This is a genomic window from Luteimonas gilva, from assembly GCF_005239095.1.
GTDB lineage: Bacteria > Pseudomonadota > Gammaproteobacteria > Xanthomonadales > Xanthomonadaceae > Luteimonas_C > Luteimonas_C gilva.
Map to the genome: position 1 here is coordinate 680719 of NZ_SZUA01000002.1, position 54300 is coordinate 735018.

A 54300-nucleotide genomic window follows, 5' to 3' on the forward strand; every position below is an offset into this window, starting at 1 on the left:
CGCTTCGGTGGGCGAGTGCATCGGCATCGGCGCGGCGGCCGCCGCTTGCGCGGGCGCAGCGATCATCGTCGGCGCCGGGGCGTAGGCCACGCTGCCCTTGGGCGTGCGCGCCAAGCGCACCGATTCTTCGCCTTCCTTGATCTCGATTTCGGCGAGATTGGACTCTTCCAGCAGGTCGATCAGTTTCTTGATTTTTCTAAGGTCCATGTCGGCCTCGATAGGGTTTTGTCTTTTTTCGCCCTCTCCACTGCGGAGAGGGCGGGATGAGGTGCGTCAGTCGCCCGATTCCAGCTTTCTCATGGCCGCCGCCAAGGCCAGTCCGTAGCTCAACGGCCCGAAGCCGCAGACCACGCCGACGGCCAGGTCGCTGAAATAGCTGGTGCGGCGGAACGGCTCGCGGGCATGCGGGTTGGACAGGTGCACTTCGATGAAAGGGATGGCCACGGCTGCCAGCGCGTCGCGCAGGGCCACCGAGGTGTGGGTGAAGCCGGCCGGGTTGATCAGGATGAAGTCGGTGTCGTCCTCGCGGGCGGCTTGGACTCGGGCGATCAGCTCGTGCTCGGCGTTGGACTGGAAGCTTTCCAGCTCATGGCCCTTGGCCAGGGCCCGGGTGGCGAGATCGGCGTCGATCTCTTCCAAGGTCGCATGGCCATAGATCTCCGGCTCGCGGGTGCCGAGCAGGTTGAGGTTGGGGCCATGCAGGACCAGCAGCTTCGCCATCGCCAGGCTCGGTAAGCGAGGCGCGCAGTCTGCGCGATCGCGCCGATGCTGTCCAGTTCGCCGAAGTTCGGCCGGATTCGCGAAAATTGAACGCCTGTTTGAATTGCGTACCGAATCACGCTTGCGTCGATGGCCCGGCGGTGCGGCGGGCGTAGGGCGGGCTTTAGCCCGCCATTGCCATTTTCCAGTCGCTGCAGACCCTGCGGCGAAATTGATGACGGTCTTTCATTCCGCCGGGGCGCCTGTCGAAGCGGGGGAGATGGCAATGGTGGGCTAAAGCCCACCCTACTGCTTCGCCCACTCGGCGATTTCGCCGTGCTCAAAGGGCCCGATCCGCTGTTTTAGCAAGCGGCCGTCGGCCGAGACCAGCACCGAATAAGGCAGCACGCCCTTCGGATTGCCCAGCCGGACGCCGGCGTCGGCCGGGCCGGCGGCGTCGAGGAAGAGGGGGTAGCCGACCGGGATCTTTTTCAGGAACTCGCGCACCGCGGCGTCGTCGTCCAGAGCGATGCCGATCACCTGCACCCCATTGGCGCCCTGTTCGGCGTGGAATCGCTGCAGTTCCGGCATTTCCTCGATGCAGGGTCCGCACCAGCTGGCCCAGACGTTGATCAGCAACGGCCGGCCGGCATAGGCCTTCGGCAGCTCGACGGCCTGGCCGTCGAGACCGGACAAGGCGAAAGCGGGCACCGGTTCGCTGCGCTTGGCTACTTTCAGGCCCGTGGGCGTCGGCGGCGCGGTCGCCGACAGCACGCTTTGCGCGGCGCGCTGGCCGATCTCGGTCTTCAGCAGCGGTCCCGGCCCGTTCGTCAGCAGCGACGCGGCCACGCCCAGCGCGCCCGCGACCACGGCGACCAACACGATCTTGGCGGTATTGCCCATCAGCGCGCCTGCGCGCTGCGCTGGACGAAAGCGTCGGCTTTTTCGAAACCGACCAAACGCAATTCGCGCCGTTCCGCGCCGTCGGCGAAGAACAAAGTGGCCGGCGGGCCGATGATGCCGAAGCGCTTCATCAGCGCCTGATCGAGGTCGTCGTTGGCGGTGACGTCGGCTTTCAACAGCACGAAATCGGCGAGCGCGGCGTGCACGGCGGGTTCGGCGAAGGTGTACTTCTCCATTTCCTTGCAGGACACGCACCAGTCGGCGTAGAAATCGAACAGCAGCGGCTTGCCGGCGGCGCGCGCGGCGGCGAGTTCGCGGTCCAGGTCGGCCGACGATTTGATCATGCGGAACGGCAGCTCGCGCGTTTCGCGCTTGCCGCCGATCGCGCCCGCGAGGGGTTGCAGCGGATCCTTGCCGCCGGCCATCGCGCCCAGCAGTTCCGCCGCGCCGACCACCGCCAGCAGCAAGCCGAAGAAGCGCGCGATCCAGCGCGTGCGCTCGCCGCTATCGGGCCGCGCCAGCGAGAACGCCCAGGCCGCGACGGCCAGCGCCAGCACGCCGTACAAGGCCAACGTCGCCGCGCCGGGCAGGATCCGCGACAGCATCCAGATCGCCAAGCCGACGAAGACGAAGCCGAACACGCGCTGCACCGCCGTCATCCACGGCCCCGAAGTCGGCATGCCGCGTCCGGCGGCCACGCCGAAGGCCAGCAGTGGCGCGCCCATCCCCATCGCCAGCAGGAACAAGGCCGCGCCGCCGAACACCGCGTCGCGGGTCTGGCTGATGAACAGCACCGCGCCGGCCAACGGAGGCGCCACGCAAGGGCCGACGATCAGCGCCGACAGCATGCCCATCGCCGCCACGCCCCACAGCGAGCCGCCGCGCTGCTTGTCGCTGATCGCGCCGAGCTTGGCGCGCAGGAAGGCGGGCAATTGCAATTCGTACAAGCCGAACATAGACAGCGATAGCGCGACGAACAGCGCTGCGAAGGCAACGATCACCCACGGTTTCTGGAACGCGGTTTGCAGATTGGCGCCCGCGCCCAGCAACCCGGCGAGTACGCCGGCGACGGTGAACACCACCGCGCTGGCCAGCACGTAGACCAACGACAGCGAAAACGCGCGCATCGCGCCGACCCGCTCGCCGCGGCCGGCGATCAGGCCGGAGAGGATCGGGATCATCGGCAGCACGCAAGGCGTGAACGCCAACAGCAAGCCTGCGACGAAGAAGCCGAGCAGGGCGAGCCAACGGTGCGAGCCGGCGAGCGCGGCGGCGAGGCGGCTGTCTTCGGCTTGCGAGGCGGCGTCGCCGCTCTGTTCTTTTGTAGAAGCGGCTTCAGCCGCGAGCTCTTTCTCAGGAACGATAGGCGTGGGGGTCGCTTCTTCCTGTTGGGAAGAGCTCGCGGCTGAAGCCGCTCCTATAGAAGCCGCTCCTGCAAGTGCGGCTTGGTCGTTTTTCGAAGTTGCGGCGCCCGCCGGAATCGATAACGCCACCGTGCGCGTCATCGGCGGATAGCAGATGCCGTCGTTCTGGCAGCCCTGGAAAGTCGCGGTCAACGTCGCCTTGCGCGCGTCGGCCACGCTGCGCGCGAGCGGCACCGGCAAATCGATTTGGTCGAAATAGACGACCACATCGCCGAAATGCTCGTCGCGATGCGCCACGCCTTTCGGCCACGCGGGCTTGCCCAGCATCACACCATCGGCGCCCTCGAGTTTCAGCGCCGTCTTGTCGCGGTACAGGTAATAGCCCTTCGCAGGCGTGAAGCGCAGCAGCAGCGCGTTGCCGCCGTCGGCGATGGCTTCGAATTTGAATGCTTGCTCGGGCGGCAGCGGCAACGCATCGGCGGCGCCGTTCGCCGCGATGCCTTGCGCGGATGCGCCGCCCGCGCCGAGCGATTTGCCGAAAGCGGAGAAGCCCGCGTCGCCGCTGTTGCTTTTTGTAGGAGCGGCTTCAGCCGCGAGCGGTTGATTTTGAGATTGCGCGGAGCTCTGATCGGAAGAGCTCGCGGCTGAAGCCGCTCCCACAGAACCCGATCCCATAGGCAAGCTCACCGATAGCGTGCGCGTCTGCGGCGGATAGCACACGCCCAGATCCGCGCAGCCTTGGTATTTCACCTTCAGCGAAACCTGGCGCGCCTGCCCGATCGTCGCTCCCGGCAGCGTCGCGACCAATTCGCCGCGATAGGTTTCCACCGGGCCGAAGAATTCGTCGGTGTGCTTCTTGCCGTTCGGCAGTTGCAACGGCTTCGCCTGGAATCCCGTGGCTTGCACGGAGATGCGGTGGCGGTACAAGTAATAGCCGTCGGCGATCTTCCAGCGCAATTGGATGCGATCGGGCGCGGGCGCGTTCGCGCTGAGCGCGAAGGCTTGATCCACCGGCAACAGATCGTCCTCGTCGACCGCGCCGGCCGGCAGAGCCGCGGCCGCAGCCAACGACAACAGGAAGGCGGCCAAGCCGCGCACGCGCAACGCCATCATCGATCCTCTTCGCGCGTCTGCGCCGCGATCCAGTCCAGGTAGGCGGGCCATCCGCCCGCCGTTTCGACCGCGATCACTTCGGGGAGTTCATAAGGATGCAGCTCGACGATCCGCTCCGACACCCGCTTCAGCCGGTCCGTTGTCGTTTTGATCAGCAGCAGGGTCTCTTCGGCGCTTTCGATTTTGCCCTGCCAGCGGTACACCGAACGCATGCCGGACAGCAGGTTCACGCAGGCCGCCAGCCGCTCTTCCACCAAGGCCGCGGCGATGCGGCCGGCGGTTTCAGGATCGGGGCAAGCGCAGAGGCAGACCAGGGCGGACAAGTTATTTCGCCGGCGGAAAGGGCGTATAGGGTAGCCGACGGCGTATTCGCAGGCTTCCGAGCTTATTCCGACCGGGCCAGGTGCGCCCTGAGCCAGTCGGCGAGCTCCGTCTCGCCGACATCGCCGGCGGCGAGCGCGAGCAGTTCGCGCACGCATTCGACGTTGGAAGCCGTCAGCTGCCATCCGTTGATGTTGAGGAAGGTTTCCATCGCCACCAAGGCGCTGCGCTTGTTGCCGTCGACGAAAGGATGGTTGCGGGCGATGCCGAAACCGTACGCGGCCGCGAGAGTCGCCATGTCTGGCGGGGGCTCGCCGTAGCTCCACAATTGCTGCGGGCGGGCCAAAGCGCTGGCCAGTAGCCCCTCGTCCCGCACGCCTACCGCTCCGCCATGTTCGGCGAGCTGGTATTCGTGCACGGCGACGATCAGTGCGGTTTCGAGCCAAACGGGCTCGTTCATTTGGCGAGTTCGCGCAGTGCGTCGCGGCGGCGGCGCATGACTTCCTCGGCGGCCTCCATCTGCCGCGCGAACTCCGGGTCGTACTGGCTGATCCGGTAGCCGTCCGGCGCTTCGGTCAGATACAGCAGGTCGCCTTCGCGCACGCGCAGCTTGGCCAGCACGTCCTTGGGCAGGATCACGCCGACGGAGTTGCCGATGCGGCTGAGTTTGAGAGTCGAGGTCATGATTCCACTGTGCCGGATCCGATGTTATTACGCAAGTTATAACATCAAAAATCGCTAAAGACCTCTTGAAAGCCCGCCGCCGCCGCCCCACATCCCAGCAATCCCGGCGCGCCGGGTTTTTTCGGTCCCCGGCGTTGGCAGTCGTCATATTCGACTGCTAAAATCGCTGGTCCATCCCGTTACGAATCAGCCACTTAAGAGGGTCGCAATGAATCTCAAGCCGCTCTACGACCGCGTGGTCGTCAAGCCGATCGAAGCCGACGAAGTCTCCGCCGGCGGCATCCTGATCCCCGACAACGCCAAAGAGAAGCCGACCAAGGGCGAAGTGATCGCCGTGGGCGAAGGCAAGGCGCTGGACAACGGCAACCTGCGTGCGCCGAAGGTCAAGGTCGGCGACAAGGTCATCTACGGCCAGTACTCGGGTTCCTCGTACAAGCACGAAGGCACCGAATACAAGATCGTGCGCGAAGACGACATCCTCGCCGTCCTCGGCTGATCCCGCTTTTTGTAGAGCGGAGCTTGCTCCGCTGCTTTTAGTCAAGCTCGAAACAAGAGCAGCGGAGCGAGCTCCGCTCTACACAAGAAAAGAGCAACCGCAATAAATTTCTAATTCTGGAGTTAGTCCCATGGCTGCCAAAGAAATCCGTTTCGGCGAGGACTCGCGCGCACGCATGCTGCGCGGCGTCAACATCCTCGCCAATGCCGTCAAGGCCACCCTCGGCCCGAAGGGCCGCAACGTCGTGCTCGAGAAGAGCTTCGGCGCGCCGACCATCACCAAGGACGGCGTCTCCGTCGCCAAGGAAATCGAACTGGCCGACAAGTTCGAGAACATGGGCGCGCAGATGGTGAAGGAAGTCGCTTCCAAGACCTCCGACAACGCCGGCGACGGCACCACCACCGCGACCGTGCTGGCCGCGGCGCTGATCCGCGAAGGCATGAAGGCGGTCGCCGCCGGCATGAACCCGATGGACCTCAAGCGCGGCATCGACAAGGCCGTACAGGCCGCCACCGCCGAGCTGAAGAACCTGTCCAAGCCCACCGCCGACGACAAGGCGATCGCCCAGGTCGGCACCATCTCGGCCAATAGCGACGAGTCGATCGGCAACATCATCGCCGACGCGATGAAGAAGGTCGGCAAGGAAGGCGTGATCACGGTCGAGGAAGGCTCGGGCCTGGAGAACGAGCTGGACGTCGTGGAAGGCATGCAGTTCGACCGCGGCTACCTGTCGGCGTACTTCGTCAACAACCAGCAGTCGATGTCGGCCGAGCTGGACGACCCGTACATCCTGCTGCACGACAAGAAGATCTCGAACGTGCGAGACCTGCTGCCCGTGCTGGAAGGCGTGGCCAAGGCCGGCAAGCCGCTGCTGATCGTCGCCGAAGAAGTGGAAGGCGAAGCGCTGGCGACCCTGGTGGTCAACACCATCCGCGGCATCGTCAAGGTCTGCGCGGTGAAGGCGCCGGGCTTCGGCGACCGCCGCAAGGCGATGCTGGAAGACATGGCGACGCTGACCGGCGGCACCGTGATCTCCGAGGAAGTGGGCCTGTCGCTGGAGAAGGCCACGATCAAGGATCTGGGCCGCGCCAAGAAGATCCAGGTCACCAAGGAAAACACCACCATCATCGACGGCGCCGGCGACACCGCGTCGATCGAAGCCCGCATCAAGCAGATCAAGGCGCAGATCGAAGAGACCTCTTCGGACTACGACCGCGAGAAGCTGCAGGAGCGCGTGGCCAAGCTGGCCGGCGGCGTGGCGGTGATCAAGGTCGGCGCCTCGACCGAGATCGAAATGAAGGAAAAGAAGGCCCGCGTCGAAGACGCCCTGCACGCGACGCGTGCGGCGGTGGAAGAAGGCGTGGTCCCGGGCGGCGGCGTCGCGCTGATCCGTTCGCTGGCCGCGCTGAAGGACCTGAAGGGCGCCAACGAAGACCAGAACCACGGCATCCTGATCGCCAAGCGCGCGATGGAAGCTCCGCTGCGCGAGATCGTCACCAACGCCGGCGAAGAGCCGAGCGTGATCTTGAACAAGGTCGTCGCGGGTAGCGGCAGCTTCGGCTACAACGCCGCCACCGGCGAGTTCGGCGACATGGTCGAGATGGGCATCCTGGACCCGACCAAGGTCACCCGCACCGCGCTGCAGAACGCCGCTTCGATCGCGGGCCTGATGATCACCACCGAAGCGATGGTGGCCGAGGCTCCGAAGAAGGACGAGCCGGCGATGCCGCCGGGCGGCGGCATGGGCGGCATGGGCGGGATGGACTTCTAAGCCGATCCGTCATCCGTTGCATCGAAAGGCCCGCGCGAGCGGGCCTTTCTTTTACCGGAACGCGGCCCGCGCGATGCCGTCGTTCCGAGCGCGAAGCCTGCGATCCGGCGGGGAGCGGTCAGCCCTCGGCTTCGACCAGCAAGGCGATGTAGTCCCGCAGCGTCACCGCACCTCTCGCCGGCTCGCCGGGCACTTCGAAATCCGAATCGGCGGTCGCGGCGGTCATCCGCGCATAAGAATCCGCCGCTGCAGGCGAAAATCCCAGTTCGCGGAAAGCTTCTTCCCACTGCGTCCGGGGCAAGACCTCCAGAGCGACCGGCCGTCCCAGCGCCTGCTGGAACGCCAGTGCCGCGTCCGCGAAGGAATATCTTTCCGGCCCTTCCGCATAAGTGACGCCGGTGTCGGCGGGAGATTCCTGCAACAACCGCGCGGCGATCTTGCCCAGGTCCTCGGGAGCCGCCATGGGAATCTTCAGGTCGGCGGGATACATCGACGGCAGCCGCCCTCGCTTCGCCTGGCCGAGCATGCCGTCGAAATTGCTGTAGTAGTAAGCCGCGCGGATGCAGTGGGCGGGGATCGGTTGTCGTTCCAGGCCCTGTTCGAATTCGTAAAGAACGTTCAAGTCGCCGCACCGTTCTCCGGGCTGTGCGCCGCCGGTGGATTCGGCGACCACCTTTTCCAAGCCGGAATCCTGCAATGCTTCGAGGATGCAGCGCACCGTTTCGCGTTCCTCGCGATCCGTATCCGTATCGATGGGCGCGGGCGGGTTCAGCAGGAACGCGCGCCGTCCGCGCTTGAAGGCCTGCCGGAGCTGGTCTACGGAGCGGACATCGTCGATCACGCAAGCGTCCGCGCCGCGGCCGCGCCATTCCTCCGCTTTGGCGGCATCGCGGGTAACGACGACGACGGCCTGTTTCTGCGCCAACAGGTTCGACGCGACGGACGAACCGACGTGACCCGTGGCGCCCATGACCACATACATCGCGTACCTCCTCTGTATTCTGCCGCGCCGAAGTAATACAACGCGCCGCCGTTCGCATGCCGTGATTTTTCCGCCAAGAAACCGGAACGCGCCGGGCCGGGCTACACTGCCGCGATGAACGACACCAACGACGTCCTGATCATCGGCGGCGGCCACAACGGCCTGGTCTGCGCGGCTTATCTCGCCGCGGCGGGGCTGAAAGTGAAGGTGCTGGAACGCCGCAACATCGTCGGCGGCGCCGCAGTCACCGAGGAATTCCACCCCGGCTTCCGCAATTCCACCGCCAGCTACACGGTCAGCCTGCTCAATCCGAAGGTGATCCACGATTTGCGCCTGGCCGAGCACGGCCTACGCGTGGTCGAGCGGCCGTACGCGAATTTCCTGCCGTTGCCGGACGGACGTGCGTTCCGCTTGGGCGGCGAACACACCCAGGCCGAAGTGGCGAAGTGGAGCGCTCGCGACGCGCAGCGCTTGCCCGACTACTACGCCATGCTCGACCGCGTCGTCGCGGTGCTGCGCGAACTGATGCAGCGCGCGCCGCCGAACGTCTCGGACCGTTTCGTGCTCGCCGATTGGCTGGCCTCGCTGTCCGCGGCCAAGCAGCTCAAGCATCTGGACATGCGCGGCCGGCGCGACTTGCTGGATTTGTTCACCAAGTCCGCCGGCGAACTGCTCGACCGGTGGTTCGAATCCGAACCGTTGAAGGCGACGCTAGGCTGGGACTCGGTGGTCGGCAATTTCGCCAGTCCGTACACGCCGGGCTCGGCCTACGTGCTGCTGCATCACGTGTTCGGCGAAGTGAACGGCAAATCCGGCGTCTGGGGCCATGCGATCGGCGGCATGGGCGCGATCACCCAAGCCATCGCCAAGGAATGCGCGGCGCGCGGCGTCGAAGTCGAGATCGGTTCGGGCGTGGAGCGCGTGATCGTGGAAGGCGGGCGCGCCGCGGGCGTCGTCCTCGCCGACGGGCGCGAATTGCGCGCGAAGACGGTCGTGTCGAACCTCAATCCGAAGCTGCTCTACCAAAAATTGATTCCGCGCGAGCAGCTCGACGCGAATACGGCCGAGCGCGCCGACCGCTACCGCTGCGGTTCCGGCACGTTCCGCATGAACGTGGCTTTGTCGGAGCTGCCGGATTTCGCCGCCGCGCCCGGCACGCAGCTGCAGCCGCACCATCAAAGCGGCATCCTGATCGGGCCGTCGTTGCGCTATTTCGAGCAAGCCTATTTCGATGCCAAATCGAAAGAACACAATGCCGGCTGGTCGCGCGCGCCGATCGTGGAGGTAGTGATTTCGTCCACGTTGGACGACACGCTCGCGCCGCCGGGCCAGCACGTCGCCAGCCTGTTCTGCCAGCATGTGCATCCGGACGTGGACGGCGGTTGGGACGCGCATCGCGACACCGTCGCGAATTTGATGATCGACACCGTCGACGCCTACGCGCCGAATTTCCGCCGCAGCGTGCTCGGCTACCGCGCGCTGTCGCCGCTGGATCTGGAGCGCGAGTTCGGCCTGGTCGGCGGCGACATCTTCCACGGCTCGCTGGGCCTGGACCAAGTGTTCAGCGCGCGGCCCTGGCTGGGGCAGGGCAATTACCGCGGCGCCTTGCGCGATCTGTATTTGTGCGGATCGGGGACGCATCCCGGCGGCGGCGTGACCGGCTTGCCGGGGCGCAACGCCGCACGCGAAATCCTGCGCGACCTGAAGCGCGGCCCGCGGCCGGATTGAGGCCGGAACGGCGTTCGCTTTCCTGTGGGAGCGGCTTCAGCCGCGAGCTCTTCGATCAGTCTGCTGTGATCTGAAGAAAGAGCTCGCGGCTGAAGCCGCTACCACAAAAAGCGAAATACGCCTCGCAGGGAGGGAAAATGGGCCGCACGCCGCTGTTCGACCTGCTGCAACGCGCCGCTCGCATCGCGCGCGCTTCGCTGCACGACTCCGCACCGCTGGACGAATTTTACGAACAGGGCCGCGAATTGCGTTTCGACCGCTCGCGGCGCCGCTTCATGCAAGGCGCGGGCGCGGGCCTGCTGTTGAGCGGATGCGCATCGATGCCGAAACCGGCGACGCCTTCCGGCGACGAAATCGTCATCGTCGGCGCCGGCATCGCCGGCCTGACCGCGGCGTACCGCTTGCGCCAGGCCGGGGCGAGGGTGCGCGTGTACGAGGCGCAGAACCGCGTCGGCGGACGCATGCTCAGCTTGCGCAATCATTTTCCCGATGGCCAAGTGATCGAGCTCGGCGGCGAGCTGATCGACACCGATCATGTCCGCATCCGCGCCTTGGCGGCCGAACTCGGCTTGCCGTTGGACGATCTGCTCGACGGCGATAGCGGCCACGACACCTGGTTCTTCGACGGCCGTGCGATCTCCGAACAAGAGGTCGTGCGCGAATTCGTGCCGCTGGCCGCCGCGATCGAACGCGATTTGGCGACGCTGGGCGACGGCGATATCACCTACGCCGATCCGCAGAACGCGCAGGCGCTGGATGCGCTGTCGATCGCGCAATGGCTCGACAAACATGGCGCGCGCGGCTGGCTGCGCAAATTGATTGACGTCGCCTACACCACCGAGATGGGGCTGGAGATCGACCAGCAATCCGCGCTGAATTTCCTCACCTTCATCGGCACCGAAGACAAGCAAAGATTCGCCGTATTCGGCGCCAGCGACGAGCGCTTCCACGTCCGTGGCGGCAACGATTCGATCCCGCGCGCGCTGGCCGGCAAGGTGTCGGACGCGATCGAGACCGGCAGCGTGCTCGAAGCGGTGCGCGGCGACGCGTCCGGCTACACGCTCACCTTCCGCCGCGACGGCGCCACCCGCGACGTGCGCGCCAAGCAGGCGATCCTGGCCTTGCCGTTCACGTTGTTGCGCACAGTGCGCATCGATGCCGAACTGCCCGCGGCCAAGCGCCGCGCCATCGACCGCTTGGCCTACGGCACCAACGCCAAGCTGATGATCGGCTACGGCAAACGGGTTTGGCGCGAACGCGGCGCGAACGGGGCGTCGATGAGCGACCTGCCGTTCCAGACCACCTGGGAAACTTCGCGCAAGCAGGCCGGCGAAGGCGGCGTGCTGACGAACTTCACCGGCGGCCGGCACGGCGTCGAACTCGGCCAGGGCACGCCCCAGCACCAAGCGGACTTGGCGACGGCGGCCATCGAAAAAATGTTCCCCGGCGCGAGCGCGGCGCGCGCGGGCGCACGCGAGGCGCGCTTCCACTGGCCCTCGCATCCCTGGACCCTGGGCAGCTACGCCTGTTTCCGCCCCGGCGACTGGACCGGATTGCGCGGGGCGATGGGCGAATCCGTCGGCGGCCTGCACTTCGCGGGCGAACATTGCGCCCTGGACACGCAGGGATTCATGGAGGGCGGCTGCGAATCCGGAGAGACCGCGGCGCAGGCGGCGCTGGCTTATTCCGGCAAGAAAGCGGTTACACGCCGCGCGGCCTGAGGCCATTTTTCCTGAACCGATCAGTTCTTTTTTGCACTGCAGCGTGCAAGGGCAATAACGATTCCTTCACGATGCGTCCGCACCCGACGTGGGGGAGGGAGCAAAAGCCCGTAGCGGTTCGCCGCTCCGGGCTTTTTTTTATGCTCCTTCGAATCCGCGGCAGGAACGGGCTTTTGTAGGAGCGGCTTTAGCCGCGAGCTCTTTCCTTCAAATCGCGACATCGCGGAGATTTTGAGAAAAAAGCTCGCGGCTAAAGCTCCTACGAAAAGCAACAGCAGCGACTGATCGCGGCCGCATGACACAATCGCGCGGTGCCGTCCGCCGAACCCGCCCTCGACGCCCTCGCCGATCGCGCGCTCGCGCAGCTGCGCGCGGTTGCGCCCGCGCTGTCCTGGTCCGACGGGCTGATCGGCCGATGCCGCCAAGTGGCGATCGTCAGCGACTTCGCGATCGCTACCTTGATCAAACAACCCGACTTGTTGGCGCGATGGGCCGATGACGACGGCGCGACACCGGCGCCCGCGCCGCAGCTGCGCGCGGACAACCGCAGCGACTGGCCCGCGCTGCTGCGGCGCTACCGCACCGCCGAATCGGCGCGCCTGGTCTGGCGCGATGCGCTGGGCCTGGACGACGTCGCCGGCACGCTCGCCGGCACCACGCATTTGGCCGAATCCTGCCTGCGGACGGCGCTGACCGCGCTGGAAGAGGAGTTCGCGCAACGCTACGGCCGAGTCCGCTCGGCCGACGGCGCGATCCAAGGCTTGGTGGTGTTCGGGTTGGGCAAGCTCGGCGGCGGCGAGCTGAATTTCAGTTCCGACGTCGATCTGGTCTACGCCTATCCCGAAAACGGCGAGAGTCGATCCGATCAGGATCGGGGCGCGCGTTCGCTGCACGCCGAAGACTATTTCGCGCGGCTCGGCCAGCAGTTGGCCAAGCTGCTCGACGAGACCACGGTCGACGGCTTCAGCCATCGCGTCGATCTGCGCCTGCGCCCGTTCGGCAACGCGGGCCGGGTGGCGTTGTCGTTCGCGGCAATGGAGCAATACTTCCAGCGCGAAGGCCGCGATTGGGAGCGCTACGCTTGGCTCAAGGCGCGGCCTGTGGCCGGCGATATCGACGCGGGCGAACGTTTTCTGTCGGGCCTGCGGCCTTTCGTCTACCGCCGCTATCTGGATTACGGAGCGCTGGCGGGTTTGCGCGAAATGAAGGCGGCCATCGCCGCGGAAGTCGCGCGCAAGGAACTGGCCGACGACATCAAGCGCGGTCCTGGCGGCATCCGCGAAATCGAATTCCTGGCGCAGGCGCTGCAGTTGATCCGCGGCGGCCGCGAACCCGAGCTGCAGCAGCGGCGCCTGCTGCCCGCGCTGCAGGCGCTGGTGGCGGCGCGGCAGATCGCGCCGGCGGTCGGCGATGCGCTCGCCGACGCCTATCTTTTCTTGCGCCGGCTCGAGAACCGGTTGCAGATGCTGCGCGATGCGCAGACCCACGCATTGCCGGAAGACGGGACGGATCGCCTGCGCATCGCCGCGGGTCTCGGCTATTCCGATTGGTCCGAATTGCGCGCCCAACTCGATCCGCACCGCGAACGCGTCGCCGCCGAATTCGAAGCCCTGCTGGCGACTCGGCGCGTCGCCGCCGAACCGAGCGCTTTGGCCGCCTATTGGCGCGCCCTGCCCGACGAGGGCGACGGCGCGGCGCTGGCCGAGGCCGGCTTCGGCGATGCGGTTTCGCTGGACGGGCAATTGCGCGATTTCGCGCGCGCGCCGGGCGTGCGCGATCTGCCGGACGCGGCGCGAGCGCGCCTGGACCGCGTGGTGCCGGCGCTGCTGCAGGCCGCGGCGCGCTCGCGCCAGCCCGATGCCGCGTTGCGGCGGGTGCTGGCGCTGCTGCAGAACGTCTTGCGCCGCAGCAGTTATCTCGCTTTGCTCGACGAACAGCCGGATGCCTTGCGTCGCCTGGTCGATGCGGTATCGCGCAGCGCCTTGCTCGCTGAACGCGTGGCCGCCTATCCGCTGTTGCTGGACGAACTGCTCGACGCGCGCGCCGCCGGTCCGCTGCCGCAGCGCGAAGGCTTGCGCGCCGAATGCGAAGCGGCGGTCGTCGCGGCCGGCGACGACACCGAAGCGGCGCTGCAGACGCTCAACGAAAAACGCCACGCACTCAGCTTCCGGATCGCGCTGGCCGCGCTCGATGCGCGCCAGCCGGCCAGCGACAGCGCGCGGCAACTGGCGTGGCTGGCCGATGCGGCAATCGCGATCGCGCTGCGCCTGGCCGTCGCCGAAACCGCCGTCGCGCATGGCGCGGTGGCCGGCGCGCGCTTCGCCGTGCTCGGCTACGGCAGCCTGGGCGGCGAAGAGCTCGGTTTCGGTTCCGACTTGGACCTGGTGTTCTTGTACGACGCGCCGTCGGACGCGGCATCGGACGGCGCGCGGCCGTTGGATGCGCCGCGCTATTACGCGCGCTTGGCGCAAAAGCTGGTCGCCTTGCTCGGCGCGCCGACCGCGGCCGGCAAGCTCTACGAAGTCGACGTGCGGTTGCGTCCGGACGGCGCCAAGGGTTTGCTGGTGTCGAGCTTGGCCAGCTTCGCCGACTACCAGCGCGAACGCGCCTGGACCTGGGAACACCAGGCCCTGGTCCGCGCCCGCGGCGTCGCCGGCGACGCGTCGTTGATCGCCGATTTCGAAAGCGTGCGCGCCGAAACCTTGTCGCGCGCGCGCGATCCGCAAAAACTGCGCGACGATGTCGCCGCGATGCGCGCCAAGATGCGGGCCGAACTCGACCGCTCCGACGCCGCGCATTTCGACTTGAAGCAGGGCGAGGGCGGCCTGGTCGACCTGGAATTCCTGCTGCAATACTTGGTGCTGCGCGATTCCGCGAAGCATCCGGCGCTGTCGGCGCCGCGCGATACGACGGGGTTGATCCGCGCCGCGCGCGATACGGCGATTGTCGATGCGACGGTTGCCGATGCCTTGGTCGAAGCGCATGCCGGATTGCTGGCCTTGGGGCTGGCTTGCACGTTGGACCGTCGTTCGCGGCGCGTATCCGAGGACACGGAAGTATCGGCCATGCGCGGCGCGGTTCGTGAAGCGTGGAGGATTTTCGGTTTGCAGGCTTGAGTTGAGTGGTTATTCGCAGGGGACGCACTCACCCAACCCTCTCCCGCAAGCGGGAGAGGGCTAAAGCAGATCGCTGCGGTTTGAACCCTCTCCCGTTTTGCGGGAGAGGGTCGGGTGAGGGCGCGGGGACGTTAACGTCCCGACATGCAGCCGTAATCCGGCGCTCTCGACTCGGGCTCAAGAGTCGTTCGTTGCTTGCGGGTCACTTCCACCCTAGTCTTGCGCGCAATTCGTCGGCGACCCGCGCAGTCTCTCGCAAAGGTTCTGCGGCGAACGGCGCCAACTCGGCGTCCATCGCGCGGATGCGCCCGCGCTGCAGCAGGGCATCCAGAAAACGCCGCGGACGCCCCGTGACCCGCGCCGGATCGAACACGAACACCGGCGCCGACGTCGCGCAGGCTTCGGAAATCATGTTCACCGAATCGGGCGAACACACGATGCGGTCGGCCCAGGCCAGCAGCCCGGGATAAGGGTTCTCGCCGTCGTCCGGTCCGCGCCAGACCACGCCCGGCGTTTCGTCGTAGCGATGGCGCAAGGCCGCGCGCAGTTCGGCCGGCGTGCGCCGCGAGGTCGTGATCAGCACGCTGCCGCCGTCGCGGGCTAACGCCGCTTCCAGCTTGGATGCGAGCACTTCGAACGCCATCGCGCCGAAACGCGCGTGCGCGCTGTCGCCGCCGAGCAGCAGGGCGGTGCGCGGGCGCGGTAGTTCGGCGAAAGCGGCGAAACGGTCGCGGGCTTGCGCCAGCCAAGCGTCGTCGACCGGATTCAAGCTGCCGAGCAGCGTGATGACGTTCGCGCCGCGCAGGCCGTCGTGTTCCGGGGCGATCACCAGATCCCAATGCGCCGGATCCAAGCGCGGATCGAGGATCTGCACCGCCTTCGCGCCGCGCTCGCGCAGCAGGCGCGTGGCCAGTGCCGCCTGGCGTCCGCAGCCGATCGCCAGCGCGGGCGCGGAAGCGTTCGCGAATGCGTCTCCGAAGGCCTGCGCCGAGCCCGGCCAGCGCCGCGGTGCGACCCAACGCCAGGGCGCTCGCGTCCGCAGCGCATGCTCTTGGACCGGGCCGCGATCGATCGCCGCCGCCAAGGCCAGGGCCTGTCGGCGGTTGCCGGCATGGCCATCGCTAATGGCCCAGATTTGGCCGGAATGCTGGGCAATCGCCGGGTTTGGTTCCACGTATGCGACTAATCCGTTCCGGTGGCGTGGCTATCGCTTAACCGAACGAACTCTACACTGCAGGCCCTCGCCGCACGCTTGCGGCGGCGAGAACCCTATCCACCCAGCGCTGCCTCACTGTGGCGCATCCCATTGTCTGGAGAAAAAGATGAGACGCCTGGTTCTTGCCGCTGCTCTGGTATTCGCCGCCGGTTCCGCCTTCGCCGCGCCGGTGACCTACAAGCTCGATCCCAACCACACCGTGGTGCTGGCCAGTTGGAGCCACTTCGGCTTCTCCCACCCGGCCGCCAATTTCGGCCAGGTCGACGGCACCTTGGTCTACGACGACAAGAACGTCGGCGCTTCCAGCGTGCAAGTCACCCTGCCGCTGGCCGGCCTCAACAGCTTCGTGCCCGATTTCGACGAGCATCTGCGCAGCGCCGATTTCTTCGACGCCGAAAAATATCCCAACGCCACCTTCAAGAGCACCAAGGTCGAAGCCGCGGGCGCGGGCAAGCTGAAAGTCACCGGCAACCTGACCATCAAGGACCAGACCAAGCCGGTGGTGCTGGACGTGACCTTGAACAAGGCCGCCGAGCATCCGATGGGCAAGCGCGCCGCGATCGGTTTCGACGCCACCGCCAAGCTCAAGCGCAGCGAATTCGGCGTGGGCAAGTTCGCGCCGAACGTGAGCGACGAAGTCGAGCTCCGGATCACCACCGAAGCGATGGTGCCCAAGGCCGACGCCGCCGCGAAGCCGGCCAAGAAGTAATCCATCGGCCGCCGCGCCTCCGCGGCGCGGCGGCATTTTCGCGGTAAAAACATATGCGCATTCTGCGTTCCGCCGACGAGCGTGGGCGCGTCGACGCCGGTTGGCTCGACAGCCGCCACACCTTCTCGTTCGGCCACTTCCACGATCCGGCCTGGATGGGCTTCGGTCCGCTGCGCGTGATCAACGAAGACCGGGTCGCGCCGCGCGGCGGTTTTCCGCCGCACCGGCACGCCAACATGGAAATCCTCAGCTATGTGCTGTCCGGCGCGTTGGCGCACCGCGACAGTTTGTCCGACGCCGGCGGCGTGCTGCGGCCGGGCGAGCTGCAGTGGATGAGCGCTGGCCGCGGCATCGAACACAGCGAGTTCAACGCCTCGGACAGCGAGCCGGTGCATTTCCTGCAGATCTGGATCCAGCCCGATCGCTCCAACACGCCGCCGGACTACGCGCAGCGCGCTTTCGATCCGCAGGCGCGGCGCGGACGCTGGGGTTTGCTGGCTTCGCCGGACGGCGCCGAAGGCAGTTTGGCGATCCGCCAGCAGGCCTGGCTGCGCGGCGCTTTGCTCGAAGCCGGAGAAACCGTGGAATGGTCGCCGAAACAGGATCGGCGCTACTGGGTGCACGTGGCCCGCGGCGAGATCGAAATCGACGGCCAGCGCTTGTCCGCGGGCGACGCGCTGGGCCTGGCCCAGGAAGAGGACGAATTGCGCATCGTCGGCGCGGGCGAGGGCGTCGCGGACGTGCTGCTGTTCGATCTGCCCGGTTGACTGTTCTTTGTAGGAGCGGCTTTAGCCGCGAGCTCTTTCTCTCAAAATCGCTGCGATGTCGCGATTTGTAGGTAAAAGCTCGCGGCTGAAGCCGCTCCTACAAAAGCCCCGGCTCGGATCGTTTCCGGCGGGCGTGGCCGGCGCGCTAAACTAGCGGCTTCGCTCAACCCGGCCCGCCGCGCCATGTCCCAGACCCCCACCGCCAGCTCGCCCGCCAACGCTCAGAAGCGTTACGAGGTGCATCGCGCCGATCTGCCGTTGAGCTGCCCGCTGCCGTCGATGGCTTTGTGGAATTCGCATCCGCGCGTCTATCTGGCGATCGAGGACGAGGGCGGCGAATCGCAGTGCCCGTACTGCGGCGCGCATTTCGTGCTGGTGGACTGAGCGAGGCCGCCGCGACGGCATGGGCCGCGCGCTGACCGTCGTGCAATTGCTGCCCGCGCTGGAGTCGGGCGGCGTGGAGCGTTCCACCCTCGAGATCGCCGACGCGCTGGTGCGCGCCGGCCATCGCGCCATCGTCGTCTCCGCCGGAGGACGCTTGTTGCCCGCATTGCGCGCGACCGGCGCCGAACATATCGAACTGGACATCGGCCGCAAATCGGTCTGGACGCTGCGCCATGCGCGAGCGCTGCGCGGCGTGTTCGCCGATGCGGGCGCGGACATCGTCCACGCGCGTTCCCGGGTGCCTGCGTGGATCGGCTGGCGCGCGCTGCGCGGCATATCGGCCGAGCGTTGGCCGCATTTCGTCACGACCGTGCACGGCTTGAATTCGCCCTCGCGCTACAGCGCGATCATGACCCGCGGCGAACGCATAATTTGCGTTTCCGGCACGGTGCGCGAATACGTGCTGGAGCATTATCCGGACACCGATCCGGCCAAGCTGCGAATAATTCCGCGCGGCATCGACGCCGCGCAGTTCCCGCGCGCGCCTTGGCCCGATCGCGCCGCGCGCGCCGAGGCCGCGGCGCAGTATCCGCCATTGGACGGCGATGGACCGCTATTGCTGTTGCCCGGCCGCGGCACGCGCCTGAAAGGCCATGCGGATGCGCTGGCGCTGCTGCAAACGCTGCGCGCGAACGGCCTGGACGCGCGTTTGTGGATGCCGGGCGCGCGCGAACCGGGGCGCGCGCGTTACGTCGCCGAACTGGAAGCCGAAGCCGCGCGACGCGGCGTCGCGCACGCGCTCGCGATCACGCCGCCGACCGGCGCCATCGCGCAAGCCTATGCGGCCGCCGATCTGGTCCTGCAGTTGTCGCGCAAACCCGAAGCCTTCGGCCGCACCGTGCTGGAAGCGCTCTCGGTAGGCCGCCCGGTGCTGGGCTGGGCGCACGGCGGCGTCGGCGAGCTGCTGCGGGAATTGCAGCCGCAAGGCGCGGCGCCGCCGTTCGACGCCGCCGCGTTGGCCGCCGCCGCATCGGCCTTGCTCGCGCAATCCGTGCCGCCAGCCGTTACGATGTCGGCCTACACCTTGCAGGCCATGCAGGCCGCCACGCTGGCCTGTTATGAAGAACTCGCCGATTAGGGCCCGATGAGCGAATCGCTGGATAAAGCACCCGGCTGGCGCTGGGCACCGGCTTGGGTGCTGGCGTTCGTCGCCTTGTGGCCCGCGCCGGGCTATGCCGAAGGCGTCATGGTGCTCGGCGCGCTGGCCGCGATCGTGCGCTTGCTGCTGGCCCGTTTCCGCGGCACCGCCGCTTTGCTCAGCGGTCCGACCTGGGCGCTGACCAGCGTGCTGTTCTTCGCCTATTGGATGCCGGAAGTGGTGTCCGCCGTCGACGCGATCGACCAAGGCCGCGCGCTGCGCGAATCGCTGGTCGATCTGCGCTATCTGCCGTTCTTGTGGCTGGCCGCGGCGGCGGTGGGCGACCCGCGCGGCCGCAGGATCACCTTCGGCGGCTTGGCGATCATTCTGGCCGTGTGGACCGCCGATGCGCTGCTGCAGGCCGTGTTCGGCACCAGCCCGTTGTTCTGGGGCATCGATGCGATCAAGCGCGCGGTGAGCGGCCATCCGATGTGCGCGCCCGAAGCGGTGGCGTCGGTGGACCGGCTCAGCGGCGTGCTGGGTCCTTGCAACTTGAAACTCGGCATCGTCCTGGCCAGCTTGTCGCCGTTCCTGTTGTACGCGGCCGGCAAGCGTTTCGCCTTCGCCGGTTGGCTGGTCGCGGCGGCGGCGGTGGGCGTCGTGGTGCTGCTGGCCGGCGCGCGCGCGTCGTGGATCACCTACGGTCTGGTGCTGGTGTTCTCGGGTTGGCGCTTGTTCGGTTGGAAGAAATTGCTGACGGTGTTCGCGTTCGGCGCGATCGCCTTGGCCGCGCTCACCGTCGCTTCGCCGCAGGTGCGCGAGCGCATCGAGCGCACCACCCATGCTTTGGCCGAGGAAGACGGCGGCGTCGACGCCGCGCTCTCGGGACGCGGCAGGATATGGAAAGCCGCTACCTGCATGGTGCTGGAGCATCCGGTCAACGGCGTCGGCGCGCGCGGCTTCCGCGAAGCTTTCCCCGGCTGCGATCCGCACGCCGAACATCCGCCGGCGTGGGGCGTGGGCCCGGCTTTGCATGCGCACCAGATCGTGCTGGAGATCCTCAGCGAAACCGGCTTCATCGGCCTGCTGCTATGGCTCGCCGGAGCGGCCATGGCGTGGCACGCCTGGCGCTACGCCGATGCGCCTTCGCGCGAACGCGCACGGCCGGCGATGCTGGCCTTGTGCGTCACCGTGTTCCCGCTCAATACGCACTTGGCGTTCTATTCGACGTTCTGGGGCGGACTCACCTTGCTGCTGGCGGCGTTGTATGCCGGCAGCCTGCTGGCGCGCGGCGACCGATGAACTCGCCCGCACCGCGTGCGGCCTTGTCGGCGGTGGTGACCACGTTCGACAACGCGGCCACGCTCGAGCGGTGCTTGGCGAGCCTGGCGTTCTGCGACGAGATCGTGGTGCTGGATTCGGATTCCACCGACGCCACGCGCGAGATCGCGCAGCGCCACGGCGCGCGGGTCGATGTCGAACCGTTCAAGGGCTACGGCCCGCAGAAGCAATCGGCGATCGACCGCGCCCGGCACGACTGGGTGCTGCTGCTCGACGCCGACGAGCATCTGAGCGAGGCCGGCCGCGCAGCGATCGAGCGCGAACTGCGCGCGCCGCGCGCCGACGGCTATCGCCTGCCGCGGCAGGAATGGCTGTTCTGGCGCTGGCCGCATCCGCTCACCCGCCCGAATTGGCAGCTGCGCCTGTTCCGGCGTTCGCGCGGACGCATGAACGCGGTACCGGTGCACGCCGCGCCGGAAATCGACGGCGAGCCGGTCGATCTGAACGCGCCGTTCCTGCATTACGGCGAACCGCGATTGCAGGACCGGGTCGACAAGGTCAACCGTTATTCTTCGGGCCTGCTGGAACGCAAGCGCCGCCCGGCGCTGCTAGGCATGCGCCTGTTGCTGTATCCGCCGTTCGCCTTCGCCAAGCTGTATTTCGGCAAGCGCTATTTCCTCAACGGCTGGGCCGGATATTTCGCGGCGAAAACGCAGGCGTTCTACGCGTTCCTCAAGTACGCGAAGATCCTTGAGTCGCAGCGCAAAGGCGATTTGTAGCCCGGGTGGAGCGAAGGCGATACCCGGGGATGAGTCGCGGCGTGTTCCCGGGTATCGCTTCGCTCCACCCGGGCTACGGCCGGGCGCGCTCGGCGACATCGGCGGCGGTAGCGGGCGTCACATGCCAACGCTCCGCTTCGTCGTAGACGAAATCGGCGGTGGCTTTGCCGGTGCCGCGGTCGATCCTGAGAACGCAGGCGCGCCACGGTTCTTCGCCGTCGATGCGGGTCGCCTCGCGCAATGCGTCGATGCGGTCTTCCAACTCGAACGCTTCGGGCGTCGCCGGTTCGCCGGGCGAGCCGGCGCGATAGCGGAAGCCGTTCAACTGCGACACGCTGCCGTCGTAATAGGCGATCAGCGCGTAGCCGTCCCAAAGCTGCGCCGAAGCCTTGCGGTCGACGGCGATCAGGCGGCCGATTTCGACGATCAACTCGTCTCGGGTCATGCGCGGCGATGCTCCGGCGCGATCAGTAGTTCGCCATGTCCGCGCGCGGCACGCGCTCGTAATGCTGCCCGGCTTCGTTGCGGAACGTGACGCGCTGATCGTACACGACCTGACCGGTGGCCGGATCGGTCACTTCGTAAGCCACGCGTACGCGGTTCGGACGATCCTGGCCCTTGGGCGTCAGCTCGACCACGATGCGCACGTCCTTGCCGCTGTCGATCCAGTCGGCCCATTCGTTCTCCAGCGTCTTGTAGGCGCTGACGTTGAAATTGCCGTTCTGCGGGAACAGGTTCTTCAGGCCCTGGTCCTTGACGAAGCGATGGCCGATCAGATGGCCGCCTTGGTCGCCTTCGATGCCGCGGTCGGCGGCTTCGCGCTGCGCGTCGGTTTCCTCGCTGCTGCGGTCGATGCCGTCGAACACTTCGCTCAGGTTCGCTTCGGCGCGGATCGGCCGGCCTTGGCTGTCGTTGGTCCAGGTGACGGTGTTGTCGCCGATCCGGGCCGTGGTTTGCGTGGTTTCGACGCGCGCCGGGAAGATCTGCGATAACGCGCCGAACGGGACGAGCGGTTCGGGCCGATGCGCAGCCGGCGAAGCGCCGATGGGATTCGCGTCGACAGGATGCGGGCTGCGGTCCAGCGCATCGCCTAGGCGCAGGCGTTGCGCTTGCGTATCCAGCGGCGCGGGCGCTTGCGCGAGGGCGGCGTCGAGATCGGCCAACGCGCGCGTGCCGGGCTCGCTGCGCGCGAGTTCCAGCAATTGCCCGTCGCTCAAGCTTTGCGCGGCGTCGAGCGCGGTTTGCGGGCGCTCGGTCAGCGGCGCCTCGCGCAACGCGCGCTGCAGGCTTTCGGGATCGGCCGGGGATGCGGACTTCTGCGCCGTTTGCGCCAGATCGCGTTGCGGTTCGCCGATGCGTACGGGATCGAGCATGCCGCCAACTCCGCCGTCGATCCTATAATTTTGCGGGCGCGGCGGCGCGGCGATAACCAGGGGAAACCCTAGGCCGATATTCTTTTTTGTGGGAGCGGCTTTAGCCGCGAGCTTTTACGCCCACGCTGCTGCGACCTGGAGGGAAGAGCTCGCGGCTAAAGCCGCTCCTACAAAAACCCTAGCGTCAGGCGGTCAGGCGCTCTTCGATATCGCGCAACCACTCTTGGTAGTTGCCGCCATCCAGGCTGGGATCGTATTCGCTGCCCAAATCGCGCACTTGGCCGGCGAGTTCGTCCTCGTCCAGGCCCTGTTCCAGCAGGCGCGCGATTTCGTCGCGCAGCTGCGCCACCTGCAGCGCCGACTCGCCTTCGACGAAATAATCGACCACCGCGCCGGGCGTGTCGTGCTCGACGGCCCAGTCCTGGTGGAAATACGCGGACAGGAAATTGCGCAGCGCGGGGAAGTCGCTCATCGGACCTCGAGCTCAGGGAGCGGTCGGATATCCGGTGACGATTCTATAACCGATGCCCAGCGCGTCGGAACGTTCCAGCACGAGTTTCACCGAAAAAACGTCTTCGGCCTGGGTGTCGCCGCGTTTCACGGAAATGCCGGTGCTGGCGTCGAAGCGCTCGTCCAGCACCAGGCGCTTGCCGCCCTGGCCGGCGAGCCAGGCGTCCACCTGGGGCTGGTTCTCGGCGATGGTGGCGGCGATGAAATGTTCGGCGGCCGGCAGGTCGCGGAAACTGGACGATGCGCTGATGTTTTCCCTGTTCAGCCGATCGAGCAGGTCCTGCTCGCTCTTGCCGACATGGCGTTCGATCAGATGGCTGCCGGCTTTTTCGTGCGCTTCCAGGCCGCCGCCGGGCACTTCGCCCGGTTCGGTCGGAGGTTCGACGCTGCCGAGGTAAGCATCGAGCTTGCCTTGCGTGGCCTCCACGGCGTCGCGTTCGGCGCGCGACAGGTTGCCCGTCGGCAATTCGGCGAGGGCGCCTTGGATGCGTTGCAGCAGAGGATCGAGCGTTTCGGCGAAGGTCGGATCGCTCTGCGCCATCGCGATCGCATCGTCGGTTTGGCCGAGGAAGTCGACGAGCTTGTCGTCCGCGGCCAAATCTTCGAGATGCGATACCAGATCGCTGTCGGCCGCGGCTGCGGCCATCGCATCGGGCTTGCGCGCCTGCATCGGCGCAAGCGACCACTCGTTCGCGGACAAAGCCGGACGCACGCCGTCCATAGGTTCGCCTTCCGTTCGGGGGACGGCGGAAGGCTAGGCGGCGTCGAGGTGCGCGGCCAAGCTAGTGCAAGCCCTAGGGCGCGGGCTTTGTAGAGCGGAGCTTGCTCCGCTGCACTTGATCTACAAAAAAAGCAGCGGAGCAAGCTCCGCTCTACACAAGCCGAAGCTTAGAAATTCGGCTTGTCGGGCAGATCGTTGTAGCGTTCGATCGCTTCGCTGAGGATGGCCTTGGCCTCGGCCGCATTGCCCCAGCCGTCCAGCTTCACCCACTTGCCCTTCTCCAGATCCTTGTAGTGCTCGAAGAAGTGGCCGATGCGTTCGCACCAATGCGGGCTGACCTGGTCGATGTCGGCGATGTGGCTGTAGCCGGCGAACACCTTGTCGATCGGCACCGCCAGCAGCTTCTCGTCGCTGCCGGCTTCGTCCTTCATGCGCAGCACGCCGACCGGGCGGCAGCGGATCACCGAACCGGGGATCAGCGGCAGCGGCAGGATCACCAGCACGTCGGCCGGATCGCCGTCTCCGCACAGGGTGTGCGGTACGTAGCCGTAGTTGCAGGGATAGCGCATCGGCGTGGACAGGATGCGGTCGACGAAGATCGCGCCGCTGGACTTGTCCACCTCGTACTTGACCGGCTCGGCGTCCTTGGGGATTTCGATGATGACGTTGATTTCTTCCGGCGGGTTCTTGCCGGTGGGGACGAGGTCCAGGCCCATGGATGCTCCGAAGCAGGGTTCCGCGCCGTTTCCGGCGGGGAGGGAAGGGGGACGCCATTCTACGCGCGGCTGCTGCGGCGCAGCATCCCGAGTTTTACCCGGACACTAGGGAACGCCCTAGCTTGGTCGGTCCCATACGGGTGCGTATACATGCAATCCCGACCTATCCGGGAGCCATGAGGGAGCGCCATGACCGTCCAGTTCGACCCCGCCGTCCAGTCCTCGACCTCGCAGCCGCCGAGCTATTGGGAAAACCCCGCTGCACAGGATGCGCTGAACGGCGCCGGCCCGACCCAGACCGCCACGGCGGACCCGATCGAAACGACGCCGCGCCAGGCCGCCGACGACGCGATCGCCATCGACGGCAACGCCGCCGGCACCCGCCAGCCCGCGGGCCAGACCCCGGACGGCAAGACCATCCGCAATTCGCAGCTCGGCCAGGGCGAACAATCGACCGTCACCCGCGAGCAGACCATCGCCGACGCCGGCTTCGGCCAGCAATACGTCAGCAGCGACCAGGTCGTGTTCACCACCAAGGGCACCGGCAACGACGACGTGCAGGTGACCCAGCGCGACGACGGCACGCTGGACGTCGCGGTCAACGGCGAAAGCTACGAAGTGCGCCTGGGCGAAAACCAGGAACTGACCCTGCGCACCGGCGCCGGCAACGACACCATCAACGTCGCGCCGAACGTGAAGGTCAACATCGTCGTGGACAGCGGCGCGGGCGACGACAACATCACCACCGGCGCGGGCGACGACCGCATCGACGCCGGCATCGGCAACGACACCATCAGCAGCGGCGCCGGCCGCGACGACGTGTTCGGCAACAGCGGCAACGATAAGATCGAGGCCGGTGCGGGCGACGATGTGGTCTACGGCGGCGACGGCGACGACACGCTCGCCGGCAACGACGGCGTCGACTTCATCGAAGGCGGCAAGGGCGCCGACCGGCTCGACGGCGGCGCCGGCAAGAACATGCTGTCCGGCGGCCAGGGCGACGACGTCATCCGCAGCGGCGCCGACGGCAACCGCATCTACACCGGCGACGGCAAAGACACGGTCGAAGGCGCGACCACCGCCGACAAGGTCTACGGCCAGACCGCGGTCGATGCGATCAGCTTCGCCCAGGGCCAGCGCGACAACGGCCAAGTGGTCGTCAACGTCGAGCTCAACAGCAAGCTCGGCACGCAGGGCGTCAAGGTCGAAGGTTCGGACGCGTTCCGCCAGCGCGTGGAAGCCGAGATCGACTTCCTGCGCGCGTCGCCGAACGGCCAGCAGATGCTCGCCCAGTTCGACAAGGCCGCCGCCAACGGCAACACCGTCACCATCAAGGAACTGGCCAACGAGCAGAACGGCTACGCGCAGACGCTGGGCCGCGGCGACGCGGAGATCAGCAACGGCAAGGCGGGCGAGGGCTCGGACGTGCAGATCAGCTACAACCCGTCCTTCCATATGGACGCGTTCCCGGCGCCGGTCGTCGTGCTCTATCACGAGATGTCGCACGCCTATAACGGCGTGAACGGCACTTTCCAGCCGGGCACCTACCGCGGTACGGGTCCGGACAACGGCCAGGTGCCGAACGCCGAACGCCAGGCGGTGGGCCTGGAGACCAGCGCGCCGGCCTTCGATTTCGACGGCAATCCGGCCACGCCGGCCACCACCCACAACCCGATCGCCTTGACCGAGAACGGCATCCGCCGCGAGCTGGGCCTGCCGGATCGGCCGAGCTACTCGTTGTAAGGACGCGATCGACGGGGGAGGGATCCCGTGAAGGAATACGGGAACGGGCGGTGCATTCGTGCACCGCCCGTCTTAATTCAAGGAGAGCGAGATGGGAAATTTGCCGCGGCCGATGAACGCGCTTATGTTGGCGATGCTCGCCGCAGGTTACGGGTTGACCGCCGCCTCGGCGCCCGACGCCGCGCCTACGGCCACGGAGAACGCCATGTCCACGCAGGACCGCCACACCGCACGCGTCGCCGGCGCGGACGCCGCGCTCGAAGCGAGCTTCGAATACGCCGAGGGCGCGCCGCTGAAGGTGACGTACCGCTTGCGCAACGAAGGCAAGGCGCCGTTGATGGCGTTCGACCGCGGCAACCGGCACGCGGTGCTGACCAAGAAGCTGACGCAGGGCGACGTCGCCGCGCCTACGTTTTCGCAAGAGGACGCCGACCTCACCTTGAGCCATCGCGCATTGCCCTTGTCCAAGCCGCATCCGATCGTTCCGCCGACGCCGCTGGCTTCGCGCGTGGAGCCCGGCGCGACTTTGGAAGACGCCTTCGAATTCGCCATGGATACCGACGTGCCGGTCGACCGCGTGCGTTGGTGTTTGGGCGTGGTCCCGTTCGCCGACGATTTCAAAGCGCTCAAGCCCGAGCCGAACAAGCCGGAGGTGTGGCTGGGTTCGCTGTCGCACGCCGAGAGCCAGCAACTGCTGTGCACGCCTTGGTTCGATTTGGCGACGTCGTCGTTCGAGTCCTGACCGCTTTCGCTTTGTAGAGCGGGGCTTGCCCCGCTGCTTTTGATGGGCACCTACAGAAGGCAGCGGCGCGCTGCGAAGTCAGGTTTCCATTCGCGTCGCCTTAACCGCGATTGGGTAAGGTCGGGCGCAGGAATTCGCGACCAGGACCCGCCATGCCCGCCTCACGCGCGCGCGGATCGAGCGCTCGCCGCATCGAGTCCGCCGAAACCGCGGTGCGCCATCGCAGGATGACGCTCGACGGCCTCGAAATCTTCTACCGCGAAGCCGGCCCGAAAGACGCGCCCGTCGTGCTGCTGCCTCACGGCTATCCGTGCTCGTCCTACGAATTCCGGCAGTACATGCCGCGGCTCGCTGACCGCTGGCGGCTGCTGGCCCCGGATTTTCCGGGCGCGGGCTACAGCGGAACGCCGGAAGATTTCGACTACGGCTTCGATGGCTATGCCGACTTCTTGGAACGTTTCCTCGCCAGGCTGAGAATCCGCCGGTTCGCGCTGTACCTTCACGATTTCGGTTCTCAGATCGGGCTTCGTCTTGCGATGCGTCGGCCAGAACGCATCGCCGCGCTCATCGTCCAGAACGGCGACATCTACGAAGACCAACTCGGGCCGAAATACAAAGCGATCCAGGCCTATTGGCGCGCGCCGACGGCGGCCAACAAGAAGGTGATCGCCGAGGCGATCAGCGAAGAGGGATACAAGGACGAATTCCTCAACGACGTGGGAAAAGACGTCGCCGAGCGCATGCCCGAAGACCTATGGCGCCTGCATTGGGCGCTGACCACGCCGGCGCGGCGCCGGATCAACTTGCGCGTGATCCTGGGATTGAAAGAGAACCTGGATTGGTTTCCGCGCTATCAAGCTTATCTTCGCGAGCATCGGCCGCCGACGCTGATCGTCTGGGGCCCGCGCGACGGCTACATGCCCGCCGGCGCGGCGCGCGCGTACTTGCGCGATCTGCCTAACGCCGAGCTGCACCTGTTCGAAGACGGCGGGCATTGGCTGCTGGAAACGCACCTGGAACCGGTGGTCGCCTTGAGCCGGGATTTCCTGGGAAGAGTGTGGGAGCGGCTTTAGCCGCGAGCTTTCACCAGCGGCATGCAGGAAGAACTCGCGGCGGAAGCCGCTCCACAGGAGCAGGCCATCCGAGCCACGAAAAAGCCCCGCCGAAGCGGGGCTTGGATTCGTCGGCTTGCCCTCTCCCAAGCGGGAGAGAGGAGTTGGTGCCGTGCGGAATCGCTTCGGCTAGGCCGCCGCGATCTAGAGCAGCGGTACCAACAAAAGAGCGACGATATTGATGATCTTGATCAGCGGGTTCACCGCCGGACCTGCCGTGTCCTTGTAGGGATCGCCGACCGTATCGCCGGTCACCGCCGCCTTGTGCGCGTCGGAACCCTTGCCGCCGTGATGGCCGTCTTCGATGTACTTCTTGGCGTTGTCCCAGGCGCCGCCGCCGGTGGTCATCGAAATGGCCACGAACAGGCCGGTGACGATGGTGCCGATCAGTACGCCGCCGAGCGCGCGGATGCCGGCGCCGGGGCCCATCAGGAAGTTCATCACGAACGCGATCACCACCGGCACCAGCACCGGCAGCAGCGAGGGCACGATCATTTCCTTGATCGCCGACTTGGTCAGCATGTCGACCGCCCGCGAATAATCGGGCTTGCCGGTGCCTTCCATGATGCCGGGGATCTCGCGGAACTGGCGTCGCACCTCTTCCACCACGCTGCCGGCCGCGCGGCCGACGGCTTCCATCGCCATCGCGCCGAACAGGTACGGGATCAAGCCGCCGATGAACAGGCCGATGATCACCGCCGGATCGCTGAGCGAGAACGCGGCCGTCTTGCCCGCCGCTTCCAGGTTATGCGTGTAGTCGGCGAACAGCACCAGCGCCGCCAGCGCGGCCGAACCGATCGCATAACCCTTCGTCACCGCCTTGGTGGTGTTGCCGACGGCGTCCAGCGGATCGGTCACGTTGCGCACTTCCGGCGGCAGTTCCGCCATTTCGGCGATGCCGCCGGCGTTGTCGGTGATCGGACCGTAAGCGTCCAGCGCGACGATCATGCCGGTCATCGACAGCATCGCGGTCGCGGCGATGGCGATGCCGTACAGGCCGCCCAGCGAGAACGAAATCCAGATCGCCAAGCACACCGCGATCACCGGCAGCGCGGTCGACTTCATCGACACGCCCAGGCCGGCGATGATGTTGGTGGCGTGGCCGGTGGTGCTGGCCGCGGCCACGTGCTGCACCGGCGCGTACTGGGTGCCGGTGTAGTACTCGGTGATCCAGACGATCACGCCGGTGAGCAGCAATCCGGTGATCGAGCAAAGGAACAGGTTGCCGGCGCCGAGCGGCGAGCCGCCCATCAGCGAGGTGGTGATCGGGTAGAAGAACACCGCCGCGATCACGCCCGACACGATCACCCCCTTGTACAGCGCGCCCATGATGCTGCTGCCGTCCTTCGCCTTGACGAAGAAGGTGCCGATGATCGATGCGATGATCGACGCGCCGCCCAGCACCAGCGGGTACAGCACCGCGTTGCCGCCGACGGTGGCCGACATCAGGCCGCCCAGCAGCATCGTCGCGATCACGGTGACCGCGTAGGTTTCGAACAGGTCCGCGGCCATGCCGGCGCAGTCGCCGACGTTGTCGCCCACGTTGTCGGCGATCACCGCCGGGTTGCGCGGATCGTCTTCCGGAATGCCGGCTTCGACCTTGCCCACCAAGTCCGCGCCGACGTCGGCGCCCTTGGTGAAGATGCCGCCGCCCAATCGCGCGAAGATCGAAATCAGCGAACTGCCGAAGGCCAGGCCGACCAGCGCGTGCAGCGCTTGATCGGTGGAACGGCCGGCATACATCAGCAGGCCGTAATAACCGGCGACGCCCAGCAAGCCCAGGCCGACCACCAGCATGCCGGTGATCGCGCCGCCGCGGAACGCGACGTCCATCGCCGGGCCGATGCCGCGGCGCGCCGCTTCGGCGGTGCGCACGTTGGCGCGCACCGACACGTTCATGCCGATATAGCCCGCTGCGCCCGACAGCACCGCGCCGAGGAAGAAGCCGAACGCCGTCGGCCAGCCGAGGAAAAAGCCGATCACCAGCAGCAGCACCGCGCCCGCGATGCCGATGGTGGTGTATTGGCGGTTGAGGTAGGCGCGTGCGCCTTCCTGGATCGCCGCCGCGATCTCTTGCATGCGTTCGTTGCCGGCAGGCTGGGCGTTGATCCAGCGTGCCGAGAAAATCCCGTAAACGATCGCGACGACGGCGCAGAGCAGCGCCAACCACAAACCGTACTCAACCAGCATGAACCCCTCCCGTGGCAATGCCCGATGGCAACCGGCCGACTATGGCATAGGCTCCCGGCGCCCGCCAAACCGGGACTTTGCACGGTTTTTGTTGCGCTGCCGCGAGCGTCACGGCCCGGTTCAGCCGGCCCGTGCCAGCCTGCCGGCCTGGTTTCCGAGGAGTTCCGCCATGCGATTGGCCCCGTTGATCGTCCTAGCCGCCCTCGCACTGCCTGCGGCCGCGGCCGATCCCAAGCCCGAGATCGATCGTCCGGTGGGCAAGCCCCAGGCCGTGGGCGTGGTCCACACCTTGCGGCAGATTCCCGAGGCCTGCGCCCGGGTCGAAGGCGCGTTCACCGGCCAGGCCGCCGAGCCGTACAAGTTCGCGGTGGTGCGCACCAGTCCGAATTGCCAGCCGCGCGCCCGCTTCGTCGATGCGGCCAAGGCCAAGGCCGACGCCAAGAGCGGCTGGATCTTCAACGACCTGATCCGCGTGCCCAGCGCCGCGTGCTCGTCGCAGATGGCCGTAGTGCGCATCTGGCGCAAGCCCGCCGCCGGCGCGCCGCCCAAGTTGGATGCGCAGGGCCGTTCGCGCATCTATCTGAAGGAATCGGTGGATGTCGCGAAGAAAGGCGATTTGGCCGCGTTGCCGATCTACGCCGCATCGATGGGCGTGGAAGGCAAAGCCTGCAATTGACTTCGCGGCGCGGGCTTTTTTGTAGGAGCGGCTTTAGCCGCGAGCTCTTTCTCGCATGTCCGGCGATCTCAGAAAGAGCTCGCGGCTAAAAGCCGCTCCCACAAAAAAGCAGCTCGCGCAAGCTTGACCGATCCTCGCGATCGCCGGCGTTATGATGAAGACCGCCTTCATCCCAGGAAACGCCCGATGGAACCGGCCGACACCGCGCTTCCCTCCACTCCCGAAACCGAAGCCTGGTCCGGCACGCCCTCGCAGTGGCAGAACCTGGGCTGGTGGATCGCCTGCGTGCTGGTGGTGCCGATTCCGTGGGCGCTGTGGCGATGGCTGGTCACCCGCAACACCCGTTACGCGCTCACCGACCAGCGCTTGAAAACCACCCGCGGCGTGTTCAACCGCGTCACCGACGACTTGGAGCTGTACCGGGTCAAGGACACGCATTTCCAGCAGAGCTTCTGGCAGCGCCTGGTCGGCATCGGCGATATCGTGCTCAGCACGTCCGACGCGACCACGCCGACTTTGGTGCTCGGCGACATCAAGCAGGCCGAAAGCGTGCGCGAACGCATCCGCGCGCTGGTCGAGCGCCGGCGCGACGCCAAGCGCGTGCGCGAGCTGGATCTGGGACACGAGGCGCTCTGATCAGGGGGGCGGCTTTTTGTAGGAGCGGCTTTAGCCGCGAGCTTTTTCCCGCAAAATCGCAGCCATGCCGCGATTTCAAGGAAAAAGCTCGCGGCTAAAGCCGCTCCTACAAAAGCGGAGCCGCTCGGTTTCGGCTATGCAACCTTTCCTGCGCTGTCGCCGTCGGGCAGCGATGCCTGGACGCCCGCTCGGCTCGGCCGGCGTGGCTTGAAGGCGGGTGCGGCCGAGACCGTCCCGATCGCGCGCGAGCCGGGCGATAGTTGCCTCTACGACGCGAAGATCGTTTGGCGCGATGGCGGCACCTTAATCCATCAGGGCTTGGATTTCTGCGAGTACATCACCTATCACCCCGGCCGCTATCTGTACGCGCCGGCCGCGACGGAAGCGGGACAGCGCGTCGCCCAAGCGGACGCCGTGCGCTAATCGGGCCTCGCCGCCAGCAAGGCGTTGCGGCGTTTCGCGCTGAGCGCGTCCAACGCCTTGCGGTGCGACCATTCCACCAGTTCGCGTAGGTACGCCGTGGGCACGGTGCGCACGTCGACCACGGTGACCCAGCGCCAACGCCCCATCCAGCGCGCGGGCTTGATGCCGGGCACGTCGGTAAGCTCGATGAAGCGTTCGGGCGAGGCGCGGAAGCTGAAACGCCAGCGTTCCGGTTCGCTGGTCTTGAAATAGGCGAAGGTCTTGCCGCCGACCGAGTAGACGAGCACATTCATCGGTTCTTGCAGCAAGCGCGATTCGGCGCCGGGAAGGCTTGCGCAGAATTTCTTGAGCTGTGCGGTGTTCATGCGGAATCGAGTTTTTGTGGGAGCGGCTTTAGCCGCGAGCTCTTTCCCGCATACTGTGGCGACATAAGCAAAAGCTCGCGGCTAAAGCCGCTCCCACAAGAAAAGAGCCATGGCGGCGCGCATGGATACTAGACCGGCGTCTGTTGGTTGAACGCCAACTTCCATGCACCGTCTTCTTTCACGTACACGCTGCCGACGAAAGCCTCGTGCGCCTTATCGTCGCCGGCCCGCCGCGCTTCGGCGCGGTAGGTGACCATCGCCACGCCCGGCGCAGGCTCGATCACGGCCATGTCCCGCAATTCGATCTGCTCCCAGCGCGCCAGATCGTCGATCGCATCGACGATGGCTTGCCGATCGAGGATGCCGGCCGGCTCCGGATAAACCGCCCTGGCCTCGGCGGCCAGATGCTCATCGTAGAAATTCCGCGTCCCTTTCCAGAATCGCGATTCCAATTCTCCCAGTTCCCGATCCAGGCTCATGCCTACCTCCAAGTCGAAAGCTTGCATCCAGTGTCGCCGCGCGCCGGTTTCGCTCGCGTGACGGCGCGATCAGCGTACGACGATCAAGTCCGGCAAATCGCTCAGCGTCGTCGCTGCCGCAAATCGCCTGGATTCGCCTATCTCGTCGGCTCAGCGCTTGAAATCCGTGCGCTGCTCCAACTGGTAGATCGCGTCCTGGATGTCGTCCATCTTCGCCGCCAGCGCGGCCTGCGCATCGTACAGGCCGCGGTTGTAGAAATACGCGCCGACTTCGCCGGCGAAGAAGTCGAGCAGGAATTCGGCGTCGAAGCGCCCGATCTGCTGCTGCAGTTCTTCGGAGAAATAGGATTGGATCTTGCGGACGAGGATCGCCTTCTCCTCGTCCGTGAACTGGATATCGGCCATGCCGTTCGCTCGCGCCGGGTTAGGCGCGATGATCGGCCGGTCCGAGAAACGGCGCAAGCGCGGCGAAGATTCAGCTCGAATGCCGATAAGCGTAAGCGGCCATCGCCAAAGCGGCGATCAAGGCCAGCAGTACGACGAACCCGTAGCGCAGATGGAACGGTATCGGGCTGCGTTCCAGTCCGGCTTCCATCGTTTTCGTGTCGAGGATCCAGCCGTGGTTGCACTCGGAACAAGCGAGCTGATAGCGCTTGTTGTAGACGAAACCGAACAGCAGATCGAATTCGCCGAACGAATACTTCAACTGCGGAAGGAAATCCCGCTCTTCGCCGCAGCGCGGACAATGCCGGCTTTCCGCGGGCCCGACTACGACCGTCCGTTCCCCTTGTCCGATCATGAACATCATGTCGGAAACCTCCCCCGTCTCGCCCCTGCCGGCAGTGTTGCAGCGAGGGACGGGAGCGTCAACGCGGCGCTACCAGAGGCGGCTCAAAGCCAGCGCGCTCGCGTACAGGCCGACGCCGAACACCGCATGCGTCGCAAGGCTCTTCAGCCGCGCTTGGCGCGGGTTCGGCGTCTTCGACGCCGCGATACCGAAACCGAACGAAGGCTGCATGATCAAGAACGGCACGGCCACCGTGGCGATTCCGAAAACCAACGCCGGCCACAGCGTAGGCCGCTGCGACCATTCGGCCGGCGCCAGTGCGAGCAGCGCCACCGCGAAGATCGCGCCGATCAAGTAGTGCGCGACCCAACCCACCGCGCATTCGCGCGGCTTGGGCGGCGCGGCGCCGATGTTCGTGTGCTTGAACGTGCCCGCCGGCATGTGGCCCAGCCAGCGGCCGACCAGGCAATAGCTGAGCGAAGGAATGCGGAAGGCGCGCTTGAGCAGCAGCGCCCACAGGTCCATCGTCAAAGTGGCGCCGATGCCGATGAGCAGGCCGGCTAACAGCAGGTTAGGTGCGAAGCTCATGGCTCTCCGAGAAGGGTCAAGCTTTGGGCCAGCCCGCAAGCGCCGCGCGCCGCAAACTGGAGCGGACGATGATGCGGTGGAACGGCGCGATCAAACGGATATAGGTGCGGCCGAGCAGGTTGTGGCAATGGACGACCGTGGACAGGATCAAGCGGCGTTCGTCCTGGGCCGCCGGACACAGCAAGGACAGCCGGAAGTCGAGATGCTTGTCGTCCTCGCCCATCACGATCTCATTCGGCGCCACGCTGTAGATCTTGAACATGCCGACACGTTCCGTCCGGCTGGCCGCATCGTTCGCGAGCGAGCCGGCCGTTTTCAAGCCGAAGCCGGCCACCAGCGCGTCGCGCAACTTCATCAACGCCGCGGCCCAAGGCGAATGTTGGGAAAAGATGAAGCGGGCCAGGCGTTCGGGATCGTTCGAAGCCTCCGCCGGAAGCGCGATCGAGTAGGCGTCGGCGAAGCTCACGAGCGGATAGGCGCGGACGATGGCCGAGTCCGCGGGCAGCGGAACCGAAGCGACGCGATTCAACGATGCAATCCGATCGACCATGCGAGGAAGACCCACCAAATAGGAGCGACGGCCAGCGCCGGAATCGCGACGGCGCGGAAAGGAACGCGCCGGGCCGCAGCGACGATAACGGCCAGCGCAGGCAATAATACAACCAGCTCGATCAGCAAATTGCGCCAAAGGTAGTAATTGCCCAGCGCCAGCCGTCCGGCGCTGGGGAGCACGCCGAACGGCATGGAAAGATCGGGATCGGAAAGCGGCCACAGCAGCGGCACCGGATGCGCGCCGACGAGCAAATCCAAGGCGGGATGAGAAAGGCTGGCCGCCAAAAGACCGAGAAATGGCGTTGGTAGCGGGTGCTCGCGACGCAAGGACTTGGCGTATAGCCAAGCCGACGCAGCGGTCGTCAAGCCGAACAGCAGCGAATGGGTGATGCGCGGCGCGGGAACGGCGTGGAACAGCCAAATGGCGAGGTAATCCAAATCCGGGCAGATGGCCAGGAAAACGAAAACAGGCGGCGCCCGAAGCGACTGCCGATCGCTAAGCCGGTTGCAAGCGAGATAAGCCGCAACGCCCGCTGCGGCATGGCCGACGACGGACGACATAGGCCGCGATTCCGCTGCGGAGATTTTGCCCGGTGAACCGAGTCAGGCTCCGCCACGGAGCGTCTGCGTTGCGAGGTAGGGCGCGATGTTGCGCATGCCGCGAGCGACGTATTCCTCTTTTTCCCCGACCGGCGCCACGTAATGCAACGCCGCCATCGCCGCTTCTTCGCCCTCGAAGCGGGCGATGAGCCAAGCGGCCAGGTACTGCGACGAGAAACAGCCGCCGGCGGTGGCGACATTGCCCGAAGCGTAGAAAGGCTGGTTCAACACGGTCACGCCCGCCTCCTGCACCCAAGGCTTGGTGGTGAGATCGGTGCAAGCGGGAACGCCGTCGAGCAGGCCGAGCTTGGCGAGCAGCAGCGTGCCCGAGCATTGCGCGCCGATCAGCTGGCGCGATGGATCCAGGCGCAAAGCGGACAGGATGTCCGGGTCTTGGGCGATCTCCCGCGTCCGGATGCCGCTGCCGACGATCACCGCATCGGCCGAAACCGCTTCGGCCAGGGTCGATTGCCGGTGCACGGTCACGCCGTTCATCGAAGTGACGGCGGGCTCCGGGCAGCACAGCGTCACCCGCCAATCCGGCGTTTTGATGCGATTGAGCACGCCGAGCGCGACGATGGAATCGAGTTCGTTGAAGCCTGGGAAGGTGAGGATGGCGATGTGCATGATCGGTCCCGTCTAGGTCGGCGCGTCGAGATTGGCACGCTCCGATGAGAGCGGCGAGGGTCCAGTGTGAAGCCAATATGAGGTCGGGTCAGTCGCTCATGAACCAAACGTAGGTGTGCGTCCCGACTGCGCCTTCGACGAGCCGGACGATCCTTTGCACATGATCTTTCGCTTTCGGTTCGGTTATCGACGGCAAAATCCGCCTCAATTCATCCAAGAGGACCGGGATCTGCGCCTGGTTGAAGCAGGCGTCTCCATGCGCAACGATGAATCGCAAACATGCGCTGGCCGATTGACCGTACAGGAGCCGCTCAATCCAGAGAGAATCATCCCGGGATCGTCGACCGAAGCCAGTACCGTCCCGCGTTCGTCCTGCCATCGAACATCGATGCCCATGGTTAAATTCCGGTCGGCACGCCGAAGCAATGCGAGTAGCCGTCGTCGTCGGTCAGGAAGAATTCCGTTTGGCCGTAATCTCGCTGGCCGATGTCCGACACGGCGTAGCCGAGCCCGATCAGGCGATTCCTCGTCTCATGGAGGTCCGCCGGAGCCCAGTACAGCCGGATCCCTTCGTAATCCTCGGGTTTGACGGGCGTGCCGGCGCGCTGGTTGAGCATGAAGCGCAGGCCGTCCTTGCGCAGCATGCAGAAGACGAGCCTGCCGTCGTCCGCATGCATTTCGTTCTCCGCAACGAAGCCCAGGCCATCCACCCACAGCCGCAGACTCTTCTGCAGATCGGCGCTGGGGATGACGGGGATGCAGGATTGGACGGCCATGCTCGTCTCCTCAGCCGTGCGCCCTGACCCGATACGAGCCGGCTTCCGAACGAAAACCGATGGCCACACGGTTCCAAGCGTTGATGGCGGCGATGGCCCAAGTCAGGTCGGCCAGCTCCTTGTCCGAGAAATGGACGCGCACCGCGTGGTAAACGGCTTCGGGAGCGTGGCCGTCCTGGATGTTCGTCAAAGCCTCGGTCCACTCCAGCACGGCGCGTTCGCGATCGCTGTAGTAGGGCGCTTCGCGCCAGGCGTCGAGCCCGTACAGGCGCTGCTCGGTTTCGCCGGCGGCGCGGGCGTCCTTCCAGTGCATGTCGATGCAATAGGCGCAGCCGTTCATTTGCGATGCGCGCAGCTTGATCAGATGCAACAAGGCGATGTCGACCGATTCGTGGAGATAGGCGTCCATGGCCATCATCGCTTTGTAGGCGTTCGGGGCGGCCTTCCAAAATTCCATGCGCGGTTTCATAGGGTTCCTCTAGTCGGATTTCGATCCTGCCGCGATCCTACGCCACAACCGAGCGGCGTACCTGCAAAGGCTTAGTCCCAGCGGTTCGCATTCTTCGGAAAGCCGGGCCGCTGCAGCCGGACGACGCAGAACCGCTGTCCGGTGGGCGCCTGCATCACTACCCAGCGTTCCAGTTCCTTCACCACGCTCGCGCCCAGAGCTTCGAGCCGCGCGACCTCGGCAGGAATGTCGTCCGTCTCGATGTCCAGATGGACGCGGCTCTCGTGTTCGACCCGCTGGATCTGCACCATCGGCTCGTCCGGCGGCGTCGCGAGCATCACGTAATTGCCGCGCGTGCCCGAATGGTCGCGGTCGACCGGGCGACCCAGCGCCGCGGCCCAGAATTCGGCGGCGGCATCGATGTCCTCGACGTTGCAGTCGATCTGCATCGAGCAGAGGCGGGAATGGTGCATGGCGTCTCCTGAATGCGTGGAGTTATAGCGTGGGCTCGACTGCCCTGCATGAGCTACGGACCTTGGCGTCCGCATCGCCGGACCGACTTTGTGCAGGCCGTAGGCCGCCAATCGTTGCGATGCCAGCAGTATTGATCGTGGTCGAGAAGGATCAGATCCCAGGTGACCGGTTTGCCGGAGGCATCGAGCCGAGCTTCGCCGCCCATGGCCAGGCTTAGGCCGTTCGGTATCGGATGAAGCACCTGATAAGTGACTTCGCGGAGAAGCTCGCGAGTACCGTCTTCCTTAGCGGGAGCGTGTGTGAGACGAATCTGCCTTCGATCTTCGCTGAAGACGATATGCTCGGGCGAAACCTTGCAATCGTCGGATCCTTCCCAGCCCCATTGGCCGGGTAGCGCAGCGTAAGGGTCCAGTTGAGCCTGGGTGCCGGGGCCTTGCATGCATCCCAACGACATTAGAATTACGAACGGCAACAAATGCTTCATGTTCAGCCTATGGGTCTTGAATCCCCAAACGGTTCAATCGGTCCCTCGCAATCGTACGACAATCGATTCGGGTTCGGCTTTAACTGGTCCGTCTATGACCCTGCTTTCTCCGCCTTGCGCGAATCGCATATGAAATCGCGACCGCGGACAGCAAGAACCCGATCGAGAACTGCAGCAAGAAATGAGGCGGTTCGCTCTTATAGCCGCACCAAGCCTGAGCATTCGCCCCGAGCGCAGGGAAGACGTAACAAGGCAAGATGCCGAAGAGCAGGCCCACGATTGCGCTCGCGACGACGACGGCTGAAATGACGGCGAATTTGACCGGAAATGTCATAGGCGGGCAGATTCTCGCTTAAATGTCCTGGCTGCCGTACCGGTAAAGCCGGAAGCCTTCCCGCTGCTCGAAGCCCGCCGGCAGCCAGCCGCGAGCGAGGATTCTATCGGCGACGATGGCCATGCCGGCTCCCATCGGGTCTTGCATATCGTCGGAAATGGCCAGGACGAAGTCTTCCGGAAGACCGGAAAATCCATCGATGGACGCAAGTGCGGATCCGATATCCGTGAATGGTCGATCTTGCATGCAAGGCCTCGTGTTGAAAACTAGATTACGGCGTTGAACCCGGCCAGTACACCGCCGCCGTCCTCAGAACCGCCACTCCGATAAAGAGCGCATATTCTGCGGCGATGCTCCGCAGGTCGAACTCCGGCGGTGACGCCAAATACCCGCCAATCCGCCGCCAGCGGCCAATGTCTCCTCAAGTGCCCGTCGGAGCTTGCGCGATGACCGGCTGGGCCACGCGGAATTCCGCGGTCGCCTGGGGATGCCAAGGGAAGAGGCCCGACCGGGAAGGCCAGACGATCTGATAAAGCGGAAAACCGTTGCCTTGGTAGTACCACCGCGCGTAACCCACGTGCTCGTGGTATTCGGAAAGCGGCACTTGGACGAAGCAGCAGGCGTAGTCGTTGATCAGCGCGTCGGTCGGCTGCGACAGGTCCAGCGGCGATCCCGATTTCGCGGCATCGGCGGCGGTAGTGAGGATTCGGTGCGAAATCTTGGAGGGCAGGCCGAAAACGATCAGTTCGGGGTGCCCATAGCTTTGGAACAGGCCTATGGTGAAGGAGTACTCGACGAGTTCGCCTTCGGCCAGGATGTGGACGCAATGCCAGCCGTGCTCGGCGATGTCGTCGATGACTTTCTGTTCGCTGTCGTCTTCACCGATGGTGCGGATCATAGTGCGCCTGCCGTCAGCGGTTCGACGCGACGGCCGTTCGCGTATCGACGAAGTACCCGACGATCTTCCACGTACCGGCTTCTTTTTGCATCACCACTTTCTCGGTCGTAACGGTCTTGCCGGATGGACTCTTGAACTGGACCAGGACGTACTCGCCGACCGGGGCATTCCTGTCGACCCGCGTCGTGAAGCCGAATCCGTCGAGCCGGCGGTTCGGCGGCGTGCCGAAAGCTTTGTGGGCCAGTTTGACGACGTTGGTCCACATGAACTTGTTGGTCGAATCCCGCAGGGCCGGACCTGCCCGGACCCACGTCTCGTCGTATTGCTCGCGATCGATGAAATCCAGGTATCGGCGCGCCGCCGCTTCGGCTTCCTCTTGCTCTGCGGCCGTTCCCGGCGTCGGTTCCGGAAGCTTGTCGTTGCCGGTCGAGACCGAAACTCGGCAAGCGCCCAGTCCTATCGCGGCGAGGAACGCCAGGACGATTCCGGCATGCTTCAGCGCCGCGCGGTAACCGGTCGTTGGGCTCGGCACTTGGACCCCCTTCCCAAGCGAACTCGGCTTAGTCTGGAGCGGCTCGTTGCGGCGGTCAAATGCTCACCCTGGACTAATCATCGCCGCAAGATCTTCTCCATAGCCTTGCCCTTCGCCAGCTCGTCGATCAGCTTGTCCAGATAGCGTATTTTCCGCATCAGCGGATCCTCCACTTCTTCCACGCGAACGCCGCACACCATCCCTTTGATGAGCGAGCTGTTCGGATGCATGGCCGGCGCTTGTGCGAAAAACGTTTCGATGTCGTTTCCCTGGTCGATTTGCCGCTGCAATCCGGCTGGGTCGTAGCCGGTCAGCCAGCGGATGACTTGGTCGACTTCTTCCTTCGTCCGGTTCTTGCGTTCCGCTTTCTGCACGTACAGCGGATACACGCTGGCGAATTTCGTCGCGAAAATGCGGTGTTGGGGCATCGTCGTTGCTCGGTTCAATCCGTATAGCCGCCGGCGGCGGCCTGCTCGGGATTCTCGAAGATCGCCATCGCCGTGCGCATCCGCCTGAAACCGAACTTGCCGTAGAACGGCTCCTTGCCCGGCACCGCGTACAGGATGATCTTGCGGTGTCCCCGACAGCGATTCACCAGCCGCTGGATCAATTCCTTGCCTAGGCCCGTGCCCTGGTGGTCGGGGTGCACGGCGATGTCGCAGAGATAGGCGCAATCCACCCCGTCGGCCACGGCCCGCCCCGCCGCGACGACCGTGCCGCCGCTGCGCACGAAGAATTTGAACATGCTGTTGGAGAACGCCGTCTCCAGCCACTGCGCGCTCTTGTTGCCCAGCGGCGCGAGGCGGTACATCTCGGAGAGCGCAATCCAATCGACGCCTTCTGCGGTGTCGGACCATTCGATGGCCATCTTCAATCTCCCGGCGGTGTCTATGCAGGCATTATGAGCCGGACGGGCGTTCCTCTGAATTGGCCCTACAACCCAGCTTCGGAATGCGTGTTTGTTGGTAAGCCAATCCAGCCTGGGCCTCACCAGTCCAGCGCAAGATGCGCAACCAGGCAGTGGCGCTCAGCGATTCCGCTAAATGGCCCTGGCTGCGCAATGCAGCCACCCAATAATGCCGGCAAGCGTCGGCGACGCGATGCTTGCGGATCGTCCGCGCTTGAATTTCCGTTGATAATCCGCGGCCGAGGGGCGCGAAAAACATGTCCTTTACTTCATTGGGTAGGCTGCTGGCGGCCGCAGCTGTCGGCTTGTGTCTTGCCGTATTCGGTTCTGCGGCGGAGGCCAAGCCGGCATATCAGACGACGGAAGTCGCTCCGGGGCTATACAGCTTCGGCGCCGGCATGGCCTTCAACGCTTTCATGATTACGGACGGTGGCGTGATCGTCATGGACAGCTTCGACGCGGATTTCGCGAAAGCCTCGCTCGAGGCGATTCGCAAATTGACCGACAAGCCGATCAAGTACCTCGTCTATTCGCACAATCATTACGATCACATCAGCGGCGGGGCGGTGTTCAAAGCGGAAGGGGCGACGGTGCTTAGCCACCAGGCGACCGCCGACTGGCTGAAGAGCCATCCCAGTCCCGACGTGGTCATGCCCGACCGGACATGGTCCGGCGCCAAGTCGGAGCTGAAGCTCGGCGGCAAGGAGATCGATCTCCTTTATTTCGGCGCGAACCACGGCGAAGGCATGACCGTGTTCCGGTTTCCGAAGGAACATGCCATCTACACCGTCGACCTCGTCGTGCCCAAGCGGGTGGCTTTCACCTACATGCCCGATTTCTCACCCCGCGAGTGGGAGAGAACGCTGGCCGAAATGGAGCGGTTGGATTTCGACAAGGTGATGTACGCCCACAACGCGCCCTTCGGCCCGCGGTCGAGCGTTGCGGACCAGCTGAAGTATCTGCAAGACCTGAGGGCTGCGATCCTTGCCGAGCTGAAGAAGGGCACGCCCTTCATGAAGGTTCCGGACACCGTGAAACTGCCCCAATACGAGACGTGGGACGGGTACGAGGAATGGCTGCCGATGAACGCTTGGCGCGTTCTTCTTGAGATTGCGATGGGCGTGTAGGCAGCGCCGATAGGCTGGTTGGCTTATCCGCTTAACCGGCCTGCGGGCCTAGATGTCGAATCCGGGATGAAGGAATTCGCGAGGCTCGCCTATAGCCCAATCGGCGCCCATAAATCTGTCTTGGAGCTTCAGGCCGCCGGTGGTGTAGTGCAACTCCGTATCCAGTGGGATACCTAGCTTAGGAAGCAGGTCGCGCAGGATACGGAGGACTTCGGTGCGATCCGTCGTGTCTATATCGATACCGCAGAACTCGATTGGCCGCGAGCCATCGGATCGAGCGTCTCCAAGAAGAGATCCGCCGCCGGAGACATGGCCTAGATCCCTCGGCTCGATCGCGGCGTCGATCGGATCCTCGAACAAATGTCCCCGATCGAGCGGTTGGATAGGCGCCGGTATCTTGATGTAAATGAATTGTTCGACGTCGAACTCGGTTTCTTGCTCTGCCATACCCATTTCCGGCTGAGGTGTGGAGAGTCAAGTCGCGCCAGGAAGCGGCGTAGGCTTGGATGGGTTATTAGAGCGCGCCCACAGAACAGCGCCTATAGCTACGAGTATTGCGGATCCGATCGCTAGCCAACAGCCCCAAGTAAAATGCCGCCAAAGCAGTCTCGCGAGCGGTACGTATGCCGCGCAGAACGCCAAGGCGATAACCGTGCCGGCAACAGGGCGTCGCTTTAGGAGGACGATGGCGATGATGCCGATAGGGCCTAGCGCGATCCAACCTGCTTGAACAGCCGGGTTGGCTGCACGCATGTACTGCATGACAGGAAAGTTCGGTAGAAAGCGCAGCCAGAGATCCAGGGCTACGGCAAAAGGGCTAAGCGAGAGCACACCAATGGCCATGCGTGCTAGGCCCGTCGGCGCTGTCGTGTTCTCGGTGGTCACATATCCTCCGGTGGGGTCAACTTTGTTCTCAATAGCAAGTGTAGGGCGGGCTTTAGCCCGCCGCATGCGCATCCGACAAGGATCGTCGGTGGCATTTGAAGTCTTGGGCAGTCCTAAGGTCGAACGGCACGCGGCGGGCTGAAGTCCGCCCTACAAGACCTATTTCCAGCCGGACGAGCGGCCCGCTTGCCGGATCCATTCGCGGATCTCCGGCGCGCGCGCCTCGTCCAAAGTTTTCACCTTCACATAGCGGGATCCTTCCCCATGAGGCGGCGGCGGATCGAACTTCGCGCCGCCGAAGAAGACGACGTTCACCGAGACGTCGTAGGGGACTACTTCGATGATCCATCCGAGTTCCGGCAATCCGTAGTACGCCTTTTTCCATTTGATGGCGTACTGCAGCCCGGGAACCGTTTTGCGGATCAGCCCGTCCAGATGCTCGACGATGGGCTGCAGGTCCGGCATCACCCGCCGCATCCAATCCTCGATTTCGGCATGGCTGGACGAAGGTTCGGGCGGCTTACGGGTCGTGTTCTGTTTTAGCGATTTCGCCATTGCCCTCTCCTTTGGCCAGAATTCCGTTCGATCTGGATCGACGCAGTCAACGCCGGCTATCCGCGAAGGGTAAGTTTATCGGTGCAAATCTGGAAATCCGCCGGGTTCCATGATCGGTGAATGCACGTTATGGAGGCGGGTCGCTCTTGGCATCGTCCAGCGTCGCTGTCAGCGCCCTCACGGCGACGGCGGCGACCAACGCCGTGAGCAGGAGGCCGCATACCCCTATCAGAACCGCGATCGATCGCGTGAGGGGCGACCTTGGAACGATGTCCCCATAACCGATCGTCAATCCTGTTATGAATGAGAAATAGATCGATTGATGCAGGGGCCAGCCTTCGAGCAGGCCGATCACTATCCCGAGCGCGATCATGGCGCCGATCAGCCCCGACAGGATCGGCCATACCACCCGCAACCCGGCGATCAGCGTCCTGGTGAATACTCGTCTCAATGCCTGCGGATTATTCATGGCGCGCCTCCAGATAAACGGGTAGGCGAGCGGGTTATATCACCGGGCAAGTGTAGGGCGGGCTGAGGTCCGCTAGCGGCCCTTCAATCCGTCACAACAAAGCTGGTCTGGTCGACGCCGGTGTTGCCGGTTTTCGGGTCGTATGCGTAAACGGTGATGTGGTAGTTGCCCGGCGAATCGGGCGTCAACTGCGCACGGAATGTGTTCATCGCGGTCTGCATCAGCAGCGGGATGGTTTTGTAGTGGCGGCCGTCCTTGTCGACGATCGCGGCGACCTCCATGGCGTTGCCGTCCCACAAGCCGCCCGGCGTTACGATGCAGCCGCACATCATGACGACGTTCGCCGTGATCTTGTAAGGCGCTTGCTTGAGCGGCGTGTAGAGGTGCGTGCCCGGGCTCAATATGTCGACGATCATGCCCGGCACTTCGACGGTCAAGCCGTCGCCGGCGATGGGTTTCCCGGGAACCAGCCAGGTTTGCGTTTGCGACAATATCCTGGCTTGCTTCTTGATGTAGGGCGCCAGCACTTCGATGGTCAGGAAGGTCGGTTTTTCGATCGCCAAGGTGGCCTTGAACGAGGCGGCATTCTCGGTGATGGAGCCGTAGCGCGTCCGGGGCGTTTTCATGATGAGATCGGTGTTGCCGGTCCCGCCCTCGGTCACGCCTTCCGCCAGCACGCGGCCGCTATCGGCGTCCTTGATCCGGATCAGCGCGCCGCCGACGGATGAGCCGATGAATTTCCCATCCCGGGCTTTGGCCCTGACAACGATATCGGTGTCGACCGGCTGCGCTTGAAGCGCGCCTGCAATAGCCAGCAGCACGAATGCCATGAAATACGTCGGATAGCGCATGGTCTTCCTTATTGTCAGCGGCGACAGGTCAAGTGTAGGGCGGGCTTCAGCCCGCCGCATGTGCGATCCGCTGAGAAGCCAGCTCGTAGGCTGGGTTGGCTATATCAACCCAGCATTGCACGGCTAGCAAAGGAAAGCGCTGGGTTGATAAAGCTAACCCAGCCTACGGTCCTATCGTATGCGTCTGAAATACTCGCGTATATGTAAATCCGGTACTTTTGGATCGTTTGTCCCGCCGTACACCCACATCGCATCGGGGCCGATAAAAAAATAGGTAGTAACGCCCTTTTCTTCCGTTGCGGTTTGCTTGGTTTCTATAACGGCCATGCGCTGACTGCAGAACAGGGTTCTGTAGGGCTTCCGTTCTTCGAAGCTGTCGAATGGCTTAAGTTTGCCTTGAACGCGCACTTCAGTTTCTGGCATGCGCAAGTGGAGCTCGCCTCTAGTGAACTCTAGTGTCATCTTGCCTATCAGGCTTGCCAAAAAATCGTCTTGGCGTTTCTCGAGTTTTGCATGAGCGCGATTGAACGACATTGTCGCGTCGGCGTCAGATTGCCAAGTGCCGATGAGCTGGTTTTCGCAGGCTAAGAGCGTCGGCGAGAAAAAAGAGAGGGCTAGAAGCAGCGCGGGGCATCTCATAGCACTATTGCGTCGCGTACCACCTGCGGTTCTCATCTGGGGTTCCGTAAGTTGTAGATCACGGCGGGCGATTTCGGAGGTTCGGGTTGCAGCGGCCCCTGCACCTCGGTCGACCAGCGAACGAATCTCAGGATGATAATTTTATCCCGGAAGTCGTCAGCGGCCATGGCAACCAGCTTGTTAATAGTCAATTCGGGGTCTTTGGCGAAAGGTTGTTGCATCAAGTCGTCGACAGTGGCCGGCGCCATAGCTGCTATGTGTATGGCTAGGTCTTTGGCGAGCTGCCTGAAGGCATCGGACTTGACGATAAGTGGATCGGACACGCCGAGCTCAATTAGCACGCCGATGCCGCCGTTGTGCACATAGCTTTCGATGAAACGGTCGGTGTAATTCATGGGGCGTAGTGTCGCGGAATAGTTGCGAGATTTGTCAGGCCGCACATGCGGCGGGCTGAAGCCCGCCCTACGGGTCCTACGACACTCCAGATCAGAAGGACGCCGCTAAGCAGGGCAAGCCAGAGTGGGAATTTGCGAAATAATGTCCGATACGATTCGAAGGTGAAGCAGGGCCACTCGCGCTCGATCAGTTCGATACGGAATTGAAGCAATCCGGTGATCGCGGAAATGGCGAAAAGCATAATGAAGAGCACGGCGTATAGGGAAGGCGGTACAAGCCACCCCATCGCTCTGGTTGCTTGCGCGGCCAGGCAAGCGGCAAACGACACCGCACAAATGATCAGAAGTGCCCGAACTAGAAATACTTTGGCCATAGCTAAGACCGTATAGCGGATTTAACCGCCTTGCGACCCAGCATAACCTCTCATTTTGCGGGCTTCAGCCTGCCGCATGTGCGATCCGATAAAAGGCATCACTCGGTTTGTTAGGCCCCTAGCTCTGCAAGTTGAGCTCTCGCCCAGCTTACAGCGCTCCCGGCTGGGACCGACTCGCCGGCCTGAGGATCTGTAAGAGAGCCACCTGAGACTGCAGCCAGCACACTAGACGCTGCTAGCGCGGAGATGAGCTCTAGAGGGCGAGAACCAATACGAAACTGGACTGAGAAGTCGGTGCCAGGTGCTAGCTCAAGCTCATGGATGTCGGCGGAAGAGAGCGTCGTCGCGTAGTACTCGAAGCCGGCCATTTCGCCGTTGACTGGACAAGGGAGGAATCCGGAAAACGCGTCGACGTCGAAGTCAGCATCTAGCGCGACTGGAAACCCGGCCGCGATAATCGAGGAGCGCCATGTCTCCGGCGATGGCATTTTTTCCCGTTGCAGATACACGACTAGGTCATACGACATGGGACTCTCCCAGGGGCCTACCGCTTGAGTTGAATCGTGCCGCGAAGCGGCATCGGCTTGAATGAATTGTTAGGCATCAGCGGACGATGCCCGAGTTTGAGAAATCTTGTACTGCCAGCCAGCGTAGCCCGGGTAAGCGTAGCGCACCCGGGTATGCGCCATGGCGACGGCTATGCCACCGCCACTCGATCATTTGCTGACGGGTTGACACCCGGGTGCGCTACGCTTACCCGGGCTACGCTGGCTGAGAAGCCAACTCGTAGGCTGGGTTGGCTATATCAACCCAGCATTGCACGGCTAGCAAAGGAAAGCGCTGGGTTGATAAAGCCAACCCAGCCTACGGTCCTTCAAGACGGCAATTGATGATTGATCAAAATCATCGTCGATCGCACTTCTCGGCGGAGAGTAGACATCATCGATTGGATACTGATTGGGTATGCCGGAGCCGATATCGAAGAAATAAACGATCGCCCCTTCTGTTTCGGCTATTGACAGAAAATTCTTGTGTATTAGATCGAACAGGTTCATTTCCTCAATAACACTCATGCCGCCAAGGCTATTGATAACGTCACGAATCTTGATGTAGACGTATGAGTCGCGCCAATCGGTTTCAATATCTTCAAAGTGCGGGCGTGCCTCGCAGTGAGTATGTTCTTCTGGCGAGCAGATATATTGAAGAAGCTTTGCCTCTTCACCTGTTAGCTCTCTCAACACTCTTATAAATAGATGGTGCTCACTTTTGTGTGTTCTTGATTCAGACACCAGCAGCCGTGCCCACATATCGATGAGGGTAGAATCGTCAGGATCCTCAAGCGAGCAATCCTCTAGCAATGGAACTAGAAATTTTAAAGCAGGCTCTTTGAGCGCGAGGCCTTCTGTGTCTGCAATTTCTTTCGCGCGCTTCAGTGATCTTAGTAATGACAGCTGCCGATAAATTCTCGCTTTATCTCCAATAGTGCCAAGCAATTCTGTAGCAGGAGATAGAATTTCAACGAGAGCTTTGGAGAGCTCCTTCGTTCCGTCAATGTTTATCTCAATCGCCATTCTCGCTCCTGCAGCACATCACGCTTGAATAAGAGCCAGCCGATGCTTGTGGGCTTTATCGGCATGTCGTGAGTTTAAACCCGTCCTGCGGATATTGGTGTCCTCGGCTCGACCGGTAACGATGGGTTGAAGCCCGCCCCGCGAGTCCTGCGAGCTGGGCTTGGATGAGCTGTTAGGTCGCGGTTCAACGAGGGTTAGGGAGATCAAGCGCGCTCCCACGTCTTTCTAGCTCGTAGGCTGGGTTGGCTATATCAACCCAGCATTGCACGGCTAGCAAAGGAAAGCGCTGGGTTGATAAAGCCAACCCAGCCTACGGTCCTCACCGACTCTCCAGATTGCAAGCCACACGGGGATTGCGACCGATGAGCAAAATAGAGAAATGGACAGCGAACAACTGTTGACGCCGATTTGCGTGATCAAGAAGACGATCGCCGTCGATAGACCCGCGCCGCCAAGCGTCACACCTCTCGCTACGTCCCATTTGCTCGGATCGATCCGAGCAACGATTGGCTCCATCGCTCGGTTGAATTCCTTACCAGTTTGCGATTGATCGGGCATGAGGCCTAACTCCTGAATTAAGCCGAGCCGCGAAGCGGCTTCGGCTTGAATGAACTGTTAGCCTTCACCCGCGACAAGGTCGATTTTTGATGCAACAGATTTAATGTTTGAGTAGATTCTGTTGAATCGCTTCTCTCTAGCAACGTGCGCAATTATCTCTGCGCGATGCCTGGCGTCTGGGGACAGGGACTCGTCTTGGGATTCCTGCACGAACTTGTTGTACAGGTCGTCCCGTTCGTGATGAGGTGTCTGTGCACCAATGAGTTCAGCTTCCAAGACATATCCATAGTTGGATTGCACAAACTCTGTGCTTTCTGGCTGAGCTGAAAAATACTCCATAACTTCCTTGGCACCCGCTCGGCCAGAAATGAAGTTCTTGTAGAGGCTCGTGTTTTTGATCTTGAGAAGGATCAGGCAGCCAAGCATCAATGGATGCAAGTACTGATTCTGTGCGGTTGCGCGAATTGCCAAGCTCAGGAGTGTGAACGCGCGTTCTCGTTCTCTAAACGATAGATCTAACGCGCTAAACAAGTGCTTGAACATGCTTTCAAGCCTATCCTTGTCATATCTCGTCTCTTCGTGGCGCATGCGGCTAGCAAAGAAGTCGTCGAGTCCAAACCTTGTGAACTGCGCACGCAAGAAGTCATCAGTGCTCGGGTTTGGCAAGTTCAACTCAAGGTCGAAGAACCTTTTCAGGTATCCATCGACGTCCATGCCTTGACCATACAGGGTTCTTACAGAGTGACCGAGTTGATCTGGGTCTAGAGCGACTACGAACGCGACACGATCAATGGAGAAGAAGTGCTTAACAATCTCAAGTAGGCGAACTGCGTGAGTAGGCCTGCACCGATCAAGCTCATCAATAATGAAGACTAGTGGAAGTTGCGAGTCTTGACCGTATAGCGACTGAGCTATTTTATGAACTTCTTTTCGGAACGAAGTGATCGACTTCTTCGCTTCAGAATATGCGTCTATCTGCTCTTGAGTGAACTTCTCTGTAGCGTCCGAGATTGCGGCTTCTGTCACGCCATCTAGATTGATGACTCCCGCGGTACCAATTCGTACCGCGGCCGGAATGGCTGCCTTTATGATCTTGCCGCCATACTTCTTGGCCTTCTCAATCTTGGTCTGAAGTGAGCGATTCCTGCCGCCTCTTAGGGCATTGAGCTGTTCTTCAGTGTCTCCTAGGAGTGCAACAAACGGATTATCGATATAGTCGCTTTCCCACGCATTGAAATTGACGATCTTGAAGCCCTGCTCGGTTAAATGAGCTTGTAGCATCCGAAGGAAGGTTGATTTTCCGTATCCCCACGGGGCGCTAACCGAAACGACGAGTGGTTCGGTCGTGCTCTTCAAAATATTGGTTAGAGCTTCGACGGCTGGTCTGCGCCCGAGCTTGTCGTTCTCGAATGGGCTTTCCGCCGAAACGTCAACTGCCGGGGCTCGAAGTCGCATGAACGGTTCCCGTGAAGGCTAACTACATTTAGACCCCAAAGTGGGCATAAACCAGTTTTGCAGTCGTTCTGCACACCCGTCAATCAGAATATTCTTATTACAGATCAATAGGTTGCGTGAATCGCGCCTTGACGTCGTTCGTAGGCGGAGCCTTATCGCGGCACGTGCGCCGCGATAAGTTTTATGGCGGCGAATTGGCCGGCATAACGGCAGCCCCGCGAGCGGTCTATTCCTTCCAATCCGCCAGCTTTCGCCGAACTATCGGATTCTTCAGCTCAACATAATTCGGAATCCCATCCCGCCCATAAGGCGGCGGAGCCTCCCCTCTGATCAACGGCTCCAAATACTTCCGCGCCGCCGCAGTGATGCCGTACCCATCCTTGCGGATAAACCCCGCCGGCATCTTCTTCTCGTGATTGGCGACTTTCTCCAGCGGCGCCGGTTCGATCTTCCACCGATACGGCGAATCGCTGATGCGCTTGATCACTGGCATCGTCGCGTTCATCCCCTTCAACGCGTACTGCACCGCGGCCTTACCGACGGCCATGGCTTGTTCCAGATCGGTCTTGGAAGCGAGGTGCCGGGCGGAGCGTTGCAGGTAGTCGGGCAGGGTCCAATGCACTTTCAGGCCGAGTGAATCTTTCACTCGGCCGGCGAGGAACGAAGCGACGCCGCCCAATTGCGTGTGGCCGAACGAATCCTTGTTGCCGCCGGCATCGGCGACGAAGTTGCCGTCGGCGGTGCGGATGCCTTCGCTGGCGACGACAACGCAATAGCCGACGCGGTCGACGACGCGCTTCACCTGCTTCAAGAAATCGGCTTCGTCGTATGGCCGCTCAGGAAACAGGATCAGATGCGGCGCATCGTCGGCGGTCTTGCCGGCCAGGCCGCCGGCTGCGGCCAGCCAGCCGGCGTGGCGGCCCATCGCTTCGTACACGAACACCTTGGTGGAGGTTTCGGCCATCGCCGCCACGTCCAGCGCGCATTCGCGCACCGAGACCGCGGTGTATTTCGCGGCCGAACCGAAGCCGGGGCAGCAGTCGGTCACGGCCAAGTCGTTGTCCACCGTCTTGGGTACGCCGATGCAGGTCAGCGGGTAGTCGAATTCGGCGGCCAGCTTGGACACCTTCAAAGCGGTGTCGGCCGAATCGTTGCCGCCGTTGTAGAGGAACCAGCGCACGTCGTGGGCCTTGAACACGGCCAGTAGGCGCTCGTAGCGGGCCCGGTCGGCTTCCAAAGACTTCAATTTGACCCGGCAGGAACCGAAGGCCCCGCCCGGGGTGTGGGCCAGGGCCCGGATCGCCGCCGCCGACTCCTTAGTAGTGTCGATCAATTCCTCGCGCAGCACGCCCAAAATGCCGTTGCGGCCGGCCAAGACCTTGATCTTGCGAGCGCGGGCTTCGGCGATCACCGCCGCGGCGGTGGCGTTGATGACGGCGGTGACGCCGCCGGACTGGGCATAGAGCAGGGTTCCGGACATGTCAGGCTCGGGATTTCGGGGGGTTTGGGGTAAGCTGGCGCGGTATTTCGCCGCGGCCAGGGGAGTGTAACGCCGCGCGGCGATTCGATTTTTAGCGTTTTGGAGCGAGCGATGCGATTGGTACTCCTCGGCGCGCCCGGGTCCGGAAAAGGCACCCAGGCCGCTAGGCTGAAAGAGCACCTGCAGGTGCCCCACATCTCCACCGGCGATCTGCTGCGCGCGGAAGTGGCCGCGGGCACGCCGCTGGGCAAAGAAGCCAAGGACATCATGGCCCGCGGCGAGCTGGTGTCCGACGCGATCCTGCTCGGCATGCTCGAGGACCGCTTCTCGCGTCCGGACACGGCCAACGGCTTCATCCTGGACGGCTACCCGCGCAACCTGGCCCAGGCCGACGCGCTGGACAAGCTGCTGCAGCGCATCGGCCAGCCGATGGATTTCGCGTTGCAGTTGGATGTGGACAACGAACTGCTGATCGAACGCATCGCCGGCCGCGCCAAGGCCGAAGGCCGCGACGACGACAATCCGGAATCGGTGCGCAAGCGCTTGAAGATCTACGACGAACTGACCGCGCCGGTGATCGAGTTCTACCGCCAGCACGGCCAGCTGACCGTGGTCGACGGCGTGGGTTCGATGGATGAGGTGTTCAACCGGATCGTCGAGGCGATCGCGCCGGCGACCGAGGTGGGTTGATTTCTCCCTTCTCCTGCCTTGCGGGAGAAGGTGGCGCGCAGCGCCGGATGAGGGCGCGCGGGATGGCAGATGGCATCAAACGTGGCTACTCGCGATGCTTTCTCGGTATGCGAACCCGGCTCCCAGAAAGTTTCGATGTTGACCGATCGGCGCGCGCCCTCACCCCAGCCCTCTTCCGCAGGCGGGAGAGGGGGAGTCGGCGCCGAGCGGGAGTCGGATGCGGACATCGCAGCGATCTGTAGGAAGCGACGAATTTGAAATTACATATTTTGGGCATCGCCGGCACCTTCATGGGCGGCGTCGCCGCGCTCGCGCGCGAACTCGGCCACGAGGTGGAAGGCAGCGACCAGGCGATCTATCCGCCGATGTCGACCCAGCTGGAAACGCTCGGCATCGCGCTGAAGCAGGGCTACAACCCGGAGAACATCTCCAAGGACTGCGACGAGATCGTGATCGGCAACGCGCTCTCGCGCGGCAACGCCGCGGTCGAATACGTGTTGAACGAAGGCTTGCGCTACAGCTCCGGCGCGGAGTGGTTGCGCGAGCGCGTGCTGCCCGGGCGCGAGACGCTGGCGGTGGCCGGCACCCACGGCAAGACCACGACGACGACGATCCTGGCCTATCTGCTGCAGGCCGGTGGCCGCGAACCCGGTTTCCTCATCGGCGGCGTGGCCGAGGACTTCGGCGTTTCGGCGCGGATCGGCCTGGGCCGCGAATTCGTGGTCGAAGCCGACGAATACGACACCGCGTTCTTCGACAAACGCAGCAAGTTCGTGCACTACCGGCCGACGGTGGCGATCCTCAACAATCTGGAATACGACCACGCCGACATCTTCCCGGACGTGGCCGCGATCCAGCGCCAGTTCCACCACTTGGTGCGCACCGTGCCGGCGCGCGGCCGCTTGATCGTCAACGGCGAAGACGAGCGCCTGGCCGAAGTGCTGAAGATGGGCTGCTGGACGCCGGTGGAGACTTTCGGGCTGGACGAGGGCTTCGACTGGAGCGCGCGCCTGATCGAAGAAGACGGCAGCGCGTTCGCGGTGCTGCACAAGGGCAAGGACGTCGGCGAAGTGCGTTGGCCGTTGCTCGGCCGCCATAACGTGATGAACGGGCTCGCGGCTTTGGCCGCCTGCCATGCGGTCGGCGTCGATATCGCCGACGCGATGCCGGCGCTGGCGAATTTCCGCAGCGTGAAGCGCCGCCTGGAAGTGTTGGGCGAAGAAGGCGGCATCACCGTGTACGACGATTTCGCGCACCATCCGACCGCGATCGCGACCACGCTCGCCGGCCTGCGCGCGCGCGTGGGCGAGGCGCGGATCGTGGTGGCGATGGAGCCGCGCAGCAATTCGATGCGCTTGGGCGCGCACGCCGACGCGCTGGCGCCGTCGCTGGACGGCGCGGACGCGGTGGTGTTCCTGCACCGCCCGGAACTCGCCTGGGATGCCGGCAAAGTGGTCGCCGCGTTGCGCGGCGAGGGGCACGCGGCGGCGGACGTCGATGCGCTGATCGAAATCCTGCGCAAGCTCGCCGCCGCCGGCGACCATGTCGTATTCATGTCCAACGGCGGTTTCGACGGCGCGCCGCGGCGGTTCCTGCAGGCTTTGCGCGGCGATTGAACGGCGGGTCTTGCCTTCCCGACGGGTCCGGGGCGAGACTGGCCGCGATGCCCAACGGCAAGTCCTACCCGCTGTTTCCGCTGCACACGGTCTTGCTGCCGGGCGCGCCGCTCGGTTTGCGCATCTTCGAACCGCGCTACCTGGACATGGTGCGCGAATGCGGGCGCCGCGAGGAAGGTTTCGGCGTCTGCCTGATCCTGGAAGGCCGCGAAGCCGGCGCGCCGGCGACGCCGGCCGCGTTCGGCACCGAAGCGCGCATCGAGGATTTCGGCAGCACCGACGAGGGCTTGCTCACCTTGCGCGTGCGGGGCGCGCGCCGCTTCCACGTGCGCCGCACCCGGGTGCGCGACAACGGCCTGGTGGTGGGCGAAGTCGACTGGCTGGACGGCGATTCGGACGACGAGATCCAGCCGCAGCACGGCCTGCTCGCCATTCTGTTGCGCAAATTGCTCGACCAGATCGGCGGCGAGCACGCGTCCGCGCCGATGGAACGTTTCGACCAAGCCGCTTGGGTCGGCTGGCGCCTGGCCGAATTGCTGCCGCTGGACGACGCCAGCCGGCAGGCGCTGCTGCAGCAGGACGACCCGCATGCGCGCTTGGATCGCTTGCTCGAGTTGATGCCCTGATTTTGTGGGAGCGGCTTTTAGCCGCGAGCTCCTACCGTCCGTTCGCCGCGATCTTGCAAGAAAGAGCTCGCGGCTAAAGCCGCTCCCACAAGAAGCGCGAAGCTCACTCGCCGGTGCGCATCCGCAACACCACGCCGCCCGATT

63 protein-coding genes (2 of these 63 cut by a window edge) are annotated in these 54300 nt (G+C 64.2%); 21 read left to right on the forward strand and 42 right to left on the reverse strand.

Features of this window, described 5'->3' with window-relative positions; translation table 11 throughout:
* The 7 genes from accB to FCE95_RS11045 form a co-directional block, all read right to left on the reverse strand.
* On the reverse strand, positions 1-207 hold the start of the coding sequence (accB, locus tag FCE95_RS11015) for an acetyl-CoA carboxylase biotin carboxyl carrier protein (protein ID WP_137267064.1). 273 nt of this gene lie to the left of the window's left edge; 207 of the gene's 480 nt are visible here — the first part of the coding sequence; the start codon lies at positions 205-207; its stop codon lies beyond the left edge, outside the window.
* Positions 208-273: 66 nt separating this feature from the next.
* Entirely contained in the window at positions 274-720 is a 447-nt protein-coding gene (gene aroQ, locus FCE95_RS11020) for a type II 3-dehydroquinate dehydratase (protein WP_137267065.1), read from the reverse strand.
* 285 nt (positions 721-1005) lie between these two features.
* Positions 1006-1602: a TlpA family protein disulfide reductase gene (locus FCE95_RS11025; RefSeq protein WP_137267066.1), complete on the reverse strand. Its 597-nt coding sequence runs from the start codon at positions 1600-1602 to the stop codon at positions 1006-1008.
* Positions 1602-4076, reverse strand: a complete 2475-nt coding sequence (locus FCE95_RS11030) for a protein-disulfide reductase DsbD (RefSeq protein WP_137267067.1) — start codon at positions 4074-4076, stop codon at positions 1602-1604. Before FCE95_RS11030 ends, FCE95_RS11025 begins: the two co-directional genes overlap by 1 nt.
* Complete coding sequence (gene cutA, locus FCE95_RS11035) at positions 4076-4402, reverse strand: divalent-cation tolerance protein CutA (RefSeq protein ID WP_223266860.1); 327 nt, start codon at positions 4400-4402, stop codon at positions 4076-4078. Before cutA ends, FCE95_RS11030 begins: the two co-directional genes overlap by 1 nt.
* 62 nt (positions 4403-4464) lie before the next feature.
* Entirely contained in the window at positions 4465-4860 is a 396-nt protein-coding gene (locus FCE95_RS11040) for a type II toxin-antitoxin system death-on-curing family toxin (RefSeq protein ID WP_137267069.1), read from the reverse strand.
* Positions 4857-5084, reverse strand: a complete 228-nt coding sequence (locus FCE95_RS11045; protein ID WP_137267070.1) for an AbrB/MazE/SpoVT family DNA-binding domain-containing protein — start codon at positions 5082-5084, stop codon at positions 4857-4859. The genes FCE95_RS11040 and FCE95_RS11045 overlap by 4 nt, the downstream gene beginning before the upstream one ends.
* Before the next feature lie 208 nt (positions 5085-5292).
* Here FCE95_RS11045 and FCE95_RS11050 point away from each other — a divergent pair, with 208 nt between their 5' ends.
* Positions 5293-5580 (forward strand): co-chaperone GroES, encoded by a 288-nt coding sequence (locus FCE95_RS11050; RefSeq protein WP_137267071.1) that lies wholly within the window; start codon positions 5293-5295, stop codon positions 5578-5580.
* Positions 5581-5710: 130 nt separating this feature from the next.
* Entirely contained in the window at positions 5711-7351 is a 1641-nt protein-coding gene (groL, locus tag FCE95_RS11055) for a chaperonin GroEL (RefSeq protein WP_137267072.1), read from the forward strand.
* A 118-nt stretch (positions 7352-7469) separates the two neighbouring features.
* On the opposite strand, the gene FCE95_RS11060 is transcribed toward groL, so the two are convergent.
* The gene (locus FCE95_RS11060) at positions 7470-8489 is read right to left on the reverse strand and encodes an NmrA family NAD(P)-binding protein (protein WP_223266861.1); all 1020 of its coding nucleotides are present in this window, start codon (positions 8487-8489) and stop codon (positions 7470-7472) included.
* Here FCE95_RS11060 and FCE95_RS11065 point away from each other — a divergent pair.
* The 3 genes from FCE95_RS11065 to glnE all read left to right on the forward strand — a co-directional run bounded on the left by FCE95_RS11065 (position 8448) and on the right by glnE (position 14898).
* Positions 8448-10061, forward strand: a complete 1614-nt coding sequence (locus tag FCE95_RS11065) for a phytoene desaturase family protein (RefSeq protein ID WP_137267073.1) — start codon at positions 8448-8450, stop codon at positions 10059-10061. The genes FCE95_RS11060 and FCE95_RS11065 overlap by 42 nt on opposite strands.
* A gap of 137 nt (positions 10062-10198) precedes the next feature.
* Entirely contained in the window at positions 10199-11782 is a 1584-nt protein-coding gene (locus FCE95_RS11070; RefSeq protein WP_137267074.1) for a flavin monoamine oxidase family protein, read from the forward strand.
* 311 nt (positions 11783-12093) lie between these two features.
* Positions 12094-14898: a bifunctional [glutamate--ammonia ligase]-adenylyl-L-tyrosine phosphorylase/[glutamate--ammonia-ligase] adenylyltransferase gene (glnE, locus tag FCE95_RS11075; protein WP_137267075.1), complete on the forward strand. Its 2805-nt coding sequence runs from the start codon at positions 12094-12096 to the stop codon at positions 14896-14898.
* 202 nt (positions 14899-15100) lie between these two features.
* Here glnE and FCE95_RS11080 read toward each other — a convergent pair whose 3' ends face one another.
* Positions 15101-16054: a mitochondrial fission ELM1 family protein gene (locus FCE95_RS11080; protein ID WP_137267576.1), complete on the reverse strand. Its 954-nt coding sequence runs from the start codon at positions 16052-16054 to the stop codon at positions 15101-15103.
* A gap of 166 nt (positions 16055-16220) precedes the next feature.
* On the opposite strand from FCE95_RS11080, the gene FCE95_RS11085 reads away from it, so the two are divergent.
* The 6 genes from FCE95_RS11085 to FCE95_RS11110 all read left to right on the forward strand — a co-directional run bounded on the left by FCE95_RS11085 (position 16221) and on the right by FCE95_RS11110 (position 21172).
* Positions 16221-16823, forward strand: a complete 603-nt coding sequence (locus FCE95_RS11085) for a YceI family protein (RefSeq protein WP_137267076.1) — start codon at positions 16221-16223, stop codon at positions 16821-16823.
* 53 nt (positions 16824-16876) lie between these two features.
* Positions 16877-17590 (forward strand): pirin family protein, encoded by a 714-nt coding sequence (locus tag FCE95_RS11090; protein ID WP_137267077.1) that lies wholly within the window; start codon positions 16877-16879, stop codon positions 17588-17590.
* A 183-nt stretch (positions 17591-17773) separates the two neighbouring features.
* Entirely contained in the window at positions 17774-17974 is a 201-nt protein-coding gene (locus FCE95_RS11095) for a zinc-finger domain-containing protein (protein ID WP_137267078.1), read from the forward strand.
* 19 nt (positions 17975-17993) lie between these two features.
* Positions 17994-19112 (forward strand): glycosyltransferase, encoded by a 1119-nt coding sequence (locus FCE95_RS11100; RefSeq protein ID WP_137267079.1) that lies wholly within the window; start codon positions 17994-17996, stop codon positions 19110-19112.
* A gap of 6 nt (positions 19113-19118) precedes the next feature.
* Positions 19119-20414, forward strand: a complete 1296-nt coding sequence (locus tag FCE95_RS11105; protein WP_137267080.1) for an O-antigen ligase family protein — start codon at positions 19119-19121, stop codon at positions 20412-20414.
* Positions 20411-21172 carry a glycosyltransferase family 2 protein gene (locus tag FCE95_RS11110; RefSeq protein WP_137267081.1) on the forward strand — a complete coding sequence of 254 codons (762 nt, stop codon included), beginning with the start codon at positions 20411-20413 and terminating at the stop codon, positions 21170-21172. Before FCE95_RS11105 ends, FCE95_RS11110 begins: the two co-directional genes overlap by 4 nt.
* 73 nt (positions 21173-21245) lie before the next feature.
* Here the strand turns inward: FCE95_RS11110 and FCE95_RS11115 are convergent, their stop codons facing one another.
* The 5 genes from FCE95_RS11115 to ppa form a co-directional block, all read right to left on the reverse strand.
* Complete coding sequence (locus tag FCE95_RS11115; RefSeq protein WP_137267082.1) at positions 21246-21617, reverse strand: antitoxin YezG family protein; 372 nt, start codon at positions 21615-21617, stop codon at positions 21246-21248.
* 22 nt (positions 21618-21639) lie between these two features.
* A complete protein-coding gene (locus FCE95_RS11120) occupies positions 21640-22545 on the reverse strand; it encodes a DNA/RNA non-specific endonuclease (protein WP_137267083.1) in 906 nt (301 codons plus the stop codon).
* A 184-nt stretch (positions 22546-22729) separates the two neighbouring features.
* Positions 22730-23017: a contact-dependent growth inhibition system immunity protein gene (locus tag FCE95_RS11125; RefSeq protein ID WP_137267084.1), complete on the reverse strand. Its 288-nt coding sequence runs from the start codon at positions 23015-23017 to the stop codon at positions 22730-22732.
* Between the two features lie 12 nt (positions 23018-23029).
* Positions 23030-23776, reverse strand: coding sequence for an RNase A-like domain-containing protein (locus tag FCE95_RS11130; protein ID WP_137267085.1), 747 nt, complete (start codon positions 23774-23776; stop codon positions 23030-23032).
* Positions 23777-23943: 167 nt separating this feature from the next.
* Positions 23944-24492: an inorganic diphosphatase gene (gene ppa, locus FCE95_RS11135; RefSeq protein WP_137267086.1), complete on the reverse strand. Its 549-nt coding sequence runs from the start codon at positions 24490-24492 to the stop codon at positions 23944-23946.
* 189 nt (positions 24493-24681) lie between these two features.
* On the opposite strand from ppa, the gene FCE95_RS11140 reads away from it, so the two are divergent.
* The 3 genes from FCE95_RS11140 (at position 24682) to FCE95_RS11150 (ending at position 28050) form a co-directional block, all read left to right on the forward strand.
* On the forward strand, positions 24682-26235 hold the full coding sequence (locus FCE95_RS11140) for a M91 family zinc metallopeptidase (RefSeq protein ID WP_137267087.1): 1554 nt from the start codon (positions 24682-24684) through the stop codon (positions 26233-26235).
* A 112-nt stretch (positions 26236-26347) separates the two neighbouring features.
* Complete coding sequence (locus FCE95_RS11145) at positions 26348-26977, forward strand: hypothetical protein (RefSeq protein ID WP_223266863.1); 630 nt, start codon at positions 26348-26350, stop codon at positions 26975-26977.
* A gap of 152 nt (positions 26978-27129) precedes the next feature.
* Positions 27130-28050, forward strand: coding sequence for an alpha/beta fold hydrolase (locus FCE95_RS11150; protein WP_137267089.1), 921 nt, complete (start codon positions 27130-27132; stop codon positions 28048-28050).
* Positions 28051-28233: 183 nt separating this feature from the next.
* On the opposite strand, the gene FCE95_RS11155 is transcribed toward FCE95_RS11150, so the two are convergent.
* On the reverse strand, positions 28234-30279 hold the full coding sequence (locus FCE95_RS11155; RefSeq protein WP_137267090.1) for a sodium-translocating pyrophosphatase: 2046 nt from the start codon (positions 30277-30279) through the stop codon (positions 28234-28236).
* A gap of 169 nt (positions 30280-30448) precedes the next feature.
* On the opposite strand from FCE95_RS11155, the gene FCE95_RS11160 reads away from it, so the two are divergent.
* The 3 genes from FCE95_RS11160 to FCE95_RS11170 all read left to right on the forward strand — a co-directional run bounded on the left by FCE95_RS11160 (position 30449) and on the right by FCE95_RS11170 (position 32014).
* Positions 30449-30955: a hypothetical protein gene (locus tag FCE95_RS11160; protein WP_137267091.1), complete on the forward strand. Its 507-nt coding sequence runs from the start codon at positions 30449-30451 to the stop codon at positions 30953-30955.
* Positions 30956-31141: 186 nt separating this feature from the next.
* Positions 31142-31591 carry a PH domain-containing protein gene (locus FCE95_RS11165; protein ID WP_137267092.1) on the forward strand — a complete coding sequence of 150 codons (450 nt, stop codon included), beginning with the start codon at positions 31142-31144 and terminating at the stop codon, positions 31589-31591.
* A 207-nt stretch (positions 31592-31798) separates the two neighbouring features.
* On the forward strand, positions 31799-32014 hold the full coding sequence (locus FCE95_RS11170) for a hypothetical protein (RefSeq protein WP_137267093.1): 216 nt from the start codon (positions 31799-31801) through the stop codon (positions 32012-32014).
* On the opposite strand, the gene FCE95_RS11175 is transcribed toward FCE95_RS11170, so the two are convergent.
* The 17 genes from FCE95_RS11175 to FCE95_RS11255 all read right to left on the reverse strand — a co-directional run bounded on the left by FCE95_RS11175 (position 32011) and on the right by FCE95_RS11255 (position 40826).
* Positions 32011-32379, reverse strand: a complete 369-nt coding sequence (locus FCE95_RS11175; protein ID WP_137267094.1) for an MmcQ/YjbR family DNA-binding protein — start codon at positions 32377-32379, stop codon at positions 32011-32013. The two genes, FCE95_RS11170 and FCE95_RS11175, sit on opposite strands and share 4 nt — an antisense overlap.
* Positions 32380-32507: 128 nt before the next feature.
* Positions 32508-32858, reverse strand: a complete 351-nt coding sequence (locus FCE95_RS11180; protein ID WP_189644732.1) for a nuclear transport factor 2 family protein — start codon at positions 32856-32858, stop codon at positions 32508-32510.
* A gap of 150 nt (positions 32859-33008) precedes the next feature.
* On the reverse strand, positions 33009-33263 hold the full coding sequence (locus tag FCE95_RS11185) for a DUF2164 domain-containing protein (protein ID WP_137267096.1): 255 nt from the start codon (positions 33261-33263) through the stop codon (positions 33009-33011).
* A gap of 70 nt (positions 33264-33333) precedes the next feature.
* Complete coding sequence (locus FCE95_RS11190; protein ID WP_223266864.1) at positions 33334-33666, reverse strand: carotenoid oxygenase family protein; 333 nt, start codon at positions 33664-33666, stop codon at positions 33334-33336.
* Positions 33667-33735: 69 nt separating this feature from the next.
* On the reverse strand, positions 33736-34233 hold the full coding sequence (locus FCE95_RS11195; protein WP_137267097.1) for a DUF2938 domain-containing protein: 498 nt from the start codon (positions 34231-34233) through the stop codon (positions 33736-33738).
* 16 nt (positions 34234-34249) lie between these two features.
* Complete coding sequence (locus tag FCE95_RS11200) at positions 34250-34762, reverse strand: DUF2867 domain-containing protein (RefSeq protein WP_223266865.1); 513 nt, start codon at positions 34760-34762, stop codon at positions 34250-34252.
* Positions 34759-35346: a metal-dependent hydrolase gene (locus tag FCE95_RS11205; protein WP_137267099.1), complete on the reverse strand. Its 588-nt coding sequence runs from the start codon at positions 35344-35346 to the stop codon at positions 34759-34761. The genes FCE95_RS11200 and FCE95_RS11205 overlap by 4 nt, the downstream gene beginning before the upstream one ends.
* Before the next feature lie 42 nt (positions 35347-35388).
* A complete protein-coding gene (locus tag FCE95_RS11210; protein ID WP_137267100.1) occupies positions 35389-36012 on the reverse strand; it encodes a DJ-1/PfpI family protein in 624 nt (207 codons plus the stop codon).
* 398 nt (positions 36013-36410) lie between these two features.
* Positions 36411-36788, reverse strand: a complete 378-nt coding sequence (locus FCE95_RS11215) for a VOC family protein (protein ID WP_137267101.1) — start codon at positions 36786-36788, stop codon at positions 36411-36413.
* 10 nt (positions 36789-36798) lie between these two features.
* A complete protein-coding gene (locus FCE95_RS11220; protein ID WP_223266866.1) occupies positions 36799-37245 on the reverse strand; it encodes a carboxymuconolactone decarboxylase family protein in 447 nt (148 codons plus the stop codon).
* A gap of 83 nt (positions 37246-37328) precedes the next feature.
* The gene (locus FCE95_RS11225; protein WP_137267103.1) at positions 37329-37709 is read right to left on the reverse strand and encodes a VOC family protein; all 381 of its coding nucleotides are present in this window, start codon (positions 37707-37709) and stop codon (positions 37329-37331) included.
* A gap of 53 nt (positions 37710-37762) precedes the next feature.
* Positions 37763-38194, reverse strand: a complete 432-nt coding sequence (locus tag FCE95_RS11230; RefSeq protein ID WP_137267104.1) for a hypothetical protein — start codon at positions 38192-38194, stop codon at positions 37763-37765.
* A gap of 352 nt (positions 38195-38546) precedes the next feature.
* Positions 38547-38774, reverse strand: coding sequence for a hypothetical protein (locus tag FCE95_RS11235; RefSeq protein ID WP_137267105.1), 228 nt, complete (start codon positions 38772-38774; stop codon positions 38547-38549).
* A gap of 175 nt (positions 38775-38949) precedes the next feature.
* Positions 38950-39426, reverse strand: a complete 477-nt coding sequence (locus tag FCE95_RS11240; RefSeq protein ID WP_137267106.1) for a DUF4262 domain-containing protein — start codon at positions 39424-39426, stop codon at positions 38950-38952.
* Between the two features lie 13 nt (positions 39427-39439).
* Entirely contained in the window at positions 39440-39958 is a 519-nt protein-coding gene (locus FCE95_RS11245) for a DUF4019 domain-containing protein (RefSeq protein WP_137267107.1), read from the reverse strand.
* 77 nt (positions 39959-40035) lie between these two features.
* Complete coding sequence (locus FCE95_RS11250; protein ID WP_137267108.1) at positions 40036-40386, reverse strand: DUF2200 domain-containing protein; 351 nt, start codon at positions 40384-40386, stop codon at positions 40036-40038.
* A gap of 14 nt (positions 40387-40400) precedes the next feature.
* Positions 40401-40826 carry a GNAT family N-acetyltransferase gene (locus FCE95_RS11255; RefSeq protein WP_137267109.1) on the reverse strand — a complete coding sequence of 142 codons (426 nt, stop codon included), beginning with the start codon at positions 40824-40826 and terminating at the stop codon, positions 40401-40403.
* Between the two features lie 296 nt (positions 40827-41122).
* Here FCE95_RS11255 and FCE95_RS11260 point away from each other — a divergent pair, with 296 nt between their 5' ends.
* Positions 41123-41992, forward strand: a complete 870-nt coding sequence (locus FCE95_RS11260) for an MBL fold metallo-hydrolase (protein WP_137267110.1) — start codon at positions 41123-41125, stop codon at positions 41990-41992.
* A 48-nt stretch (positions 41993-42040) separates the two neighbouring features.
* On the opposite strand, the gene FCE95_RS11265 is transcribed toward FCE95_RS11260, so the two are convergent.
* From FCE95_RS11265 to FCE95_RS11305, 9 genes are all read right to left on the reverse strand, one after another.
* Positions 42041-42439, reverse strand: coding sequence for a hypothetical protein (locus FCE95_RS11265; RefSeq protein WP_137267111.1), 399 nt, complete (start codon positions 42437-42439; stop codon positions 42041-42043).
* A 597-nt stretch (positions 42440-43036) separates the two neighbouring features.
* Complete coding sequence (locus tag FCE95_RS11270) at positions 43037-43432, reverse strand: DUF1801 domain-containing protein (protein WP_223266867.1); 396 nt, start codon at positions 43430-43432, stop codon at positions 43037-43039.
* Positions 43433-43559: 127 nt separating this feature from the next.
* Positions 43560-43901, reverse strand: a complete 342-nt coding sequence (locus tag FCE95_RS11275) for a potassium channel family protein (RefSeq protein WP_137267112.1) — start codon at positions 43899-43901, stop codon at positions 43560-43562.
* A gap of 83 nt (positions 43902-43984) precedes the next feature.
* Positions 43985-44812, reverse strand: a complete 828-nt coding sequence (locus FCE95_RS11280; RefSeq protein ID WP_223266868.1) for a hypothetical protein — start codon at positions 44810-44812, stop codon at positions 43985-43987.
* A 111-nt stretch (positions 44813-44923) separates the two neighbouring features.
* Complete coding sequence (locus tag FCE95_RS11285) at positions 44924-45427, reverse strand: hypothetical protein (protein ID WP_137267113.1); 504 nt, start codon at positions 45425-45427, stop codon at positions 44924-44926.
* Positions 45424-45786: a hypothetical protein gene (locus FCE95_RS11290; RefSeq protein WP_137267114.1), complete on the reverse strand. Its 363-nt coding sequence runs from the start codon at positions 45784-45786 to the stop codon at positions 45424-45426. The genes FCE95_RS11285 and FCE95_RS11290 overlap by 4 nt, the downstream gene beginning before the upstream one ends.
* 1198 nt (positions 45787-46984) lie before the next feature.
* A complete protein-coding gene (locus FCE95_RS11295) occupies positions 46985-47731 on the reverse strand; it encodes an Abi-alpha family protein (protein WP_137267115.1) in 747 nt (248 codons plus the stop codon).
* Between the two features lie 615 nt (positions 47732-48346).
* Positions 48347-49744: a KAP family P-loop NTPase fold protein gene (locus FCE95_RS11300; protein WP_137267116.1), complete on the reverse strand. Its 1398-nt coding sequence runs from the start codon at positions 49742-49744 to the stop codon at positions 48347-48349.
* 226 nt (positions 49745-49970) lie between these two features.
* Positions 49971-51224 carry a 6-phosphofructokinase gene (locus FCE95_RS11305; RefSeq protein ID WP_137267117.1) on the reverse strand — a complete coding sequence of 418 codons (1254 nt, stop codon included), beginning with the start codon at positions 51222-51224 and terminating at the stop codon, positions 49971-49973.
* Positions 51225-51335: 111 nt separating this feature from the next.
* Here FCE95_RS11305 and FCE95_RS11310 point away from each other — a divergent pair, with 111 nt between their 5' ends.
* From FCE95_RS11310 to FCE95_RS11320, 3 genes are all read left to right on the forward strand, one after another.
* Positions 51336-51914, forward strand: a complete 579-nt coding sequence (locus FCE95_RS11310; protein ID WP_137267118.1) for an adenylate kinase — start codon at positions 51336-51338, stop codon at positions 51912-51914.
* Between the two features lie 254 nt (positions 51915-52168).
* Entirely contained in the window at positions 52169-53530 is a 1362-nt protein-coding gene (gene mpl / locus FCE95_RS11315; protein ID WP_223266869.1) for a UDP-N-acetylmuramate:L-alanyl-gamma-D-glutamyl-meso-diaminopimelate ligase, read from the forward strand.
* Positions 53531-53577: 47 nt separating this feature from the next.
* Positions 53578-54156: an LON peptidase substrate-binding domain-containing protein gene (locus tag FCE95_RS11320; protein ID WP_137267119.1), complete on the forward strand. Its 579-nt coding sequence runs from the start codon at positions 53578-53580 to the stop codon at positions 54154-54156.
* 103 nt (positions 54157-54259) lie between these two features.
* Here FCE95_RS11320 and FCE95_RS11325 read toward each other — a convergent pair whose 3' ends face one another.
* Positions 54260-54300, reverse strand: partial view of a bifunctional DedA family/phosphatase PAP2 family protein gene (locus FCE95_RS11325; protein WP_137267120.1) — the 3' portion only. 1948 nt of this gene lie beyond the right edge of the window; the window shows 41 of its 1989 coding nt (coding positions 1949-1989); its start codon lies beyond the right edge, outside the window; it ends in the stop codon at positions 54260-54262.

Coding starts and splice junctions, on each gene's coding strand:
- aroQ (WP_137267065.1), bottom strand. CDS start 720: ATGGCGAAGCTGCTGGTCCTGCATGGCCCCAACCTCAACCTGCTCGGC.
- FCE95_RS11025 (WP_137267066.1), bottom strand. CDS start 1,602: ATGGGCAATACCGCCAAGATCGTGTTGGTCGCCGTGGTCGCGGGCGCG.
- FCE95_RS11030 (WP_137267067.1), bottom strand. CDS start 4,076: ATGGCGTTGCGCGTGCGCGGCTTGGCCGCCTTCCTGTTGTCGTTGGCT.
- FCE95_RS11040 (WP_137267069.1), bottom strand. CDS start 4,860: ATGAACGAGCCCGTTTGGCTCGAAACCGCACTGATCGTCGCCGTGCAC.
- FCE95_RS11045 (WP_137267070.1), bottom strand. CDS start 5,084: ATGACCTCGACTCTCAAACTCAGCCGCATCGGCAACTCCGTCGGCGTG.
- FCE95_RS11050 (WP_137267071.1), top strand. CDS start 5,293: ATGAATCTCAAGCCGCTCTACGACCGCGTGGTCGTCAAGCCGATCGAA.
- groL (WP_137267072.1), top strand. CDS start 5,711: ATGGCTGCCAAAGAAATCCGTTTCGGCGAGGACTCGCGCGCACGCATG.
- FCE95_RS11065 (WP_137267073.1), top strand. CDS start 8,448: ATGAACGACACCAACGACGTCCTGATCATCGGCGGCGGCCACAACGGC.
- FCE95_RS11070 (WP_137267074.1), top strand. CDS start 10,199: ATGGGCCGCACGCCGCTGTTCGACCTGCTGCAACGCGCCGCTCGCATC.
- FCE95_RS11085 (WP_137267076.1), top strand. CDS start 16,221: ATGAGACGCCTGGTTCTTGCCGCTGCTCTGGTATTCGCCGCCGGTTCC.
- FCE95_RS11090 (WP_137267077.1), top strand. CDS start 16,877: ATGCGCATTCTGCGTTCCGCCGACGAGCGTGGGCGCGTCGACGCCGGT.
- FCE95_RS11095 (WP_137267078.1), top strand. CDS start 17,774: ATGTCCCAGACCCCCACCGCCAGCTCGCCCGCCAACGCTCAGAAGCGT.
- FCE95_RS11100 (WP_137267079.1), top strand. CDS start 17,994: ATGGGCCGCGCGCTGACCGTCGTGCAATTGCTGCCCGCGCTGGAGTCG.
- FCE95_RS11105 (WP_137267080.1), top strand. CDS start 19,119: ATGAGCGAATCGCTGGATAAAGCACCCGGCTGGCGCTGGGCACCGGCT.
- FCE95_RS11110 (WP_137267081.1), top strand. CDS start 20,411: ATGAACTCGCCCGCACCGCGTGCGGCCTTGTCGGCGGTGGTGACCACG.
- FCE95_RS11115 (WP_137267082.1), bottom strand. CDS start 21,617: ATGACCCGAGACGAGTTGATCGTCGAAATCGGCCGCCTGATCGCCGTC.
- FCE95_RS11120 (WP_137267083.1), bottom strand. CDS start 22,545: ATGCTCGATCCCGTACGCATCGGCGAACCGCAACGCGATCTGGCGCAA.
- FCE95_RS11125 (WP_137267084.1), bottom strand. CDS start 23,017: ATGAGCGACTTCCCCGCGCTGCGCAATTTCCTGTCCGCGTATTTCCAC.
- FCE95_RS11130 (WP_137267085.1), bottom strand. CDS start 23,776: ATGGACGGCGTGCGTCCGGCTTTGTCCGCGAACGAGTGGTCGCTTGCG.
- ppa (WP_137267086.1), bottom strand. CDS start 24,492: ATGGGCCTGGACCTCGTCCCCACCGGCAAGAACCCGCCGGAAGAAATC.
- FCE95_RS11140 (WP_137267087.1), top strand. CDS start 24,682: ATGACCGTCCAGTTCGACCCCGCCGTCCAGTCCTCGACCTCGCAGCCG.
- FCE95_RS11145 (WP_223266863.1), top strand. CDS start 26,348: ATGAACGCGCTTATGTTGGCGATGCTCGCCGCAGGTTACGGGTTGACC.
- FCE95_RS11150 (WP_137267089.1), top strand. CDS start 27,130: ATGCCCGCCTCACGCGCGCGCGGATCGAGCGCTCGCCGCATCGAGTCC.
- FCE95_RS11155 (WP_137267090.1), bottom strand. CDS start 30,279: ATGCTGGTTGAGTACGGTTTGTGGTTGGCGCTGCTCTGCGCCGTCGTC.
- FCE95_RS11160 (WP_137267091.1), top strand. CDS start 30,449: ATGCGATTGGCCCCGTTGATCGTCCTAGCCGCCCTCGCACTGCCTGCG.
- FCE95_RS11165 (WP_137267092.1), top strand. CDS start 31,142: ATGGAACCGGCCGACACCGCGCTTCCCTCCACTCCCGAAACCGAAGCC.
- FCE95_RS11175 (WP_137267094.1), bottom strand. CDS start 32,379: ATGAACACCGCACAGCTCAAGAAATTCTGCGCAAGCCTTCCCGGCGCC.
- FCE95_RS11180 (WP_189644732.1), bottom strand. CDS start 32,858: ATGAGCCTGGATCGGGAACTGGGAGAATTGGAATCGCGATTCTGGAAA.
- FCE95_RS11185 (WP_137267096.1), bottom strand. CDS start 33,263: ATGGCCGATATCCAGTTCACGGACGAGGAGAAGGCGATCCTCGTCCGC.
- FCE95_RS11190 (WP_223266864.1), bottom strand. CDS start 33,666: ATGATGTTCATGATCGGACAAGGGGAACGGACGGTCGTAGTCGGGCCC.
- FCE95_RS11195 (WP_137267097.1), bottom strand. CDS start 34,233: ATGAGCTTCGCACCTAACCTGCTGTTAGCCGGCCTGCTCATCGGCATC.
- FCE95_RS11205 (WP_137267099.1), bottom strand. CDS start 35,346: ATGTCGTCCGTCGTCGGCCATGCCGCAGCGGGCGTTGCGGCTTATCTC.
- FCE95_RS11210 (WP_137267100.1), bottom strand. CDS start 36,012: ATGCACATCGCCATCCTCACCTTCCCAGGCTTCAACGAACTCGATTCC.
- FCE95_RS11215 (WP_137267101.1), bottom strand. CDS start 36,788: ATGGCCGTCCAATCCTGCATCCCCGTCATCCCCAGCGCCGATCTGCAG.
- FCE95_RS11220 (WP_223266866.1), bottom strand. CDS start 37,245: ATGGAATTTTGGAAGGCCGCCCCGAACGCCTACAAAGCGATGATGGCC.
- FCE95_RS11225 (WP_137267103.1), bottom strand. CDS start 37,709: ATGCACCATTCCCGCCTCTGCTCGATGCAGATCGACTGCAACGTCGAG.
- FCE95_RS11230 (WP_137267104.1), bottom strand. CDS start 38,194: ATGAAGCATTTGTTGCCGTTCGTAATTCTAATGTCGTTGGGATGCATG.
- FCE95_RS11235 (WP_137267105.1), bottom strand. CDS start 38,774: ATGCAAGATCGACCATTCACGGATATCGGATCCGCACTTGCGTCCATC.
- FCE95_RS11240 (WP_137267106.1), bottom strand. CDS start 39,426: ATGATCCGCACCATCGGTGAAGACGACAGCGAACAGAAAGTCATCGAC.
- FCE95_RS11250 (WP_137267108.1), bottom strand. CDS start 40,386: ATGCCCCAACACCGCATTTTCGCGACGAAATTCGCCAGCGTGTATCCG.
- FCE95_RS11255 (WP_137267109.1), bottom strand. CDS start 40,826: ATGGCCATCGAATGGTCCGACACCGCAGAAGGCGTCGATTGGATTGCG.
- FCE95_RS11260 (WP_137267110.1), top strand. CDS start 41,123: ATGTCCTTTACTTCATTGGGTAGGCTGCTGGCGGCCGCAGCTGTCGGC.
- FCE95_RS11265 (WP_137267111.1), bottom strand. CDS start 42,439: ATGGCAGAGCAAGAAACCGAGTTCGACGTCGAACAATTCATTTACATC.
- FCE95_RS11270 (WP_223266867.1), bottom strand. CDS start 43,432: ATGGCGAAATCGCTAAAACAGAACACGACCCGTAAGCCGCCCGAACCT.
- FCE95_RS11275 (WP_137267112.1), bottom strand. CDS start 43,901: ATGAATAATCCGCAGGCATTGAGACGAGTATTCACCAGGACGCTGATC.
- FCE95_RS11280 (WP_223266868.1), bottom strand. CDS start 44,812: ATGCGGCGGGCTGAAGCCCGCCCTACACTTGACCTGTCGCCGCTGACA.
- FCE95_RS11285 (WP_137267113.1), bottom strand. CDS start 45,427: ATGAGAACCGCAGGTGGTACGCGACGCAATAGTGCTATGAGATGCCCC.
- FCE95_RS11290 (WP_137267114.1), bottom strand. CDS start 45,786: ATGAATTACACCGACCGTTTCATCGAAAGCTATGTGCACAACGGCGGC.
- FCE95_RS11295 (WP_137267115.1), bottom strand. CDS start 47,731: ATGGCGATTGAGATAAACATTGACGGAACGAAGGAGCTCTCCAAAGCT.
- FCE95_RS11300 (WP_137267116.1), bottom strand. CDS start 49,744: ATGCGACTTCGAGCCCCGGCAGTTGACGTTTCGGCGGAAAGCCCATTC.
- FCE95_RS11305 (WP_137267117.1), bottom strand. CDS start 51,224: ATGTCCGGAACCCTGCTCTATGCCCAGTCCGGCGGCGTCACCGCCGTC.
- FCE95_RS11310 (WP_137267118.1), top strand. CDS start 51,336: ATGCGATTGGTACTCCTCGGCGCGCCCGGGTCCGGAAAAGGCACCCAG.
- FCE95_RS11320 (WP_137267119.1), top strand. CDS start 53,578: ATGCCCAACGGCAAGTCCTACCCGCTGTTTCCGCTGCACACGGTCTTG.